Here is a 57,671-nt window from a genome sequence, read left to right on the forward strand (position 1 = left end):
TGCCTGTGGAGGAATACACAATTAAGCTGTCCAATAAAGCAGGAACCCACTGAGGTGAGCCATACAATAGTATGAACGCAGAAATCAGTTGACGTTAACCGTATGTGTATTATTATCAAGACAATATTTTCTCGAATCTTTTGTTTGAAACTAAAGGGCTTGACACTTATAGGGGGATTAATTCCCCTGCTAGCGAAAAGCTTTGGGGGATACACGCAAAAATGCACCTAATTTGTCAATCGTTTAAGTTCCGAGACTGGTCTTTATGCGCAACTAAGATAATCAAAGCGGCGCTTCTGGTCTCTTTTACCGATTTGATGAGTAGTTGCTATCATGCTCCTATCATCAGTTCTGGTGAGCATATTTCCAAACCATCGTCGTTTCTCCACCGTTCTCGCGAATATGTCATCATGTCTCTTGGCCCTCCCTCAACGATCTCGACCTCAACAAAAACTTTCTATTATATTTCGCAGAAACGGATACGTCTCTTTGATTTTTTGAAACCGAAGATTATGAATCGGGATGTGGTCGCGATCCGATTTGGAAACGATAATCGCGTAATGGATATCAATCATTACTCCCTAAAAGATGGGAAAGTATTCAACATGCTTTCGACAACAACTCCTGCTCCAATCAACGAAGAAAGAAGTTTGTTGCAAGATTTTTTACCAACGATGGGTGAAAAATAATGGCAATAAATTCGGATATTTCCAAAAAAAACCATGATAAATCGTCATGCGATGTTTTTTTTCCATTGTTACCCTATCCATTTCCCGAAAAGATAAAAGGAGTTCAGGTTGTTCGCCGCAATGGGTTAGTGACGCCTTTTGATCCTTCAAAAATAAGTCTTGCAATCATGAAGGCATTCGTTGCCGTTGAAGGAAAAGGGGCAGCAGTTTCAAGTCGCGTCCAAAATAGCATTCAGGATCTTACTAATAAAACCGTTGAAAGGCTATTGCGCCATTGTATCGCCAATCCTATTGCTCACATTGAGGATATTCAAGATCAAGTAGAGCTTTCCTTGATGCGCAGCGGATATCACAAGGTTGCCAGAGCGTATGTTTTATACCGTGAAGAGCGTTCGGATCTCCGCACTACAGAGCTACAATCGCAAAGTAGTACACCAGTCACCATGCCAAGTTTGCAAATCAAGTTAGACACAGGAACCCTCTGTCCTTTTGATTCTAAAAGATTAGAATCTGTCGTTGAGGAAGCCTGTCAAGGATTAGAAGATGTTTCACACGAGATAATACTCACCGAAACCTATAAAAGTTTATATGATGGTATCAATGAAACCGATTTAGAGCTTGCTCCTATCTTTGCGACACGCGTTCTTATTGAGAAAGAACCTAACTATGCTAAGGTTTGTGCTCGTTTGCTTTTGGATAAATTGCGCCGTGAAGTTTTGACCAGCATCTATAAAGAGTCTAAAAAAGCTACGCATCAGGAAATGATTCTCTTGTATCCAGGATATTTTGACGATTACATAAAAAAGGGTATTGCCACTGGATTACTTTCTCCCGCTTTATCTGATTTTAATCTTGATCTTCTGGCAGCGGCTCTCAAACCCCAGCGTGATTTTCAATTTGAATATCTCGGTCTTCAAACACTTTATGACCGCTATTTTCTGCATGTTAATGGTGTTCATTTCGAAATGCCTCAAGCTTTCTTTATGCGCATCGCTATGGGACTTTCCTTGAAAGAGAAGGATAAAGAAGAAAAAGCCATTGAATTTTATAATCTTCTTTCTTCTTTTCATTTTATGTGTTCTACACCAACGCTATTTAATTCTGGCACGTGTCGCCCTCAACTTTCGTCATGTTTTATATCAACGATATCCGACGATCTTCGTGAAATCTTTAAATCTATACAAGACAATGCCCTTCTTGCTAAATACTCTGGTGGCATCGGGAACGATTGGACATCCGTCCGTGGTCTTGGCTCTCTTATTCGGGGAACCAATGGAAAAAGCCAAGGCATAGTCCCTTTCCTCAAGGTTGCAAATGATACTGCTGTCGCAGTCAATCAGGGAGGAAAACGCAAAGGAGCAGTTTGTGCTTACTTGGAAACGTGGCATATTGATATTGAAGAGTTTTTAGAGCTTAGAAAAAATACTGGTGATGAGCGTAGGCGTACTCACGATATGAATACTGCGAATTGGATTCCTGATCTCTTCATGAAAAGAGTAGAAAATGATGAGTTATGGTCGTTATTTTCCCCTGATGAGACCAGTGATCTACACGATTTATATGGTCTTTCTTTCGAAAAGGCATATCTTGCCTATGAAGAAAAAGCGAAACAAGGGAAAATGAAAGTCTTTCGTAGAATTTCGGCTGTGAGTTTATGGCGTAAAATGCTTACAATGCTTTTTGAGACCGGACATCCATGGATTACCTTCAAGGATTCTTGCAATATTCGGTCACCACAGCGACATGTTGGCGTGATACATTCTTCAAACCTTTGTACAGAAATTACATTGCATGCGTCCAAAGATGAAGTGGCAGTCTGTAATCTTGGTTCAGTGAATCTAGTTGCTCATCTTCTTCCCAATGGTATTGATTATGATAAGCTGGCTAAAACTGTTCGTACAGCATTGAGAATGCTTGATAATGTTATTGATATTAATTTTTATACAATTCCTGAAACCAAAACATCGAATTCTAAACATCGCCCTATCGGACTCGGCATCATGGGTTTTCAGGATGTATTGCATGCGTTGCGTATTCCATACGAAAGCGAGGAAGCTGTGGATTTGGCTGATCAGAGTATGGAATATATATCTTTTCATGCCATTGCAGCTTCAACCGATCTTGCAGAAGAACGCGGTCGTTACAAAAGTTTTGAGGGATCTTTATGGTCACAGGGAATATTGCCTATCGATTCTATTCAATCTTTGGCTGATGCACGTGGCGCTGAATTAAACGTTGATAGATCTGCACGATTGGATTGGGATTTTCTGCGGAAACGAGTTGTATCTGTTGGTATGCGCAATTCGAATTGTCTGGCAATTGCACCTACAGCGACAATTTCTAACATCTGTGGCGTATCGCAATCTATTGAACCCTCCTATCAAAATCTTTTTGTCAAATCAAATATGTCTGGCGATTTTATTGTTATTAACTCTGCGCTGATACGCGATTTAAAGGAACGAGATCTCTGGGACGATACCATGATCTCTGATTTAAAATATTGTGATGGAAGTATCGAAAAAATAAGCCGCATTCCAAAAGATCTTAAAGAAATATATGCAACAGCCTTTGAAATCGATCCTATCTGGTTAATTAAAGCCGCTTCAAGAAGACAAAAATGGATTGATCAAGCTCAGTCATTGAATTTATACCTTTCCAATCCGAGTGGAAATAAATTGGATTTTATCTATCGTCAGGCTTGGCTAATGGGTTTAAAGACAACATATTACTTACGTACACGTTCAGCAACACAAGTCGAAAAGTCCACATTAGAAGGCGTCGATGGTAAGTTAAATGGAGTCTCTATATCGTCTTCTAATCAATCTAGTGTATCTTCTTGTAAGGAAGATAGCTTTGGTTGTGAAGTCTGTCAGTAATCAGAAAGAAGCATTATCATGAGCAGCACCAATCCGTTTAATCTTAACTTTACCGAAAAACCATCTTCTCCTAGTCGACCTTCTGAGAATATAGGGTTAGGACCTGTACAACGCGGTGCCGCACGCATTGATGTAGATGAAAAAAGGATGATCAATGCCCGCTCTGATGTCAATCAACTTTTACCTTTAAAATATAAATGGGCTTGGGAAAAATATCTAGCCGCTTGTAATAATCACTGGATGCCAACAGAAGTTTCTATGCAAGCAGATATTGCCCTATGGAAATCGGATAATGGTCTCACAGAAGATGAACGTCGTATGATCAAGCGTAATCTTGGATTTTTCGCATCATCTGAAAGTCTTGTTGCCAATAATATCATTTTGGCTATATATCGGAATCTTTCTAATCCAGAGTGTCGCCAATATCTTTTAAGGCAGGCTTTTGAAGAAGCCGTCCATACGCATACATTTCAGTACATTGTAGAAAGTCTCGGTCTTGATGAAGGAGAATTATTCAACATGTATCGTGAAGTCCCATCTATTACTGATAAAGCCAGCTGGGCATTGCGGTATACGAGAAATCTTGGAGATCCCTCTTTCGCTACTGGTACGACTGAACAGGATCAAGATTTTCTGCGAGATCTTATTGCTTTCTACGTGGTTTTCGAAGGAATGTGGTTTTATACAGGCTTTGCACAAATCCTATCTCTAGGCAGAAATAATAAGATGATAGGGATTGCAGAACAATATCAATATATCTTGCGAGATGAATCGGTCCATCTCAACTTCGGCATTGATGTAATTAACCAGATAAAGATTGAAAATCCACATTTATGGACAGAATCTTTTCAAAAAGAGGTGCAAGAAATGCTGGAGTATGCGGCTATTCTTGAATCTTCTTATGGAAGAGATACTATTCCTCGGGAATCGCTCGGCATGAATGCCGAGTTATGCGAGCAATACATGCGCTTTATAACCAATCGTAGATGTACACAGATTGGACTTTCCACTGTTTTTGATAAAACATCGAATCCTTTTCCGTGGATGAGTGAATCCATAGATATCCCAAAAGAAAAAAACTTTTTTGAAACGCGTGTGAACGAATATCAAAATGGCGGAACTTTGTCTTGGGATTGATGATTTTCAGAAAATAAACACTCCGCATTAGAAAAAAAATTCAAAAACTATTTTTACGGGGATTTTTTTACAGGGTTTAATGAACCTTTTTTATACTTAAAACGGTAATAACGCTATATAATATGAAGAAATGAAGAAAAATAATCCTAAATGTCCAGTTTTATTCTAAATCCACCATCTTACGACGTGCTAATAGGTTGTAGGATGAAGAAAGATTCACAAACCATGATAAGATTTAAAAAGAGGATTGATAGGCTCGTTAAGAAATCAATGAGCGCTTTGGGAAATTTTTAAAAAACTTTATACACATCCAATCGAAAATACCAAAACTGAAAATCAAAATCAGAAACGTTGCAAACCTCCAAAAACAATAGGCTATTATTATAATTGTGACATCAGCAATAGCGAGGCTCTTTGAGATATAATGCACTTCATCTTATGATTGTGCTCTATTTTCCTAATCTCCTTTTTCAAAAGCAGGTTATTATAGTATCCTTAACTTCTCGTCTTCAAAATAAATCCCTTGAGTTTTTTAAAGAAACCCATAGCGGCTATCATGGGATTCTTCTTCATAATCCCTTTTTCCTAAAAATCCTGGGCTAAATTTATAAGAAGCCCTTGCAAAAATTAAAGGCAAAATAATCCATGACTGATAAATGTATTTCATCGCATCCTACACAAACAAAGAGAACTTGTTGCTTCTCTTATGGAGTAATATTCAACTCCCCTGCTTAAACAATCAATGTTTATATGCTCATAACATCTGCTTTGAATCACGATAAGCAGTGAATCTCAAGTCTTTAAAAAAACCTTGATCAGATCAATCCAACAAGATTAAGGAAATATTTATGATCTCAGAACAAATAGTTGTATCTACCAACAAGTAACTTATGGATTACCCACAAAAATATTTGGAGAGAAAATACAAAGAATTGTTGTAGTACATGTCAATTAACAACATCGAAATCTTTTGCATAGGATATGCAAAAACGAATCCAATCTCCACTAATCTTCAAGGAAAAAAATCCAGAGAATGCCACTGAAACCCCCGCTTTGTGTTTTGGATTGATCCCAAGAATATTCACCTAATGGATGCTATCTCAATAAATAATGAGAGAATTTTTGCAAAACGCAAAAAATACGCTATGGCTTGCTTTTGTAAAGCTTCCTTATCCTCCACAAGTCACAAAAGATAAAAATCTGTGAAACGAAGTCAATGGAATAATATGCAGAGTAAAACGAATCCTGTTCTTAAAAATATAAAACCATGCGAATCTATAAAATACCATCTTACTATCAGATTTTTAATAAATAAGTGTATTTATTTCATCTACTGTGTTCCATACACGTTCTTAAAATCAAAGATCCTACTCTCAATAATCAGCTCATGGAGTTATAAAATAACCCTCGTAATTTCGACTGATTCAAATACCAATAAGTCCCAAGGATTGTACAATAACAGGCAATATAACGAATGAATCGATGATATTGAATTATACTGGAGAAATTCCCCAATCGCTCTCACAAAGAAAACTGAACATCATAGACAATAAACCTCAACCTACCCAATCGTAGCAGGCATAATCTGTCGAGTTAGTGTCGCATGAAAGGGAAGTAGAAGTTATTTCTGAAAAGATTGAAGATACGAGGCTATATTGTCCAACATGGGGAGTAGTGTAAGTTGAGGGTGATGACTTAGAAGAATGATCTGTTCCTGAAAGATGAGCGATTCTGGTATTTCGGGTGCATCTGTTCAAAAGCGCAAAGATTCTATTGATCGTAGCACTGATGCTCCTGTCCGGATGTATTTTCGTAATATGGGAATTGCAATCCTCTATAACGATTTAATTCTCTCTATAAAAAATCAATAATCCAGAAAGCTTCTCAATTTTTTTGAACGACTAGGATGCTTTAATTTTCGGATCGCCTTTGCTTCAATTTGACGAATGCGTTCGCGGGTAACACAAAACTGCTTTCCAACCTCTTCAAGAGTGTGATCCGTATTCATTCCTATACCAAAACGCATACGCAATACCCGCTCTTCCCGGGCGGTTAAAGTTGCAAGAACACGAGTAGTAGTTTCACGCAAATTAGACTGAATAGCAGCATCTACCGGAGATACCGCATTCTTATCTTCTATAAAATCTCCGAGATGCGAAGCGTCTTCATCACCTATAGGTGTCTCTAAAGAAATCGGTTCCTTAACGATTTTTAAAATTTTTCGAACTTTTTCCAAAGGCATAGCAAGCTTTTCTGCCAACTCCTCAGGCATAGGTTCGCGACCAATTTCATTCAACATCTGACGCGATGTCCGAACAATTTTATTGATCGTCTCAGTCATATGAACGGGAATCCTGATCGTACGAGACTGATCAGCTATAGAACGCAGTACACACTGTCTAATCCACCATACTGCATACGTTGAAAATTTAAAACCTCGCTCATACTCAAACTTTTCAGTAGCTTTCATCAAGCCAATATTACCTTCTTGAATAAGATCCAAGAATTGCAATCCACGATTTGTATACTTCTTAGCAACAGATATAACGAGACGAAGATTAGCTTCAACCATCTCCTTTTTGGCAATACTCGCCTCACGTTCACCTTTTTGGACCATCAACACAATCCGCCGAAATTCACCGACTGATATCCCCGTTTCGGATGAAATTCCATTAATCTCATTCCTAATTTCTACAATAGAATCCAACTTATCAGAAACAAAACTTTTCCATCCGCGATCAGGAAAACTTTTTATACGCTCCAACCAATTTGGATCAAGCTCATAACCTTGATATTGCTTTAGGAAAACATCACGCTTAATTCCATGCGATTCAGCTAATCGCAATAATTTACCTTCATTATGCACAATTCGTTTTGAAATATCATAGAGCTGTTCGACCAACACATCAATGCGATTCTGATTAAGGGAAAGTGATCTAACCAGCTCAATCAACTTGTCTTTTAACTTTATATGTTCTGAAGATCTCTTGCCACTATCCTGATTGATTGCAGCATCTTGCAACTGACGCAATTGTTTATAGGTCTCAGCGATTTCATCAAGCGTAAGCATGACTTGTGGTCGCAGTTGATCTTCCATAGCAGAAAGAGTTTGTGTAGAATCGTCTTCATCTTCATCATCTTCATCTTCATCTAAAATGCCGTCCCTATCAACATCACTCATTCCTGTAATATTGTCACCATCACCGTTCTTTTTCTGAGAAGTAGCCTCTCCCTTTTCACTTGCATGGAGGCGATCCCTTCCAGATTCTGAATCCTGAAAATTCACAACCTCTTTGGCTTCTGGACCAGCGCATGCTGCTTCAAGATCTATAATTTCCCGCAAAAGAGTGGTGCCATCATTTAATTCATCACGCCAAATAATAAGAGCTTGGAAGGTCAGAGGACTTTCGCATAAACCCGCTATCATTGTTTCACGACCAGCTTTTATCCGCTTGGCTATTGCAATTTCCCCTTCACGCGATAATAATTCGACAGATCCCATCTCACGTAAATACATCCGGACAGGATCATCAGTACTACGATCAACAGAATCTTTGCGCTTTTGGACAGATGCAATCGAACTACTAGAATCGTTCAACTCTAAGGCATCCTCAGATCCTTCTTCTAAGTCATCACCCTCAACTACACTAATCCCCATATTAGACAACATAGCCATTGTATCTTCAATCTTCTCAGAATTAACCTCTTCAGAGGGAAGAACGGCATTCAATTCATCTATCGTCACATAGCCACGCCGCTTAGCAATCTTAATTATTTTTTTTAAAGAATCATCCGCACCATCAAGAACAGGAAAATCTACGGAATTATTATACTCAATATTAGAATCTCTATTTTTCTTTCCACTTATTGCTATCGACATAGATCCCCACCATTTCTCACTATGATATTTAAAAACAAAATCTTAATCATCTATCTAAACGAATCACGAAAAATACTCGCTCTCTCTAGTAAGACGACTTCTACTGCCATCACAGCACCCTACCGCCACCAATCCATTCTCAAAAGAAAACTGTGGAATTATAGCCTTAGAAAACAAAAACACCACATCTCAATACAAAGAATAGCCCTCCATTAACTCTGTACTTTGTATTTATACCCTATCTTTTTTACACTAAGGGAATATATCTTATCTAGGATATCTGTTCAAAATAGCAAGCCTTTAAAATCTAAACGCAATACCCAAAACCCGTTCTCAGCAATATACCAATACTTTCCTATTTTATCTTTAAAAATAAATAAAATTCCAAAAAAGATATCCAGCATACTTAAAATCTATTCTTGCAGTATTATGGATTCATATCTGCTGAAGAATATGGTATCATCCTTGCATAAAAATTTATAGAAGCTGTAATTTTGCCAGAATCTTTCTTTGCTATATAGGCAAATCTCTTTCAAACAGCCAAAATAAGCAATCGAAAAACCGTCCTAATGCATGAAGGCACAAGTGGTATAGGAGTTGCTGCAATTCAATTGGCTGTTGCTTGCGAAGCCACGGTTTACATAATAGCCAGATCACAAGAAAAAAGATATCCCTAATGTCTCTAAAGTTGATCATTTTATATGATCCGTACCAAAGACCAAAGCATAGCTCTTCAAATACACCTCGTTTCCTCTTCAGATGCAAAGACTTGTGCAATAACCAGAGAAATTGAATAACGTAAATCTGTTTAAATTTTCGGTATTTCGGTGATTTATTTTGAAGAAATCGGATCTCCCCGTATCTCATCTACTCTTTCACCTCTAGACGTGTGACTAGAAAGAACAATCTGCACACCAAAACGATCTCATTCGTATACATGCATGAAACGATTTTCAAAAATCGTTTCAATAATCTCAGAAACAATGGTATGCTCATACTTATATATCGTAATCGGGTGATTCCTTACTATGAAAAAAAAAAATCAATATCAATTCGGTGTACGTGGCGTAACAGACTGGAAAAAAGCTGCACAGTGGCTCGCAGAACGCGGGATTGAAGATATTGAGTGCATTACGCCAGATTTAGCAGGCATGCCACGCGGCAAAATGATGCCATCATCAAAATTCGTCTCTAACATACCTCTAGCCCTACCTTCAGCAATCTACCGCCATACTATTTCTGGAGAATCTCTTAAATCACCTCCTCCCTTTCGTCACGAACAAGGAGATGGAGATCTGAGATTATCTGCTGATCTATCTACTCTTAGTGTTGTTCCTTGGGAAACAGATCCAACAGCACAGGTAATCTGTGATGTTATCGATTATAATGGCGAGGAAGTTTCCTATACACCTCGCAACGTTTTGAAAAGAGTTCTGGATTTTTATGCTCAAAATGGACTAAAGCCTATAGTTGCACCAGAAATTGAATTTTACTTAATCGCCAGGAATGAAGATCCTGACTATCCATTACATCCCCCAAAAGGTCGTTCTGGACGCTCAATACTTGGGGGACAAAGTTATTCCATTATGGGAATCAATGAATTTGATGAGATCATTGATGACATATGGGATTTTTCTGAAAAACAAGGGCTTGAAATAGACACCCTCATACATGAAGAAGGGCCTGCTCAATTCGAAATTAATTTACGCCACGGTGATCCACTCACGCTGGCCGATCAGGTTTTTTTGTTCAAACGCACTATCCGTGAAGCAGCGTTTAAACATGATATCTACGCTACCTTCATGGCAAAACCAATGCAAAATCATCCTGGATCCGCAATGCATATCCATCAATCAGTATTAGATATTGAAAATAATAGTAATATTTTTACTCATCCAGATGGATCTGAAACAAAACTTTTTAGATATTTCATAGGGGGTCTGCAGAAATATATTCCAAAATCCCTAGTTATGCTTGCTCCTTATGGTAATTCTTATCGCCGATTGGTTCTTGAGATGGGATGTCCTGTCAATAATTCTTGGGGATATGATAACAGGACGACAGCATTCCGTGTGCCTTTCTCCGATGCTAATACAAGACGAGTGGAAAATCGACTTCCTTCATCAGATACAAACCCCTATCTAGCTCTTTCCGCATCATTGGCATGCGGATTATTAGGTATTCTGCAAGAAATTGAACCAACAGAAGCTACTGAAATTTCCGCCAATCGAAAATCAATAAACCTACCACGAGGATTGCTTGAAGCCGTCACTCTTTTAGAAGAAACTCTAGATTTTAAAGATATTTTCGGATCAAAATTCATAGATATATACACTACTTTAAAAAGAAATGAATTTGAAACATTTATGCAAGTCATCAGTCCTTGGGAAAGAGAATTTTTATTGCTAAACGTCTGAGGCAATAATTCTCCCAAATGAGATGCAATATTCACGATAAATATATTGAATCATAACCAAGATAGACCATTCTCACGAAGATGTGCTTATATTACATCACATGACATATTCTTATTTAAAATCATAATAGGTCATTTCCATATAACAGTCATGGTGAAAATTTAAATGCAAAATCAAACTACTCCTATTGAAAATTTTGATTGTTTTGACTGCATTGTATTTGGCGGAACAGGTGATCTGGTCAGACGCAAACTCTTTCCTGCTCTGTATAACTGTATGATCAAAGAAAATTTTAAAAAATCAAGTCGAATTATTGGTATTTCTAGAACAAAAATGACAACCGATAGTTACCGTACATTCATTGATCAAGAACTTAAAAAACATCTGAAGGATGGTGAATACAATCACTCACAAACGCAAGAATTTCTTTCCCATCTCTTTTATGTCAGCTTAAATATTGAAAAAAATCATGAGTGGGCAATTCTCAAAGAATTACTAGAAACCAATGCAAAGCGTATTAGAGTGTTTTACTTGGCAGTTTCTTCCGAATTTTTTAAGGAAATTTCCCAAAAAATACATGCAAATAAACTTATTACACCATCCACACGTGTTGTGATAGAGAAGCCTATTGGTCATAGTCTTTCTTCAGCAAGATCTCTTAATAAAACCATTAGTCAAATATTCAAAGAAGATCAAATATTCCGAATTGATCATTATCTCGGGAAAGAATCGGTCCAAGGACTTATGGTATTGCGATTTGCGAATACACTCTATGAATCTCTGTGGAACACGCATCATATTGATCATATCCAAATCACAACTGCAGAAACTATTGGGATAGAAAATCGCATTGACTACTATAATAAAACTGGCGCACTACGCGACATGATCCAAAATCATATTTTGCAAATTCTCTGCCTTGTTGCCATGGAAACCCCTGCTTCTATAGATCCCAATGCTATTCATAACGAAAAAATAAAAGTGTTGAAAGCGCTCAAGATGATCTCTCCTGAAAACGTCCAACAGCTAACCGTACGCGGACAATACCGATCTGGAATTATTAATGGTCTTCCCGCAAAAGGTTATCTTGAGACAATTCCAACTGGCATATCTGACACAGAGACTTTCGTATCTATCAAAGCAGAGATCAAAAACTGGCGCTGGGCTGGTGTCCCTTTTTATCTCCGTACAGGGAAACATCTTGCCCAATATGTTTCAGAAATTGTCATTTCTTTTAAACCTGTTCCTCATTCTGTTTTCGGCGATAACTTTGCTGATATCAAAGAAAACAAACTCGTTATCCGTCTTCAACCTAATGGTGGGATAAAACAACTTCTCATGACCAAAGATCCTGGAGTCAGTGACATACAATTTAAACAAATTGCTCTTGATGTCTGTTTTGCTGAAGCTTTTAAAGTCCGTAATCCTGATGGCTATGAACGCCTAATGATGGACGTTATACGTGCCAACCAAACACTTTTTATGCGTTATGATGAAGTTGAAGAAGCCTGGCGATGGGCGGATTCTATTTTACAAAGTTGGCAAAATACCAAACAAAAAGTTGAAAGCTACGCAGCAGGAACATGGGGGCCGAAAGCGTCCAAAACATTAATAGAAAGGGATGGACGTCAGTGGCATGAAAATACTTAAAAAAATCTCAGATAATGCCCTAACATTACATACTTTTCTCAATAGACAAGAATTAGCACAAAAATTAGCACAAAGAGTTGCTACCCAACTATCTGTGAGCATCCAAAATAGAGGATCTGCAAATCTTGCACTCTCTGGAGGATCAACGCCAAAAATATTCCTACAGGAACTTTCAAAAAAAGATATCGACTGGGGAAAAATCATGGTAACATTGGTCGATGAACGTTTCGTATCTCTTGACGATTCACGATCGAATCAAGCCTTAATTTCACAATATCTTCTTCAAAAAAAAGCCCGCAAATCGTCCTTTATTGCACTCTACTATCCAAGCGATACAGTACAGGAATCGGCTTTATTAGCAAACGACAAAATTCGTAAATTTATTGATTTTCCGTTTGATGTAGTCGTTTTAGGAATGGGAATAGATGGACATACAGCCTCTTTTTTCCCTAAAGGAAACAATCTAGCTATGGCGTTAGATACCAATACTCCACCATCTATAATTGCAACAGAAGATCCTTCCATCAATGAAAAACGTATAACCATGACTTTTTCGGCATTACGTGATGCAAGATTCCTATCTTTACATATTGAAAGCGTCCGGAAAAAAGATATCTTAGAGGTGGCACTTTCAGGATTTAGCGAGGAAGAAATGCCTATTAGAGCCATTTTACGACGCGCCACTTCCCCTGTTGACATATACTGGGCTCCTTGATTTAAAAAAACCATTTCTAATTTTTCTATGCATCGGGTTGTCAGCGTTATTCGGTATAGTGAGGATTAATCCTAAAAAGTTCTCAATCTTGTAAGATACCGTTGGAATCCTTGGTCCTTAAAGCAATATAAAGACGGAGCTAGAGACATATGCAATTGGGAGGAGTTGCTGAAGTTAGGACAATATCTCCCCCTGCCTTTCCTCTAAAGACCAATCACTTCATTCCTCACGGAGTATCTGGTGCAAGATGCTTCTACTTTCCATTCAGAGGGGGTATTTTGCCCTTTTATCTGGAGTTTTGTGCTTCCCACGCTCTTGAAATAAAAAACAACACAGCCTCCGACGATAAATTATACTATCTCTTTTTTATATATCTATAATTCCTTTTTCACTTGATCAAAACCAATGCAATGCGATTATCGGCATTTTTCTTTGAAGGAAAGGAGTATCTTGATCGTTCACGGGTTAATGGTATTCGGGTTCTGAGCTAAAAGAGGTTCATCAAATTTAGGCGGATTCATACCAGCAAAGCGACAAGCAGCAATAACTGTATTGGCCATAAGCATGGCTATCGTCATGGGACCAATCCCACCAGGCACAGGGGTAATGGCTTTCGCAACTTCTCTACACCCTTCATCAACATCCCCTACTAATATATTTTTACTTACTTCAGGAGAATTAATTCTATTAATCCCAACATCTATAACCAAAGACCCGGACTTGATCCAATCTGCTTTGACCATGCGAGGTTGGCCGACTGCCACCACAAGAATATCGGCTTCCCGACAAATTTCTGGCAAATTTTTGGTCTTTGAATGTGCCATAGTAACTGTGGCATTCCTAGCAAGCAATAACTGTCCCATCGGCTTGCCAAAAAGATTCGAACGTCCAATAACTACAGCATGTTGACCTGATAAATCATATCCTTGGAATTGATCAATTAATACCATCGCTCCTGCTGGAGTACATGAAATAAGACCTGTCTTAAAGTCACCCATTATGATCTTTCCAGCATTTACGACATGAAGACCGTCCACATCTTTTTCTGGCAAAATAGACTGAATAATCGAATGAGAACATAAAGTTTTTGGAAGAGGAAGTTGTACTAATATTCCATGAATAGAAACGTCTTTATTCAAGTCTAGGATAACTTTTTCCAAATCATCTTGCAAAATATCTGCCGGAAAATTGTACTGAATAGAGTGAAAACCACAACGTGTTGCCATACGCGCCTTTGCGGATACATATGAAAGACTGGCTGGATTATCACCAACGATAATAACAGCAAGTCCGGCTTTAATACCCTTAATTTTTTCTAAATAAGCAGAGGCTTTGGAAACTTTACCAGTTACTGAAGCCGCTATACCCTTTCCATCAATCAAGATTCCCACTAGACATCTCCTTTGTAGTTATTTGACTTTTATAATGGCTTCTCGTGACTGGGAAGAGTATAACACAAGCAGAAACATAAACCAAAGAAGTGATTTGTTGTAATGCGAACAAGACAATCGTCTCAACATATAATTTCTTATATTGATAGCTCTGAACCTACTCAAAAGGCAAGGAGTTTATACAAAAAAATATCTATAAATCAAATACTTAATGTCGATTATAAACTAACAGAGAACTATTAAGTTCATTTTTTAAAACTTGCATAATAGCAATATATTCCTTGCTTTTATTATGAGAGGAATTTATTGTATATATAACTTAATTATGAAACCGTATTATAGTATAATCCCCATATGGAGGCGCCTATGAAAAAACTCCCACGAAGGATCAAAGCCAAATTTGGATATACTCCAGACCTCCCAGACATTCGCGACTTTAGTTATATTCCTCATGAATCCCTCGTATGCAAGTTACCACCTGTGGTTGATCTGACATCCTCTTGCCCTCCGGTCTATAACCAAGGTCAAATAGGTTCATGCACAGCAAATGCTCTTGCCGGATCTATTCAATATGAAAGACTTGCACATCGAGCAATACCGGATTTCATACCTTCCAGGCTATTCATTTACTACAATGAACGACTTATTGAAGGCCACGTGAATCATGATTCTGGGGCAACGCTGCGCGATGGAATAAAAACGCTGCATAAAATCGGTGTTTGCTCGGAAAATACATGGCCATATGACGGTACGATGGCAAAAGTAGACGGGGAATTTCCTAAAGGTTCCTTGGCGAGAAAAAAACCCAGTGCATCTTGCTTGCTATAAGGATGCAGCTAATTATGTCATTACTCAATATAATCGTATTAAGAATCAGGATATCACTCATCTAAAAGCCTGCCTTGCCAATGGCGATCCGTTTGTGTTCGGTTTTATGGTTTACGACAATTGGTATAATAACAATCCACCGAACACGCATATCCCCTTGCCAGGACCGAATGACAAATTGGTCGCGGGGCATGCCGTCTTATGTGTGGGATATGATGACCGTACACAGCTGTTCCGCATCCGAAATTCATGGGGAGACCAAGTCGGAGATAAGGGATATTTTTGATGCCATATGCCTATTTAACTAATCCCAAGCTAGCAATGGATTGTTGGGCTATTTATAAAACTAAGAACTAAGCCTGGGGTGACTGGTCAAAAAACCCCCTATTTTCAACATATAAATCCCTAATCCCTAGTTGCTTGCAACTATCGCCAAAAGAATCCTTGTGAGATCGATCACAGGGATTCTGAGGTTTTTATAGACTAATATCAATCACTTAATAAGTCCTAATATGATTCAGCAAGGTCAAAAGATCCTTTTCTCTGTTTGACCAGACTATCTGTAGGAATTTTGCTTTTCAGCCTTTTCCATCATTGATAATAAGGATATTATCAAACCTATAACCAAAAAAACAATGACTTAATCGCCTCGAATCTTAAACCACAGATAACCCACTATGTTTTCCGCGTGTCTACTCCGCACCTTTCAAAAGCAATTCTGCCTCCGATTCTCTTCAGATGATAGGCTCATTTATCTCTTTCTTTACTTATAAAGAAACGAAAGTAAGTTCAAAGCCCAAAGCTCAGAAATTCCATTTTACTTTTGATCTTTATCATTGATAAGTCTCTTCTTAAGATCTATTATTGAATTACCTAAAACATGACAACTAGAGTGTAGATCAGTTGCAGATAGGTAATTTATTTGATTTATAAAAACATCTGATAAGATTTTAACGCCTAACTTAGAATTTAAACCTTCTTTTACTTTTTTTCGAAAATTCTCAAGATCAGACTCTTTAATTTGTGAAAGATCGCTCATTGCAGAACCAACTAGCAATGTGTAAAGATAATCAGAAGCAATATCTCTGATATAATGATGTGATAATTTAGTTGTGGGTTGGTTTATATTGAATGATAGTTTGATAAAAAAATAAGCTTTAACAGCTCCCTCAGCAATTACAGGAATAGACACCAATTCTCCTGCGACCAATTCGGAAGACTTTTCTTGAAAATTTTCTTTATAATTCTCTGCATTCATCTTAGAAAAATGCAGGAAGAAAATATAAATTGATATGAGCGTTATTACCGATACCCACAATCCAGAAAAAAAAACTTTTAACATTTATAAAAATCTCGAAAAAACACTATCTATTGGAATAGGTCCCATCAGCATCCATATCTTGTAGCTTTTTTTTGAATAAATCAGCGACAACTCGAGCAGCCGCTGAATAAGACTCCAAACGACATGCATTCACTGCTAATTTTTCACGCAAAATACGCATCTGATCTACGTAACCGGACGATATCTCTGCAAAATCAATTTTATCAAATAAGATAGACAACTCATATAAACAACGTCCCTTATTGTCATTCGAAACACTCATATCAAATGGTATATTGTTTTCTAAATTATTGTTTTCATTATCTATAAGTTCCGTAATCCTATTCAAAATCGCTCGAATATGATGATCATTCGTCGTAGATCCACTGGTATTTTCCAAATTTATTTCCCTATTACCACTGTACATCACCTATTGTTTTAGTTTGTTATCATGTTTCTCAAAATTCGTATTTTCGAACCCCTCAATGGAATGTAAATTGATGGCTGTTTTGTTCTGTTTGACTATCATATTGCTCATATTTTCTGCTAATATTTCTTTCCAAAAATCTCCATAAAAACCGCCTCCTAGAGATTTGACTGTTTCTTCTGGTAAAAGTGATTTAACAAAATACTGAAACATAACAACTTGCAATTTCTTAAATGCCTCTGGAATATCTTTTGATTCATCAGAATTTTTATATACAGAAGCTCCTTGAAGAAAAGAACTGAAGGATTCAGGTGAGGACTTCCCCCCTGAGATTTTCTCGGAATTCTTATCCATACTTTGCGAATAACCAATACTATCAACAGCCAAAAAATTCATATGAACCGCTCCATATTCTCTTAACAACAAACTTCAGTATGAAGTTTTAAACTTGTGAGAAACTGTGTTAAAGAGTATGCGTTGCTCTATATTATCTTGGTTTTTTTCTTCATCATATTCACGCTCTTCAAAAAGAAGAGACTCATCTTTCATCCTAGTCAAACGATCGAGTTTTATCTTGCCAGATAAGATTTTAGCCTCTTGAATTCTCTGTAAATCCGTTATTTTTTTTTCATCTTCACTTAAATGACGATAGAAATTGACATAATGACAAGCTAAAGCAGGATTCACAAACAAGATAGATTCCGTCGATTCTATTAGTTCTTTTCTCAAAAGATTGATTTCCTCACGTTTACGTATGGTCTCTATAAGATAGCTTTCCATTATTCTTTTTAGAGATCTCTGCACAGTAATAAGATTTTGCATTTTTTTTGAATCACGAAAGCGCATCACATAACTCTCAATATCCCTTAAAATCCTGAATCATGAAAAAATCAGCAATTCTTGAAAAAACCAAATAAAAATATTTCTACAATTCATATATTCCTAAAACATGTTCCGAAAAGAATGAGAAAGTTGATAAATCATAATTTCTATTGATAAATATAGGAAAAAACATCCTAATCCTACCATGTAAGGAGTAGATATAAAATATATAGGAATCTGTGGAACAAGCTTATTCAGAAATCCAATGGCGATATTAAATGTCACACAAAACAACAGAAAGGGACTGGATAGTCTTAACATAATAGAGAATGTCAATCGCAATGTATCGACAAGAGAGGCAAGACTTGCACCAAGATTCACTTTTCCACCAAGAGGTGTTACCGTATAGGATTTCACTAATGCATGGAAAATCTGATGATGAAAATCCATCGCAAGCAATGCTAAAAAACCTATAACACTAATAAAAGAAGTGATTGATGTTTCTGGATTACTTTCAAGTATCCCCGCTCCTGGTTGTACATTTAAACCAATTGCATTAGATATAACTCCTCCCAAGAATTGCAAACCAAGAGTATATCCACGTGCAAGAAAACCATACATAAAACCTAATAATAGCTCAATTGCTATTAATTTTAGATAACTCGCTCCTAATCTACTGTCGGCAGCTTGCGGATAAACCATATCCCATAGAAAAGGTAACAAAACTATAGAAATAGTGATGGCAATATACAAACGCACCTGCATCGTCACATATGTTGTTGAAAAACCTGGCAAAATCATGACGCAACTGCCAACACGACAGAAAACTAAGAATAGAGACATCATAGCAACATATGGATTATCTATCATGATAGTGAACCCAGTACCTTTATTTCCAATCCTTTAGCTAGCTCCATATGAGAAAGAACCGCCAAAGATGGAAACATCCTCTCCAGTATCATGCGAATATAAGAGCGATTTTCTGGAAGCGTAACGATGACGAAGGAAAGACCTTGATCAATATATTCACGAATGACGATTTTAGCCTCGTCAGAGAATTCTTCAACAGTGCGTGGTTCAATATTGAATTCTATAATATCACCTTTTGCATCTCTTTGTACTGCTTGGCAAAAAATCATATCCCAACGATTTCCCAACCTCAGAATACGTAATATGCCATTCTCCGCTAAATCACCACAAATTTGCTGTGAAATTCTAATGCGAACATGCTCTACAATCTGCTCAGCTTTATGAAAATGTGGTGCTAATTCCGCTATGGACTCTAAAATTAATTGCAAATTACGGATCGAAACACGTTCAGCCAATAGCAATTTTAATACTGTCTGTATTCCAGAATATGACGTATGAGAAGAACATATTTCATCTGCGAGCTTTTTGTATTCAGGGTCAAGCTGATTTATGAGAATCTTAACATCTTTATAGGAGAGAAGTTGAGGCAAATTATTACGAATGACCTCACTCAGGTGAGTCAAAATAATAGAAAGATTATCAATAGGCTGAAATCCTTCACGTCGCACATCATCTGCAAAGCTTTCTAATAAAGAGATAGCTGGCATGCCAAAAGCAGGTTCTTGAACTTCATCTCCCGGAAAACTTGGTCTCGGACCAGATCCAACAATAACCAAAACTTCTCCTATACGAAGTTTACTTGCTGCAACTGTTGTCCCATAAATTCGAATATGATAACCATTTTCTGGTAAAGAAATATCGGTCGTAACTTTTATTTCTGGCACTATAAACCCATATTGTTGAGCAAACTTTTTGCGTATCTTGGCAAGGCGCGAAAAAATCTCCTGACGAGAAGAAAGAAAACGACTCGCGGACAAACTACCAAAGACCAATTCAATCCCTGAAGTAACTAAAACTGATTTTATCGAATCTTGATCTTGTTCTAGAACTGTTTTTACTTGATTTTCTTTTACAATATTTTCCTGAATAATCCGGCGGGGAACATACCAACCTCCAAAGGCAAATAAACTTGCCAATGTCAAGAAAGGAATAGCTGGTAAATTCGGAACAAGCGATAAGACACCCATAAAAAATGCAGAAATCAACAACGCACGGGGATAACTTGATAATTGCTCAATGATAGCTGTATTTGTCGAACCCGTTGAAGCAGTACGCGAGATAAGAAGACCTGCAGCTAAGGATACGATTAGGGCAGGAACTTGTGATACAAGACCATCTCCTACTGATAATCTCACAAAAACATCAGCCGCGTGTTGAATCGACATATTATGCCGAAAACATCCAATAATAATGCCACCAAAGATATTAATCGCCGTAATGATAAGACCTGCTATCGCGTCTCCGCGCACAAATTTCGATGCCCCATCCATTGCTCCAAAAAAGGAACTCTCTCTTTCAAGTTCTTTACGACGACTTTTGGCTTCATTCTCATCAATCAGACCCGAAGAAAGATCAGCATCAATCGACATCTGCTTTCCAGGAATAGAATCTAAAGTAAAACGGGCTCCAACTTCCGCAATACGTGTCGCACCTTTTGTGATAACAATAAAATTGATTGTAATTAAAATCATAAATACAACCAAACCTATCACAAAATCTCCCGACATAACCAAAAATGCAAAACCGGCAACGATACCTCCAGCAGCTCCATATCCTTCACTGCCAAAGGAAAGAATTGCACGCGTGGTAGCGATATTCAAAGACAAACGCATAATTGTAGAAATAAGTAGGATTGTCGGGAAAGAAGAAAATTCCAAAGGTTTTTCAATCCATAACGCAACCATTAAAATTAATACTGACAAAGCTATAGAAGAAGCTAACCCTATGTCGATAAATAATGTAGGGATAGGCAAGAAAAGAATACAGATAATGATGATAATACAGAGAGCAAAAGCTAAATCATGTCCATTATTTCGACTCTTTAATGCAGATACTAACGCCAAGGATTACACCCATAATCTTATCTATTTATAAACCAAAGCTCGTCCTAAGCTTGAAATATCAAGTGATATATAATACGAAAAAATTGTGTGAAGATTGATTTTTAGAATCCAGATCGAATACGCGAAAAAACCAAATTAACAAAAGCGGACATCTGTCCCCCAATGAAAGGCGCTGAAATAACGAGAGCAATAAAAACAGCAATAATTTTTGGCACAAAAGTCAGTGTCACTTCTTGTATCTGAGTCAAGGCTTGCAAAAATGCCACCAAAAGTCCTACAAGCATTGCGGAAAATAACGCAGGTGCGCCTGCCAGTAAAATTGTCCATATTGCCGCTCGAGCAATCTCTAGAACATCCGCTTCATTCATTTTTAGCCAACTTCAATTCTCTGTTTATGGGTTATAATTGTCAGCCAGATAAACGAATACCAGCTTCAATTGTAATTTTCTTATTATCAGCAGTAATTGCTATCAGACCTGTCGACGACACTTGAACAGCAGAAATAATATCACTTGTAGCGCCATCAGAACTAGTAATCGTCTTTCCAATATAACCAGAAGCCTGTGCAAGATTATTGCTATTCAATAACTCTTGTAGCGTAGCATTAATTTTTACGGATTGTTCCATCTGAGAAAAAACAGCAAGCTGAGAAACTTGCTCGCTAGCTTTCATCGGTTCTGTTGGATCCTGATGTTTCATTTGAGCGATAAGAAGCCTCAAAAAACTATCATAACCAATCATACTCTTGGGTTTTAATTGTGGAATCACTGTTTTTTGCGCAACATTTATTTCTGAATTGATTTCCATGATTCAATCTCCTGATAAATATATATAAAATCTGATGCAAAAATTTCACTCTTCTGCGGCTCGTGGCTTTCTATAGGGTAAAGTCCACGAATGACCTTCAAAGCGTCAAAAAACCGCCCCGATGTTATCAATGATTCAACGTTTTTAAGTTCCAAAATCATTGATTCATTATGATAAAGACCCAAAATAGCGGACATATGCTTTTGAAAAAGACTAATCAAAGAAGATTTTCTGGTTGGTATCATAAAAATCATCTGAATTATAAAATATAATTGACGTAGCGGAGTCGTAGCTTCTTCTTTTTTTAGGATATGCTGTTCTAATATAAATGTAATATCGTTTAAAAACTCAAGAATTACCTTGCGGTCAACTCGTACATCCGCACCATTTAAAAATACGCGTTCCCCAGATTTAAGAGAAATTCGCAAGGGAGAACCACTCATTTTAATCCATCCTTAATGATAGATATAACATCAATTATACCTTGATAATTATTGGATTCATTACGACGAATACGATCACATTCTTTCAAAATCCATAGACCAATTGAAATAAGGTTGATTTTTAAATCTTTTGGCAATTGATTCTCAAAAGAATTTAAATCCTGAATAAAAGTAGTCCATACACGATTCGTATAAAATAAAGCTTCAATAATTTCTCGGCTATTTCTATCACAATGGCGTGCAGTAGATAACAAAGAAATCGACTTTTCTAGTACCAAACTCTCACGTCTTCTAGCTTCTATCGACGATTCTTGCAAAGCCTCATCATAGAAATGGCGCATTCCTCAATTCCTTTCTGAAAAACAACTGTCAAAGATAATTTAAAAGACTCAATTTCCAGATCTTTGAGGTTATCGCATAAGACAAATCAATCCGATTGAGCAATTCCTGAATAGCAAAACTATTTTTTTCTTGATCAACACCAATCAATTTCACAAGATACGATTCCATTATATTTTTTTGATCTGTAAGAACAGTATTGGATTTCTTAAGGCGTGCTTCCGTATATCCCAAAGTAGCACGGCTCTTAGTGATATCCTCTAAGCCTTTTCCTATACAAGAGATCATCTTTTTATTGAGAACATCACGAGCTTGCGGTTGGAGATCTTTTTTCAATAATTCTATTCCAATAACTGAAAATAATGCAAAATTCCGAATTCCAGATGCATTAGTATTGATAGAAATATCTCTCACCTCAGTATCATTAATATTATTTTTGACGTTTTGACTAGAAGCTTTTGACCAATTTTGCGCCCAATAATCATCGTTTAAAAAAGAACTTTCCAATTTTCCTATGAATTCAGTCATTTGCTGATCACTCATAGAAGAGACACTCAGATCTTGACCAAAAGGTAGACCCTTTGAATTTTCTTTAAGAAAATCTTCCAACATTTGATCAAAAGATTTTTTCGCTAAAGAATCTTTTGCAAAGTAATCTTGAAAAGGCTGCACTGATGAATTAATGCCAGAAAATAAATAGCTACCATCAGCCGTTATATTGATACAACTCGTAAAAGAAACAAATGAATCCCTAATCAAATTCACAGTATCATCTATCGTATATTGAGAAGACATGCTATTGAACAGTAAAGGCGTTTTTTCAAGAATATCTTGATATATTTTGTCAACATTATCGAGTGCGTTTTGTGACAAAGACAAACGCATCTGTACTAGGTTATTGGCTTCAAGAATCCTTTCAATGCGCTGATTCTCTTGGTTTAATTCCAAAACATCACCTGTTTTAACGCCTAGTTTAACACCAAAATCTTCGATTTGTCCGCTTGTGAATTCTTTTTGTAGCGTCAACAAGTCATTTTGAGCCCGTTTGATATAAAAATTCATCCCATTTTGAATGGAAGATGTTGAAACACCTGCTATCTTCATAATACTATCTAACTTTCTCTAATAGTGTCTTCAGCATCTCATCAATAGCGATAATAAGCTTATTGGATACCTTGCAAGACTGTTCTGCCTGTATCAAAAAACCTAACTCTTCTTGAAGATTCACGCCCGTAGCATTAGAATAAGATTCTGATATATGTTTGAAAACGGCTTGATTTTTAATATGGGAATTGTGACTATGGGATCGATATTGTTCCAACCATCCAATAGAATTTCGTCCATATTGCAGCAAATTAACTGGTGTATCTATCCCAGCCATAGAATCAAACGTGAAACTTTCGTTAAGAGATTTCTGATAGTGATTAATAAGATCCGAATAACCTGCAAAACCATTAGAGTTCCACTTGTACTTATCAGCAAAAGATCCTCCATCACGCAATAAATTCGGATTGGATTGATATTTATGATTCACACGAATCAATTCAGATATCCCTTTTTGTAGCTTATTGTCTGGCAATGTGAGATCATCAGCAACAAATAAACCTGGAACATCTGGAGAACGTCCACTTACCGGATCTTTTTCCGCAAATGCGATAATAAGCCCTCTTGCCATTTCATCTAGTTGATTGTGAAAAACCGGCACTATACCATCGCGAATCTGTAAAAGAGCTCCTATCTTCCCTTTCGGAGCAGTATTGAGGTCATCAGGAATAGAAACCATAACACCATCTATAAAAACAGATTTGCTTTCAACCGTAGCACTATATAATGCTGTTTTTTCGAAGGTTATCTCACGAGGAGATGTTTCAAATAACGTAATACCATCCGTAGTATAGATGACCATATCATCATTATGACGCGTAATCGTAGTAATGCCGATTATTTCGGAAATTTTGTTTAATAGTGAGTCACGCCTATCCAGCAATGTATAAACATCACCTTTGGTAGAGGTTTTTAATTTTACTTCATTATTGATCACTGCAAATTCGGATAAAAATTGTCTCAACTGAGAGAGCTCAATATCTACCTCCTTATCAACATTTGTACGAAGTTTCTGAACCCCCTGAGAAGATGCATTAAGATTATTAGCGGCTTCTTTTGCAGCTTCAATGACCGAGTTTCCAAAAAAAGTTTTAGAGCTATTATTCGCATATATTTGAAGAGATTCTTGCAACTTTGCGATATAGCTAGAGGGAGATCTCTGGAAATCATTATCGGCACTTACTACCGTTCTCAATGATTCCAATCCCTCTAAGAAACGCTGTTGTCCTGTCGCAGAAGAGGTTATTTCTAATATTTTCTGAAATATATCCTGGTTTTGAACACGTTTCTTGGTAACAACTACCAACTCGTCAGAAAGACTAGTTGTAACTGCATCCTGACGGACATAGTTTTTGTTTTCTGCATTCTCTATATTCTGGATAAGAGTTGTAAGTTGCGCACTCGCATTGCTAAAAATATTCTGTGCTTTATGAAACGCAGTTGAAAAAGACATCCTTCGGATTCCTTCCTATAAGAATCATCTTTTGAGATTGATTAAAATATCCATAAACTCGGAACCTGTTTGAAAAACCTTAGAATTTGCAGCGTAATTGCGTTGAGCTTCTATAATCTCTGCAAGTTCGTCGGCGATATCAACATTTGAAGTTTCAAGTGCTCCGGCAAAGATTGCCCCGCGTTGACCATTTCCAGGAAAACCAATGCTCATACTACCAGATTTACGTGTTGGCAGATAAACATTCCCAGTACAGGTTTTTAAATTGTCTACACTTGGAACAGTCGCAATACCCAAACGATAAACCGGAGTCCGTATACCATATCCAGAAACAATCTCCACAATACCGTCTTTGGAAACGATAATATCCTTTACAATTCCCGGAGCCTGACCATTAATATCAGTTTTTTGAGGGATAAAGCCACCTGCAAGTTGCGTCATTTTCGATACATCAATTTTTATATTTTGATCAACACCAGAGGCAGAATCGATAAAAGATACTTCTTTTGGAGAATCGTCCGCCAAAGATCCCGTTGCAAGATCAAAAGAAAAAGTACTTGTTGCTAAGGGAGATACTTTTGTCTTTGTATCAACTGCCATATAAGGAAAACCATTTTGGGTTGCTTGATCTTGACGAAAGATTGAAATTTCCCACTTTCCACCACCAACCTTCGTATAATACAAATCATAAATCACCTCAGATCCAAGATTATCATATGCAGAAAAAGAACTCTTGTTTGTGTAATCAACATGAGATGCACTCTTATTTTTGTTGGGAGTACTATCAATTGAAATGCTTTCTGCATCTTTATCAAGATTCGCCGGTATAGATCCCTTTGTGGTTGGAACTGCTTTCAATTCAAAGTCCTTTAGGTTAATTTTTTCTAATCCTGCAAAGCTATTAAGCGTTAATGGATGAGCAGAATTCTTCAAGGGATAACCAAGCAAAGCATACCCTGCCGTATTTTGCAAATAACCTTCGTTATCAATTTTAAAAGATCCAGATCTTGTAAGATAAGGCACATCTGCATTATCTTTAACGACAAAGAAACCATCACCTTGAATAGCTAAATCTGTATTCGATGTCGTATGAATCAAAGATCCTTGTTCAGAAACCATATTCTTCGTAGAAGCCTCCAAACCGCCAGAAGTATAAGCCCCTCCTCTCGTAGATGGAAAAACAAAAGATGAAAATGAAACAGCTGCTCGCTTATAACCCGTCGTGTTAATATTTGCGAGATTATCACTAACTACAGACACGCGACTAGATTGCGCATCCATCCCAGACATAGCCGTTTTCATAGTCCCGAGAATGCCCATTATACCTTACTCCACATATTACCCAAATCCCAAAAGAGATATGTTATACGCCTTGTGTGGGACTGATGTTATTGAATAAATTTGAAAAAGAGGATGGTAAAATCGTTTTCATTGCTTAACTCCAATCAATCGAATAGCCGAGAAAACGTTTAGAATCCACAGGATCAAATCCCAACTTTTTACGCAACTTCTTGCGCAATTTACTGATATGACTCTCCACAACATTCTCTCCGACATCTTCATCAAATAACCCATAGATGGCACTGAAAATCTGTGTTTTAGCAACTCTTTTCCCTCGATGAGCCATCAGATATTCTAGAATACGACGTTCTCGACGAGGCAAAGGAAAAACTTCACCCTGAACTTCCGGATCACGCCCGTCTGAAAATACACGGATTGGCCCTATTTCAATGCGGTTATTGGAAACCTTACGTCGTCTGTGGATAGCTGACATTCTTGCCAATATTTCACGATGATGAATAGGTTTATGGACAACATCATCTACTCCACAATCAAAAAAATCCAAAGTTTTTTGAAGAGATGGATGATCGTTAATAGCAATTATTGGAACCTGTGATTGGGCTCGAATGGTTCTAGGGAGTTCTATCTCTTTTTGCCCTTTCCCTATCAAAAAGGCTTCAACAGCAGAAATATCCTCATGCGCCAAAGATTGAAACCATTCCTCAAATTCAAGGGAATGAAATCCTTCTAAAGAAACCCCATCATTACTAAAAAGAGAAATATAACCATCCCTTATTAATACACGATCATCTATCAAAACAAGCATCTGCTTTCCTCCGAATCACACCACATCTTGTATGATCTAATCGGTACGAATCGGAGAAATTATGTTCAATTGCAGAAAATAACTGAGACAATCTAATAATTGCATTTAACATAAATATTCACTTTATTGATAGACGTTGGCTTCTATGTATTTGCGAAAATATTTTAAAGGAGAAAGTACTTGGCGTTATTATAAAATTAGAATGATTTTCTATAAATAATTATCTATAACAATAAATTATTTTATAATTTCGAGGGAGTAATCTATGACTTCGTTATGTTTTATTTAAAAAAATCCAATATTAAAAACAGAAACGGTTTCGTGTATTTAATCTTATATTTCAAATATTTATAAACAGAACGAAGGCGTTCCATGTGCGACAACACATGTTTCACAGCGATTTATAGATTTTTTGATATATCTTTTCCGGAAAAATCCTAAATATGCAATAAAAAACCAAGTAATAGAGACTATTTTACCATAAATTTCCCACAGAAAAATCTCATTTTTCGGTAAATATAAAGTATAATATTGTATCGAATACAATATTAACGAAGTAATTTAAACTATTCATTTCTATCACGAAGAGAAATAATAGAAACAGATAAAGTTTATGATTATTCTCTAATATTTTGATCTTTTTCTTATCGCAGAGATCTTCTTTTCAAAAAAGAGAGATGCAATAAAGGTTGTTTTTCTCGTTTTAATCCATAACCACGCCGAGAATTTTCTCTTCGTGAAATGATAATGAGGTACGATAAGTAGATTCTTTCATTGAGATTATCGAAATAACATTGGATCTCATCTAGTTCGATTTTATTCTAGTTGGACGTTGTCTTATAATCCGGTATTGAATGCTGTTGGGCAGCCCTTATATGATATTTGGTTAAAAAGGTGTCAAAAATCCTTTGATATTTCTTCTCAGGAAGATCAATATTTATTTGAACTGGAGGAAAAAACCGAAAATCGAGTTGAGGGAGGGATATCAAAGTAAGTCCTCTTGGAGAAAAGATATAGAATTCTTTCCCTTTAATAGAATTTTTCGTTATGTTCATCATTGCTAGTCAACGTCATCATACGCTATTTCAGCAATAAAAAACGACACCATCTTTTACCTATAAGAATCCTCTCTTCCATAAAAAAATCATCGCGGATGTAATTAAAATCTATCCAGAACAATGGAAATCCTCGCTCTTCAACGACGCAGAAAATTCTAACTATGATTTCTTCATAGAATCGCCTGACAAAAAATCATAAATAATAAGAGAAAATCCTAAAAAGAAGAACAATCCTCTACCTGGAAAAGATATGAATTTTTTGAAGAAATGCAAATAACACTGTCCAAAACATTGTCAAAGAGTGGAAAAGACTTTTTTCTTCCTCCATTAAACATGCCGAAAAACGTAATTTCTCCCTGAATCTTATGGTATAATTTATAAAAATCTACACAATCATTATACAGTAAAAGGCATATCTCGTCTTCCAGAATGCCAGATTCAACAAGTGGATAGCCAAAAGATTGTTCTGACAAGACTAGGTGTTGGAATATCTTATTCATCCTCAAGAACCTTTCTGCCGAGTTCTGATATATCTTTTGGATTACCTTAGGCGGTAAAAAAGCTTCCTTCTTTTTTGCAAGAAGAGAATTCTATTCTGCATTTCTAAAATGACGGATAATTGTACGTCTTTACTTTGTTATATATCAACAAAAGATATTTTTTTGTCATGATCTCCCCTTTTGAAAGAAGAATATCATAGCTTTATAGCGTAATGAGAAGAGATGGATTATCACAATAGTCACTACATAAACATGCAAAAATACTCAAGGACAGAGGAAAAAATAATGATTTTTTCCTTTCAAAGAATATTATAGCTGTTATTTTAATGGTCTTTTAAGAAATTAAAAACTTTTTCTACCATCTATTTTCATAGTATACAAAATATCTATCCGTTAACGTTTCTGTTCTAGAACAAAGACAGCACGCCGGTTTTTTGACCAAGAATACTCATCATCTCCAAGGATAGCTGGAACCTCTTTCCCATATGAAATAATTCTTACACGAGACTCTTCAATTCCCATGGATATAAAATAATCAAGAATTGTATACGCACGACGATATCCCAAAGCAAGACTATAATTACGAGTCCCAATCTCATCTGTATGCCCTTCTATAAGAAGACCACAATCGTTTTCCTTTAGCCAAGTACCTAGACGCGATAACGTCTGAACATCTTCTGAACGAATAGAATATGAATTTTTCTCAAAAAATACACGATCGCCAATCACCATAGACAGCTCTTTTCGCATAGAAAAAAGGTCACAAAACCTTTGTTCTTTTCCTTCCTTTGAATCAAAAGCTATTTTTTCCATATCTTTATTGAATTGACAACTAGGCAAAACGACACTGACTAACAAAAAAATAGCTAAAAATCTTCTTTCAAAACTGACAATATATTTCATAAAATACCCCTTTCACTACTATCTTTTTTGCACCATGCTGTCCGATTCCTCATAACAAGGCATCAGAGATATTTTGCCTTATTCCCTAACGATTTTCCTGAAATATAGAAAATCCACCTCAACACAGTACCTACTCTATATACGGAAAATATTGAGACCAATTAGCATCTGAGGCATATGCAGGAGTATTTATGAGCGTTTCATTTCGACCATTAAGATCAATAGAATAGAATCTTGATCCCTTGTCTCCCTTATTCTTTCGAGAAAACATTAAAAAACGACCATTAGGAGACCACGTAGGCTTTTGATCATAAAAACCTTTTGTAAGAATACGCTCTTTTGAACCATCTGGTCCCATGACGCCAATAGAAAAATTACCTTCAGAAATTTTTGTAAACGCAACCAAATTTCCACGAGGAGACCAAACAGGATCTGCATATGAGGCTTCCAAATCAGGTGAAATACGATGCTGATTAGAACCATCAGAATTCATAACATAAAGCTGCTGTATTCCATCTCTATCACTTTCAAATACAATTCGAGCAGAATCAGGAGAATAGGAAGGAGACGTATTAATGAATGAAGTATCCGTCAAACGCTTGATAGAGTGCAAATATAGATTCACACTGTAGATATCTATCCCCTCCTCTTTTTGCACGCTCATAATGAGGTATTTTCCATCAGAAGAAAAACTGGGAGCAAAAACCATGCCACGGAAATTACCAACACGTTCAGGACCCCTATCTGTTTTAAGATTTAAGATATAAACTTTTGAAAGATTGTCGTTGTCATATGACACATATGCTACTTTGTTATGTTTTGGTAAAAAGTTCGGCTCAAGAACAATTGGACCATTATTAGGGGTCAAACAGCGTACATTAAAACCATCATAATCCATCATACATAAACGACGTTCTATGCTATCCTCCGTTATCGTTTCAGAAACGAATAGAACACTCGTATCAAAACAAGCCTTCTCACCAGTAATATTGCGGTGAATTTCATCAGAAACGGTGTGAGCTATTCTTCTCCAGTTCTCTCGAGGGGAAAAATATTTTTTTCCGAATATCTGAGTACCACCTGCGATATCCCATAAACGCCAATCTACACGCAAACCATTCTTTCCCTCTTGGACAACTCTACCCATTACGAGAAGTTGAGAACCTAAATTTTTCCATTCTGCAAAACGTGGCACATTATCTGGATGAGTATTCTTTTGTTTAAGAGAACTCTGTGGAATAGGGGAAAACATACCTGATGTCTTAAGGTCTTTAACTATAACTTCTGAAAATTGAGCCCCTAATCGATCTAAAGATACAAAATCTGTGATAATAATAGGTAATGGAGAATATTGAGAATTATTTACATTTATTTCCACAAGAGCCTGTGCTGGGATAGCAAAAAAGGCACTTATCAAAACCAACAACAAGCGGAAACTTATCTTCATTTCAAATTCCTTCAATTCTAAAAAACGCCCAATAAAAACCTATTAACTTCCTCTTTTAACCTAATCCAAGAATCATTTATACCAAGAGGAAAAATACTATATCCCTGATGGCTTAAAAGTAACAATTATATCCTTCCAATCGTTATATTGATCTGCTGGAAGATGAAAAGGTTGCGATTTTATGATAGCTTTTTGCGCACTATCTACCAGTATTTTGCGGGTAACTTCAACTCCACCTGTCACACTCACATCAGGGTCTTTAATAATCAAACCATCCCGATTCAGATGAAATCGTATTCTAACTTGAACTTCTTTCAACCTATTCAAACCAGGCAAAACACTCCAGTTATTTGAAATTTTTTTACGCAAAAGGTTCATCTCATTTTGAAAAACATTAGAAAAATTCTTCTTATTTTCAACTTTCGATATCTTTAATCCATCACCTCCTGATGAATGTGATTTGCCTGAATGAGTAATACGTTTACTCAAATGAACCTGTTGATCTAATAATTCAGCATCGCGATTATCCTTAAAATCTTTTTTTTGTATAGTAGAAATCTCTTTATCAACCTTTGATTCTTTGCTCTGTAATTGAGATGGTTTTTCCTCTTTTTTTACTATTTTTTCAATATTCTGCTCACTTTCAATACGCGAAACAGAAGGTAGAGGAACATCCAGAGATGATACCTTTTCTGGTAAATTCTTACTATCCGAAACACTCTCTAAATCAGAGGAAGTTTCCTTTTTAACTCGGTCCTCAGCCCGAGAAGAGGGCTCTTCTAAAATAACTTTTTGATCTGTATTATTCACTTTAGAAACAAGCCCCGCTTCATCTATCTTCTGCGAAAGGGAAAGCTCTTCTTTTACATCACCTTTTCTATCTTGTCGATTTATGACACCAACATCCTCAATTCGAACAATCCCTACAGATATCGCTTCAACATCAGTAATATCAAACGAAGGCTGGAAATTTAAATCAACGGAAAATACCACCAAAAATACGACATGCAACGCCCAAGACAACGGGAAACAGATCTTCATTCGCACAATCTTAATCAGCCTTTATTTTTTGGATAACAAGACCTATGTTTTTATACCCACTTCCTTGGATGCGTGACATAACATCCGCCATCATCCCATAAGGTGTATAAGCGTCCCCCCTGATAAAAATACGTTTTCCGAAATCAGAATCTCCTAAAAATCGTAGTTTTTGGACTATATCATCAAGTGAGGCCTGCGTTTCTTGAACAAAAGTAGTACCATCTGCTTTTACAGTTATAATAATAGGTTGCATCTGCATATCAAGCCTATCAACTGCTTCTGTTTTTGGAAGATCAATGGAAATACCATCAGTGACCATAGGAGACGTCACCATAAACACGATCAATAAAACCAACATCACATCTATTAAGGGCGTCATACTGATCTGGTTATTAACAGGCCCATCAAATAATTTGCTACTACGACGACATCTACTACTACGCACACGCTCTAAACTAACTCTATTTTCCGCATTTCCCATAGAATTATTTTCCCAAATCAAAACAAAATACTAATTCATTTTTCCTTCAACTTGTCGGGAGAGAATAGCTGAAAACTCATCAGCAAACCCTTCCATACGCACTAAAAATTTCTTTGAATCTTCCATGAATTTATTATAGGCCACAGATGCTGGGATGGCTACACAAATACCAATAGCAGTAGTGAGTAAAGCTTCTGTTATTCCTGGAGCAACAATCGCAAGGCTTGTAGATTTAGATACCGCCAAGTTCTGAAATGCGTTCATTATACCTATAACGGTACCGAGAAGACCTGCAAGAGGACTAACGGAACCCAAGGTTGCCAACCCTCCCAACCGTTCCGTCATTCGCTGAAATTCACGAGCTATGACAATATCCATCATACGATCTATTCTGTCTTGAATCCCAACAGGAGAACACGCCCCTTTCTCAAAGCTTTTTCTCCACTCACGCATAGCAGATATAAATATAACCGATAATCCAGAATTTTTATGTTCCAACAGCAGTCTATATAATTCTTCCAAAGACTGTCCGGACCAAAAAAGCTTTTCAAAATTCTTAAACTCACGACGCATTATAGCAAAACTGAAAATTTTGTGAATAATAATACTCCAAGTCCATATAGAGGACAAAAACAATAGAATTATAATGCATCGAACCGCTATTCCAGCCTGCATAAACAGGGGAAAAATGTTCATTCCTACAATAGCTGATCCTATATTACTATCCATGGATTACCTCCAAACGCCAAGATCCCAATCTTCTTATAATATCGAATTCTATTTACCATAAAAAATTGAGATATCGCTAAAAAATCAACCCTATCAGATTCGCTAGACTATATGCAAATAGAGAACTAAACTCATAAAAACGCAACTGATATCTATTTTAATTTCCTAAAAAACAAGAATATACCCTTATTTATTTTTTAAGACACTATACTCTATGAGAAAGAAACCCTTTTAAAAAAAAAACGGCTTTCTCAATTAAAACTCTAAACTTTCACTTCTATCTTGTCATCATCGAATCAAAATAAAACCTGGTTATTGAGATACAATACGACTCTCTTACTTAAAATCCTGTGGAGCAGAAATCCCAAGATGCTTCCAGGCAATTGGTGTCAAAAGTCGTCCACGTGGCGTACGTTGAATAAATCCTCTTTGTATCATATAGGGTTCTATAAGATCTTCTATAGCATCTCGAGGCTCGGATAATCCAGCTGCAATCGTTTCTACTCCAACTGGTCCCCCTCCAAAATTATGTGCAACCATTTTTAAATAACGCAAATCAAGTTGATCAAAACCCATCTTATCTACTGAAAGGCGCGTAAGAGCTTCATCAGCTATCTCCTTCGTAATAATATCAGCGTGTGCCACCTCAGCAAAGTCTCTCACACGACGCAACAATCTTCCAGCAATACGTGGTGTTCCTCTTGCTCGCATAGCAATTTCGTATGCAGCCTCATCTGTTATAGATAGCCCTATTAATGCAGAACCTCGACGTACTATTGTTTCCAAATCCCCTACCGCATAAAAATTCAATCTTATGGGGATTCCAAAACGATCTTGCAATGGATTGCTTAAAAGTCCAATCCTTGTTGTAGCAGCAATAAGGGTAAACCGCGATAAATCAATTTTGATAGAACGTGCAGCAGGCCCCTCTCCAACAATAAGATCAAGCTGGTAATCCTCCAAAGCTGGATAAAGAATTTCTTCTACGACAACACTAAGCCTATGTATTTCATCAATAAACAGGACATCACGATCTTCTAAATTAGTCAGCAATGCCGCAAGATCCCCTGCTTTAGCTATCACAGGACCTGAAGTTGATCGAAAATTTACTCCGAGCTCCCTGGCAATAATCTGCGCGAGAGTAGTTTTTCCCAAACCCGGAGGACCAACGAATAATACATGGTCCAGAGCTTCACCACGTGCCTTAGCAGCCTCTATAAAAACCTTTAAATTAGCACATACCTCAACCTGACCCGTAAAATCATCTAAAGTTTGCGGGCGCAATAACGAAACATCATTATCTTCCTTACATGCCTTATGAGAAAGCAATCCCTCACGATCTATCATCTTCTACTAATCTCTACGAGCATGTCTACAGCAATTATTCAACACGACATTTCCTTTAAGGCTAATCGAATTATCTGACTGTTATCTGTGATATTCTTCTCTTTTTCGAGAACTAACGCAATAGTCGCCATCACCCGATTACGACTATAACCCAAATTAACCAATGCCGATACAGCATCAACAGTGGATAAAGCGGGAGCAGAACCACTCAATGTCGGCTGATTCGCATTCAAGGAAGAGAGTTCCTTCTGTATAAGGACTTTTCCCTTGAGTTCCGCGACTATACGTCCGGCTATCTTTGTACCAATTCCAGAAACCTGAGAAATAATCTTACTGTCTTGCGTGATAAGAGAATTAAGGATATCTGCCGGCGTAATATGAGATAATATTCCCATGGACATCCTCGTACCTATTCCCTGCACACTTTGCAATAATACAAACCACCTCTTCTCCACATCAGAGAGAAAACCGAAAAGCCGAATTTGATCCTGTCGCACATGCATTTCAATATACAAAGCACAAGCGTCTCCTACTTTTCCCAGTTGCAACAATGTACGCATCGGACAATAGACTTTGTAACAGACTCCAAGGACATCAAGCAACACATAGTCTTCGCATAATTCTTCAATTTTTCCTTTGAGTTTACCTATCATAACTTCACGACTTTCTTATGCACTTACATCCAATAAAATTGTATTCGACAACCCTTTTTACGGTCTAATTTTGCGAGCACCTAAAACAGTGTGATGAGCATGACATACAGCTATGGCAAGTGCATCAGCTGAATCTTTGCCCTTAAATACCACATCCGATACTAAAATTCCCAACATCATATGAATTTGTTTTTTATCTCCATGACCAAAACCTGTTACAGCTTTTTTAATAGTGTTTGGAGCATATTCTGCGACAGATAAGCCAACAAGCGCAGGTGATAGCATAGCTATTCCCCTAGCTTGACCGAGTTTAAGCGTTCCCACCGAATCTTTGTTAACAAACACTTGTTCGACAGCAGCCTCCTCAGGACGCCAGTTTCTCATAACCTCAGACAAACCTTCGTATAGTTGACATAAGCGAGATGCAAGGGGACTTCGCGCACAAGACACAATGGTTCCAGAAGAAACAAAACACAAATCACTCCTCTTCATGTCGATAATCCCCCATCCAGTACGTTGAAGTCCTGGATCTATGCCTATAATTCGAATTGAGCTCTGCATAACAAGAGAAATTCCTGCATTATTGAAAACAGAACAAGAATTCCTGCTTTCTTTTCTGACAATATAATATCACCCATGTTTATAGTTGATTTTTCCCTGATATCCCAAACTTTCCAAAGTACAGAATAACTTTTTCAAACAATAGACATTAATTTCAATAACTATAAAATAAGGATAAGCTTTCCTTGCTTTCTTTGCAAAGTATAATGTTTTATAAAAAATTTCTCATGTTATAAATAATAGCTTGGCTAAATCCAATGCTTTTTGTATTCAATGTTTTAAAGGTCCCGTAGCTCAGCAGGATAGAGCACCAGATTCCTAATCTGGTTGTCGCGCGTTCGAATCGCGCCGGGATCACCAATAGAAGCACGAGATTCACAATCTGATTGTCGGCGCATTCGAATCGCACGAAGAGAATTTAAAGGAAGCTATCATTTTCATCAGGATTATCTTTTTCCAATCCTACATGAGTAAACAGATTCCTCCTTGTTCTATCTCTGGGAAATATCTAAAAATTCTAGACATAACCAATATTTCATCATCCGATCTTCTATTGAGTCGCTATTAAAACCACTGAATTTTCCATCCCAACAAACGCTTCCATATTTCGCATGCTGATCTCACCATGCCAACAAAACCAAGCTATCTTTATGCTTGTATTCCGAAAATATTTTTCAAAAAATATATCCTGATATCGATCAAGCTATATACCATATTAGAAAAAATATTCTATTTTCAATGTTATGATATATTTATTGAAACCAACAACTCAAGTCAGAAATAATATCAAAATAAAAGCATAATCTCTTCATAATGACGATAGACAAAAGATCATAGCATATGAACAACCACATCTACTGATCAAAAACGAAGATCATATCCTTATAATGACCATTCCTTACCTTGATCTTCCATCGCCCGAAACGATAAATCTATCTGCCTCATCAAAAATCCAATAAATCCGCCTCAATCAAAAATTCTTTTTAACCATCTTGCCGCTAATGAAACTTTCGTTTTTCAATTTATAAGGGAAAACAAAAATTTTTACTTCTAGAAAAATCTATCTCCAGGATTACTCATTGTGGGTAAACCATAAAACCCACAGCAATTGAAAAAGCACCTCCCTTAGCATTCAAAGACAACCCTAGAATTCCCATGGATCTCCTTATACAAACCTTAGGCAAAAACATTCGCCGCGTAAAAGAAAAGAAAAATTTCCAATTTCTCTTCTTTTCAAGCCAGAAGATACGAAAACTGCGAAACAACTTGTTTATAAGCTTCTCTTTTAAAATCAACAACCATATCAGGCGTATCCACCAAAGGAACCCAAGCCCAAGTATCAAACTCTGACTTATATCCGCAAGCTATTCGATCTACGCAAATCTCATCTTCTTCCCCTTCAAATCGAAAAGCAAACCATTGTTGTATTTGTCCGCGATATCCATTGTCCTTTATGTGACATTCTAAAAAATCATACCGCACATGCGAACATCCCTTTCCCAAAAAAGAAACAGATTTTATATTGGTCTCCTCATATAATTCACGATAAGCAGCATCAAGAGGATCCTCTCTTATATTAATACCTCCTTGAGGCATTTGCCATAACAATGAACTAATCTCACCATCATGGCTCACTGGACACCGACGCCCAACCCAAACAAAATTATCCTGGTTCAATACTATGATTCCCACACATGGTCTGTATAGATGGGAATTTTCTTCGGAAGACAGCAATTCTCTTATCCTCTTTTTTATCAAGGAATCCTAGTTATTCTAGTAACGTATAGATCAATCTTTGACTAAACACGATAAAGGAACAACCGATATGTCATTACGTGCATAGGTTTTTTGAATCCACCGCGAAATAATCTCAATGCTTTCATCAAAAGCCACTGCAATACCTATTGCCTTCCCCGACTTGTGAGCAAGATTCTCCAGATCTCTAATCTTTTTCGAAATACTATCATGGTCAAGCCGATCATCTAAATAAAAATCAGCAATCGCATAAGGAAGACCAACCCTCGAAGCCAACTCTTTGGTAAAATTTCTTGCCGAAATTCCGTCATCAAAAAACATTAATCCACGCTTAGCAAGATCTTTAAATACCACCTCAGAAGAGCTTTTATCTGAGAGGAACATGTCTCCGCGATAATTCATAACTCCAATATAATTTTTCATACGCTCCAAAGAGCGGTATAGATGATCAAGCAATACTTTAGGTGAATGCCTCACTCGCAAGGTATATGGATCATCTTCCTCACTTGATTCGCCAAAGCTCTCCATAGGAACCTGCAAAAGAATTTCATGTCCTTTTATCCGCGCTTCTTGCATCCAACGCTTTAAACTATTGCCATTAGATGCAAACGAAAGTGTAATATTTTTAGGCAAGACATCTATGGCACGCTGTGTCCCCGTCTGGCTTATCCCTAAACCGGAAACCACAATAGCAATGCGCGCACCATCAAAACGAGGACAAGTATTTGCATAGTATTCAAAAGAGCTTGATCCATCTTTGCCCCGTATCGGCAAATAACCACGATCACTCTTCTCCACAAGATCTTCTTTAGAAAGGACGGATCCTAATTTATCCTGTACATCTGGAATAGAATCTACAATAGAGGAGGCATCTACGTATTGACCTATAATCCTATTAACAAGAGAAGAATCTTTCTGATCTCTACCATCATCATTCTCCCTTTTTATAATATCCATAGATTCTTCAATATTAACATCAGCATGTACTGCATATGAGACAGGATTAACAACTTCAGGGATCTCCCTAATGAAAAAATATTTTTCTGTATTGTCCACAACATCAACTAACCAATTCGAAGCATAGATATAGATAGAAAGAACGATAATACAAAAATAAAATAATAAATTAAAACTCAAGCGAAAAGAAACCCTCACACATAAAGGTCTTTTTTCGGAAGATTTTCTCCCCAAAGGCTTATTCAAGTCAAAGCTCACAAATACTTCTCTTTTCAATAATTTACTTAGTACTTTATATAAATTTCCTCATCATGATAGATTCTATTTGTTTACTAAGGAAAGAGAGTTTGGAAAAGAAACGTCTTTTTTTGTTCCACGCAACAAATCAAATGCATAATTCAATTGAACATCTTCCTTCGCATCTTTAGGAATATAAGAAACCGAACCCGAACCTTCCTCTGTCTCATTGCGACCCCTTATGTGTCCTGGCAACCTAGACTCACCTATAAGCATTTTCTCCTCTAAAAGATCTTTTGGCAAAGACTGCTCAACCCGTATGTCAGGTTCTATTCCTGCTCCCTGGATTGACCTCCCAGAGGGAGTATAATAAAGACCAACTGTTAACTTTAGAAACCCTTTATTGGCTAGTTTAATATAACGCTGAACTGATCCCTTGCCAAAAGATTTTGTGCCAATAACGGTTGCTCTCTTGAGATCTTGCAAAGCTCCTACTACGATCTCAGAAGCCGATGCTGAACCACCATCAATCAAAGCAACAATCGGCTTTCCTTCCGTCAAATCAGGGGAAGATTTAGCATAGTATCGGCGAGTTTCTTCAGGTTTTCTCCCTCGCACAGACATAATCTCTCCTTTATCCAAAAAAGTATTAGCAACATCCAAAGCCGAATCCGCCAGACCTCCTAAATTATTGCGAAAATCTAAAACATATCCCTTAAACCTATCTGTCGAAGCTTTTTTCTTGATCTCCATAAGAGCTTTATGTAAGTCATCACAAGTAGTTTTTGCAAATGACCTGATACGTATGTATCCGATATCACCGTCTTCAATGCGAAAATCAACAACGACAGGATGAATGATCCCACGCAGAATCGTAAACTTAATAGGGCTCTCCTTTTTGAGAGGCTTTCCTCGTAATACGGTAAGCGTAACGGGAGTATTAACTTGACCACGCATTTTGGATGCTACTGTACGCAAACTCAATCCAACTACTGATTTTCCATCAATTTCTGAGATCAAATCACCTTCTACAAGACCGGATCTGAAAGAGGGACCTCCATCTATAACAGAAATAACCTTTAAAAAATCTCCTTGGGCATAAAATTGAATACCTATTCCTCCAAATTCTCCCTTGATGAAGTCCTCTTCTACAAGGGAACCATCCTCTGGCCTTATATATGCAGAGTGCGGATCTAGTGAACTGAGCATACCATCAATAGCATTTTCAATAACTTTTACACTATCAATCGGCTTAACATACTCGTTTTGTACATGTTTAAAGACATCTCCAAACAAAGACACCCCATTATATAAGTCCTCATCCGCAACTGTAGGCATTGCAAAAAATAAAGAACAACTTACTAAAAAAGCCCCAATCCAGGAACTTATTTTAAAAGAAGAAGATTTTTTTAACACCTTGTTCCTTTCCCCATCATGATAGATTCTATTTGTTTACTAAGGAAAGAGAGTTTGGAAAAGAAACGGCTTTTTTTGTTCCACGCAACAAATCAAATGCATAATTCAATTGGACATCTTCCTTCGCATCTTTAGGAATATAAGAAACCGAACCCGAACCTTCCTCTGTCTCATTGCGACCCCTTATGTGTCCTGGCAACCTAGACTCACCTATAAGCATTTTCTCCTCTAAAAGATCTTTTGGCAAAGACTGCTCAACCCGTATGTCAGGTTCTATTCCTGCTCCCTGGATTGACCTCCCAGAGGGAGTATAATAAAGACCAACTGTTAACTTTAGACCCCCTTTATTTGTTGCTAGTCTATTATAATCTTGCACAGATCCTTTACCAAAAGATTTTGTGCCAATAACGGTTGCTCTCTTGAGATCTTGCAAAGCTCCTACTACGATCTCAGAAGCCGATGCTGAACCACCATTAATCAAAGCAATAATCGGCTTTCCTTCCGTCAAATCAGGGGAAGATTTAGCATAGTATCGGCGAGTTTCTTCAGGTTTTCTCCCTCGCACAGACATAATCTCTCCTTTATCCAAAAAAGTATTAGCAACATCCAAAGCCGAATCCGCCAGACCTCCTAAATTATTGCGAAAATCTAAAACATATCCCTTAAACCTATCTGTCGAAGCTTTTTTCTTGATCTCCATAAGAGCTTTATGTAAGTCATCACAAGTAGTTTTTGCAAATGACCTGATACGTATGTATCCGATATCACCGTCTTCAATGCGAAAATCAACAACGACAGGATGAATGATCCCACGCAGAATCGTAAACTTAATAGGGCTCTCCTTTTTGAGAGGCTTTCCTCGTAATACGGTAAGCATAACGGGAGTATTCACTTGACCACGCATTTTGAATGCTACTGTACGCAAACTCAATCCGACTACTGATTTTCCATCAATTTCTGAGATCAAATCACCTTCTACAAGACCGGATCTGAAAGAGGGACCTCCATCTATAACAGAAATAACCTTTAAAAAATCTCCTTGGAAAGAAACTTCAACACCTATTCCTCCAAATTCTCCCTTGATCAATACCTCCTCTAAAATGGAGATATCCTCTTGTCTTATGTACATAGAGTGCGGATCTAGTGAACTGAGCATACCATCAATAGCATTTCCAATGGCTTGCACATTATCAACCGGTTCAACATACTGCGAATGTACATGTTCAAGGATCTCTCCTAACAAAAATATCTCATTATATAAGCGATCATCCGCAACTATAGAAACCGCAAAAAAAGAAGAACAACCTGTTAAAAAAGCCCCAATCCAAGCGCCTATTTTAAAAGAAGAAGATTTTTTTAACACCTTGTTCCTTTCTCAAAACCTTACACCCTTGAACTCAATACAATGCATATTAATTGGCGATTCTAGCAATATCTAACAAACAGATTCCTGTCGATATATCTATCTTCTTTCTAATATACAATCATCTTAAACCCTATAGATAAAAGATTCCCAAGAGAAAAAAGAACTCATACCTATCGATAATTCTATTCTATCGCATCTATCGCAGTCAAAATAACCTATATACTACCTTTAAATATTTTATTTTTCGAAATACGCCACCTTGCAAGCACCTAACTATAATTATTACATGTTATAAGTGTTGCTAAAAGAAACACGAATCGTAATTACTTTTTAAAGATAAAAACGCATTCACTATGCAAAAACGGCTGATATCTTCCCTCATCAATGAGATTCTTCCCTTGTTTTATCACTAGAAAGCACTTCTTCAAGATTATATAATTTTCGCGATTCTGGATGAAAAACATGAACTATGACATCTCCAGCATCAACTAAAACCCAGTTAGCAGCGACCAAACCCTCAACACCAAAAACCTTAATATTTTTCTGCTTAAGATCAACAATAAGATTGTCTGCTATAGAAACAACATGTCTCCCTGAACGCCCCGAAACAATAATCATATTATCACATAACAAAGAACGAACAGATGTATTCTCCACTAGACAGATATCCTCAGCCTTTGATTTTTCAAGACTTTCCATAATCGCCAAAAGACAAGAAGAAGAATCATTGCGTATTGCTAGATCTCCAGAATTTTGTCGTCCATCTTTTTCTATATTTATCAACATCTTCTCCCTCCTTAAAAAATCCACCTTGAAAACCCCAAAACTTATCGTACAATCTCTTTTCTCTAAGGGAAAAAATATACAATTATACAATATCATTTGTAGCATAACATTACATATTCAAACGCCGCATGCGTTACTGAAATAATCCTAATTTTCCATGTACTCGCTTGTTATTTGGAAAATATAGCCATATTCTACATCCATTGAAATCTATTTTTATATTAGAAAGAATTTTGAGAAAATAATGATTAAAACCGCAATTCATATCCTTATTTTGTTGCTTGCAAGTTGCACAACAGCGCTTTCTGCAGACAGCACAATCAAATCTTTAACGGTCTATTCCAGTCGCAACAAAGACATTATGTCACCGATTTTTCAATCCTTTGAAGAACAAACGGGCATAAAAATAAATGCTCAATATGCTTCTACTCCTGAACTATTGAACCTGATAAAAAAGAGAAGAAAAACAGTTCTGCCGACGTCTTCATAGCTCATGGTATCACACATCTTATTGGCAATGAATCTTTCTTTTATACACTGCCTTCTTCCCTTACAAAAAAAAATTCCCCTGAATTTAAAAACGAAAATAAAAAATGGATAGAAACATCTAGTTATGCTCAGGTATTGGCATACTCTACTGCACGCATTAAACCTGAAAAACTGCCCAAGAGTGTTTTTGATCTTATAGACAAAAAATGGAAGGGAAGAGTTTCTTTTGCAAAAAACAATCCATCTTTCCAGATGTTTATAATCGCCCTTCAATCCAAATTTGGCGCGAATAAAACACATGAATTCACTCAAGGACTTATTGACAATAATGCCAAATCATACAATGGAAATATTGCTCAAATACAAAGCATCACTAATGGTGATACGGATATCGCTTTGGTTGATTCCCGCTCTCTCACAGCGTTTAAAGTCCGCGATCGCAACTTTCCTGTCTCCCAAATTTTCTTCCGTAAAGGAGATATTGGTAATGTTCTTTTCACAACCAGCATAGGAATCCTAAAATCTTCAAAAAAGAAAAGCACAGCGACAAAACTCCTTAATTTTATGTTATCACCTGCTATTCAACAATATTTTTCTACGACAATCGGCGAATTTCCGACCATAAAGGGGACTATTGCAAACCAATCTTTCGCCGAAATTACTCATCCAAAAGACTTCTCTCCGGCATTAAATTCTAAAATCTTATCCGATGCACAAAATACCCCCAAGAATATTAACTGATCTCATTCGGGATTTTTAAATAGAAGTTAATCAGCAGAAAAGAAAACCGATCATCCCTCATGTGCTGATATAGCAACGACTAGAGCTATACTAATTGGTCGGTTTTTCTTTGTATGGAGCGTCATAAAGAACAATTAATTCCAAAAATAATTAATCTTTCTCACCCCAAAGCAAGTCACAGCCATTCGCACACCTTGCTCAATGCAATTCATTTGATAATCAACGCTTGAGCTTTTAATGCCAAATCAATATCCCCTTTTACATAAGTTTTTATTCCTAATTATATTATAGCTTATGTAAGTCTTTTAATGTTTTTCAAAATATACTCCAAGATCCGAGAATCCCTTGAATTATCAATGCCTTCCATACCTATTATCATCTAAATTTTAAATACACATTTGCTGATCACTCCTAGAAGAGATACTCAGATCTTGAGCGGCAGAAAGCCCCCCTTTGAATTTTCTTTAAGGAACTCTTCCAACATTCAATCTAAAGATTTTTGGCTAAAAGAATCTTTAGCGCAGTAATTTTGAAAAGGCTACACTGATGAATTCATATCCGTAAATAAATATCTACCATCAGCCATTATATTGATACAATCTAAAGTTACCAAAATATTCTTAGTTCAATTTTTTTTATACTACCAACACTTGAAGAGAAAACAGACATCAGGCTTAAACATTGTGATGGCGTTACATATCAAAAGGACGATGATCATAGAAATGTATTTCCGTCTTCTCCTAAAGATATTAATGTTTGAATGTATAAATACCCAATACCATCATATGTATTTTCTTCTTTTAACATATTCAGAAAATTACTTTATAATTTGGACAAATTGTTTTAAAATAAAGCATATCAAAAGATAATAATATCAAGATATAAAACTTTGCTCTCATGAGATGGCTCTCATTTAATCCCTTATCTAAAAACCTCTGATTTTAAACAACCATCCACAAGAATCCTGGCGACGACTTTGCAAAGATTGCTAATATGCTGCAAGTTATATCGCTGAATTTTGCATTCCTGCTTTTGCCATTTGTTTCTGAATTCAACTTTATGACTTAATCTTGATTTGGAATCTTGCTAGACTGTACTAACCCGACTCTAAAGCCAATAAAAAAATACCAAAAATAAACTTAATAACATATTAATTAAAAATATCTTCCTCTTGCACTAAAAGAGGTATTATCCCCACCACTCAATCTCAAAAAAACGAGAAAAACCCAAGAAAATTCACATATAGGATTAACAGTGCCATGGGGGGGGGATTCCATAAAATTTAACTATACTAAACCTAATAAAGAAATCAAAACACCCACAAAAAATGCAACCATTACCACAAGAGAAAATACAAGAGCACTTTTCTTTTCATTCAAAGATGAATCCTCAACCGAAATTCCCAGAGACCTTTGATGCTCTCCATCCCAATAACGACGGCATCTACGTACTTCCCTATCTTCGGTGACAAGAGCCATACGAGACTTAGAAATTGAAGTCCGTGTATGAACCATTCTTCATCCTCCCATAAAAAAATAATTAATTCAATATTTAGGTTAATTATATCCTAACAATCAATACATATCAATGCTGCAATATATGAATCCGCCACTAAAACCGCAGTTTAAAAATTATTTTTTCTTAAAATTTAATGAGTATCATAAGGAAAAACCCTTCCTCTTTACAGGATTCATCCCCCAAATAGCATTTCAAAAAAGATCCTCTGAACGTAAGATTTTTTATTTTAGATATCCACAAAAAAATATCCGCAGAGGAAAAAGAATTATGGAAATACCATACAAAACACTATCAATAAAAAAACAATTTCCTTCCCTAACAACAAGAAAGAATGATATACTTGCCGATCATTGGCAGAAAAACTCTGTAAAATTGAAAAATAAAATTTTAATATATTTTCTTATTCCATTACACATATACGTGTAATGTAGAATCAATAACCTCTAAAATGTGAATAGTAACGGCGATGAAACTGCACTATCCACTTATTGGATTACGAAGAAAAAATTAAAAGTTATAAAATCAATCTTTTTACTTCAAGATTTTAAAAAATAGTATAGAGTGAAGTTCTCTGTCCTGCTATATAGAATCTATACTCTAGGTTATGTAAGCAGGAAAGATCTGTGGACGTGGCGAAACCGGTAGACGCAGCAGACTTAATATTGTTGAGTGCCTATGGAGAAATCCATAGAGTAGAACTGCTCAAAGTCGGGGAAAGCTAATGGTTTATTCCTAAGCTAATCCCGAGCCAAACCTTTATCATAAAGGGAGGTGTAGAGACTGGACGGGCAGCACCTGGGACGTAATCGTTATGGTGAAGGGACAGTCCAGACCACAAACACTGTGAAGCAGTGGCAACGAAAGTTGTAGTGGTAAGAAAATCTGCTTCTCGATTTTGAGAGTGCGGGTTCAAGTCCCGCCGTCCGCACCATAACCGGCTTTATAGGATCTCAGGAAGAAACTTTCTAGTTACTTCCTGAGATCTATCTTGAGGACATACTTAAAAGATACTGTTTTTGTGAATTATTGATAAATATCATCGCAGACGAAGATATAGTAACAAACCAGTTGCCATAACCAAGTACAATAATACAAAGCCAGAAATATTAACGATAATTTAGAGCAGGAAAATTTCCTAAAATCCTATCATTATACATGAATAAGAACAGATAAAAATCTCAGGAAAATCATCTCACTATACAAAACTTCTCTTACGAAGAACGCAATATTGCACCTGAACTTTTCTTAACGCTTTCTATAATAAGTTCTGTCAATTTTTTAAAATCATCTTCAGAATAAGTCTTTTCGAAAGGCTGAATAACAACCTCAAGGGCAATAGATTTCTTGTCCTTACCCAATGATTTACTTTCAAAAATATCAAAAACAGTAACATCAATGATAAGACGAGGATCAACTTTCTTAATAGACTTAACCAAAGCACCCGCAGGCGAAGACTTGTCTACAACAAAAGCAAAATCTCGTCGAATCGGCTGAAGAGAAGACATTTCCATAACCTTCTTGGTATATGGCTTTGATTTCTTCGTAGAAATCGGAATAGAATCAAGATAAACCTCGAAACCACACAGTGGCTCGGATAATCCAAAAAAATCCAAAACCTCAGGATGGAACTGACCAAAACAACCTAAAACCATTTCTTTCCCCATCTTGATGGTTCCAGATCGACCTGGATGATACCAAGAAGGCGCCACTGGCTCAACGTGAATTGAATCAATGGAAATAAAAGATTCTATCACAGCCAACGCATCTGCCTTAGCATCAAAAACATCCACATCCCGACAAGAATTGCCATGTTTTTCTGACCAAAAACGTCCAGATCCCTCTATAGATGAAGACCCCCATCTCACACCAGATGCCATACATCTTTGCCCCTCAGGTTCGTCGCTATCGTAAACATCAGATACCTCGAAAAGAGCAATTTCCGTGATTGCACGGTCAATATTATTGCTAACTGCTGTCAATAATCCCGGAAAAATAGAAGTCCGCATATCTGACATATCTAAGGAGATAGGATTCAAAATCTTCAATTTTGGATTTTCTCCTCCAAAAATAATCGATTGCTCTTTTGGAATAAAAGACAAAGTAACAACTTCCATCATAGCTCGAGCGGCAAGAACACGTTTAGCGAAACGAATCCTACGCTGCTGTACTGATAACTCCCCTTTACTATCTTCTGAAGTGATAGGAAATGGCTGACCTTCTATCTTATCAACACCATAAATTCGCAAAATTTCCTCTACTAAATCAGCCTTTTCCTTGACATCTCGACGCCACGAAGGCACAGAAACTATAGCCAAATCGCCAGAAGAAGCCTCAATATTAAATCCAAGATTTTGTAAGATACGCAAACTCTCTTTAGCAGGAATATCTATACCCGTTAAGCGCCTTACTTCTGAACAAGGAAAATCAATTTTACGCGGCTCATATTCTAAACTCGTCCCAATAGAAATTTCAGAGGCAATACCACCACATAACGATACAATCAGCGATATAGCTCGTTTAAGCGCGGGCATAGTTCCCTGCAAATCAACTCCACGCTCAAAACGATAACGAGATTCAGTTAAAATACCTAATTGCTGACCGGAAAATGCTATATTAATCGGATTCCATAAAGCTGCTTCAATAAGAACATCTGTCGTATCATCATCACAGCAAGCATTTTTTCCACCAATTATGCCCGCTATAGATTCAACAGCATGATCCGACGCAACTACAATATTTTCAGGAGATAGATCATATACCCGATCGTCTAGCGCCATAATCTTTTCACCCTCACTTGCACGACGCACAATAATATCACCAGATATCTTTGCGACATCAAATACATGCAAGGGATACCCTAATTCTAAAGAAATATAATTCGTAACATCTACAAGGGCACTTATAGAGCGCAATCCCACTGCTTCCAATCGCCTGCACATCCACTTCGGAGAAGAAACATTACGCACTCCCCTTACACGACACATATAGAATGCTTGACACAAACTCATGTCATCTAAATTAACCCTAATATCCAATGATACGGATCCAGATTGAGAATAGCTTGGAAGAGAAATTTCCTTTAGAGAGCCCAAACCAGATGCAGCTAAATCCGAAGCAATGCCACGAATACCAGCACAATCTGGACGATTTGGCGTCAAACCAATCTCAATTACCGGATCAGAAAGCCCAGCATAATCACTAAATATCTCTCCTATAGAAGCATCACTGGGCAACTCCATTATGCCGTTATGATTATCAGAAAGCATTAACTCCTTTTCTGAACACAGAATGCCACAACTTTCAATGCCACCGATCTTTTTAACATCAATTTTTATCGCCGTTCCCGGCATATAACTTCCAGGAGGAGCCCAAACCCCCAACAAGCCGACACGAACATTAGGCGCACCGCAAACAACTCGTACGGATTTCTGCTTACCAATATCTATCTCGAGAACCTTAAGATTGCTAGAAATAGGATGACTTTCCACCGATAAAACTTTTGCAACAATAAAAGGTAGGAGAGACTTCCTATCATCAACTTTTTCAACCTCAAGTCCAATAGCAGTCAACCTATCACAAACCTGCTCAAGACTAGCATCTGTATCCAAATGATCTTTTAGCCAAGAAAATGTAAACCTCACGATATCAATCCTTTACAAACTCAAATGAGAGAACAGTGGCGGTATATTCAGGGGACTAAATCCATAATGCCGAATCCAACGTACATCGGCACCAAAAAAGTCACGTATATCAGGCATTCCATATTTTAGCATAGCTATGCGATCAAGACCCATCCCCCAAGCAAATCCTTGATAGACATCCGGATCAATATTAACAGCTCGCAACACATTAGGATGAACCATACCACATCCTAAAATCTCCATCCATTCAGTCCCTTCGCCAAACTTTATAACCCCATCGGAACGACTACACCGAATATCAACCTCAAAAGAAGGCTCTGTAAAAGGGAAAAAAGATGGACGAAAACGCATTTTAAGCGATTTAACTTCAAAAAAAGCCTTGCAAAAAGACTCAAGAACCCATCGAAGATTTGCAATATTCGCAGTCTTGTCAACCACAAGACCTTCAATTTGATGAAACATCGGAGAATGTGTAGCACTGGAATCCCTGCGATAGGTTCTTCCTGGAACTATTATTTTGATCGGTGGGCGCTGAGATTCCATAACCCGAATCTGTACTGGCGAAGTATGCGTACGCAAAAGCTTATACTTATCCCCACAAATTCCTGGAAGAAAAAAAGTATCATGCATTTGACGAGCAGGATGCCCATCCGGGAAATTTAATGCGGCAAAATTATAGTAATCCGTCTCAATATCAGGACCTTCTTTTACTGAAAAGCCCATATCCAGAAGAATATCAGTCACTTCATCAAGAACCTGTGTCACAGGATGAATACGCCCTCTCCGAGACGGAGAAGATCGAACAGGCAAGGTCACATCAACAGACTGCGATGATAATTGCGAGGCAATAGAGATGCGCTTCAAATCTTCCTTACGGATAGAGAGAGCCTCAAGCAAATCGGACTTAAGTTGATTAAGGGCGGCCCCTCTAATACGAAGCTCCTCCGAAGGAAGCCCCTTCAATCCCTTCAAAAGAGTAGAAACCGATCCTTTTTTACCTAGAGCATAAATCCGAATAGCATCAAGCTGATCTATGTGCATAGCAGAAGATATCGACTGAGTAAGGGAAATCCTCATCTCTTCTAAACAATCATCAAAGGACTTCTCTTGGCTCATCTTTTTCCCTTTACCTAATATAAAGACTATATCACTCTATGAGAGATGACGACGTGTCACCAACTATAATAACTTAATATTATAATCATCAAGCCTTCTTGAGAAGAGCTTATCCCTTGACGAGTGACATTTTTTCAAACTACAATTCCTATTATTAAGGATAGCCTCAAAAAATTTCGATTTTCTGACACAGTCTTTAGAAGGATTCTTCCTCCCTTAAACTAAGATTGATTCCCAACTGCAATTTCGACGAATTTATCAAAAACCTCTGGTTTATCAATAGCAAGCTCGGAAATCACTCTACGATCAAGCGCAACTCCCGCCTTGTTAAGTCCACCAAAGAAACGAGAATACGTCAAGCCACGCAAGCGAGCGGCTGCATTAATACGCTGAATCCAAAGACCTCTGAAATCACGCTTCTTAAGCTTACGATGACAATAAGAAAACTGCATAGAACGATCCACCGCAGCCTTAGCAGCACGTATAGTGTTTTTACGACGACCGTAAAACCCCTTGGCTAACTTCAAGACCTTTTTGTGCTTGCTACTAGAAACAACGCCTCTTTTCACACGGGTCATTATTACCTATCTCCTTAAGAAAACACATTTCCTCACCTTTTTCCTTAGAGGGCATTAGGGAGGTAATTCTTTATAATCCTCTTCGTATCAGAAACCGCTAAAATCATAGGACCACGCGCGTTGCGTATAAACTTATTCGATCGCTTTATCATCCCATGACGTTTACCAGCAGCCTGCGCCTTGACTCTTCCACCAGCAGTAACCTTAAATCGCTTCTTAGCAGAAGAATTTGTCTTCATCTTAGACATTTATTACCCCCACTATCCTCAGGGGGGAAAAGAACAAGTCTACCCCCTAATTCACAAAAATAAGCAAAAAATCTCAATAAAAACAGACAAAAAACAGTCCCACCAGAAAGATCTAGGTAGACTAATATGACTGTCTGCATACGATACATAAAACAAATAAAACATTCAAGAGATAACAAAGCGACAAATGCCCAATGCGATTACCTTGGAGACAATACCATAAGAATTTGACGTCCTTCAAGCTTAGGTTCAAGCTCAACCTTGGATATTTCCTGTACATAATCTTTAATTTTGACCAAAAGAGTATGTCCAATATCCTGATGCGTAATCTCTCGACCACGAAACCTGAGAACAACCTTCACTTTATAGCCAGAATTTAAAAACCCACTTATAGCCCTCATTTTTATATCGTAGTCATGCGAGCTAATAACAGGACGAACCTTAACTTCCTTGACTTCAATGACTTTTTGCTTCTTTCGAGCTTCTACTGCCTTCTTCTGATTCGTATACTTTAATTTACCTAAATCAAGAATCTTACAAATAGGAGGAACGGCTGCTGGAGAAATCTCCACAAGATCAAGTCCTGCCCCCTCAGCCATCCGCAAAGCTTCAGAAGTTTCAACTTCACCCATATTCTGACCATCAGCTGCTATAAGCTGAATCCTTGGATTTCGTATCGCTTCATTTGCACGCATTCCATCTTTCGTGCCTGTATCTGACTTAAATACCTTGCGAATCGTCATACTCTCCTTAAATATTAATTCCTTTTCTAGAGATGCAATAATTATACTCCTTTAGTCAAGCACATAAAACAAATATATCACATCTCTTTGTAACAAATATATATACACCAACACATAAACTATTCTTAAAAGGGCAAGCCAAAAAGCATTCTGCTGCTTATCCCTTCCTTCCTATAATCCCCGAAAAATGGTTTTATGCATTGTTTTAATTCCCATAGTATCCAGAGCTGTTAGTCACTATATTTTTAACCTTAGGATTGTTTCTCATATTGACATATCAGAACCCAATAAAACAGATGATCAAGAAACATAGAAAAGACTATAAATCAAATAATTACGACTAAATAACAGTCTTATAAATAGATCTGTAAGGGGGCTTATTCAGAGAAAAGAATGAGTACGAATAAAAAGGAGGATCGGCGTCCATAATTCCTATATTGAACATATATATTATGAGAGATGGATAAGTAATAGCATATCACGTATATCACTCAGATATGCTTCTTACTGCTTAATCGCTCAAGAAAGTAACACTGAAAGATCTTTTTCTTTTGCGATAACTGTTATCTGTTGCTATAGTGCAGCGATGTACAGCACGATACCCCTTTCGAGAATACGCAACTTTTCCATCATAGCTCATATTGACCATGGAAAATCCACCCTCGCAGATCGATTTATTCAGCACTGCGGAGGACTAACTAAGCGCGAAATGTCAACACAAGTTCTTGACAGCATGGATATAGAACGCGAGCGCGGGATAACCATCAAAGCACAAACAGTTCGTCTTCACTATACAAGTAAAGATGGTCAAAAATACCTTTTGAATCTTATCGATACGCCAGGACATGTAGACTTTACATATGAAGTTTCCCGCTCGCTATCAGCTTGCGAAGGGTCTCTCCTCGTCGTTGATGCAAGCCAAGGAGTGGAAGCTCAAACCATTGCGAACGTCTATCAAGCTATTGACAACGACCACGAGATCATCCCTGTTCTCAATAAAGCCGATTTATCTTCAGCAGATCCAGAACGCGTCAAAAAACAAATTGCAGATATGATCGGCATCAATGCAGACGACGCTTCTCTCGTTTCAGCCAAAACGGGACAAGGAATTCCCTGTCTTTTGGAAAGAATTGTTCAATATCTACCATCTCCTAAAAGCCCCGGAGGAGAAAAAGCTCCCTTTAAAGCTTTACTCATCGACAGCTGGTATGACACTTACCTTGGCGTCATAGTTCTGGTTAGAATTATAGATGGAAAACTAACCAAGAACCAATCCATACGGATGATGGGAACCAAAGCCAGATATCAAGTCGAACGCGTCGGAATCCTGACACCCAAAATGATTGAAATAGAAGCCTTGTATCCTGGTGAAATTGGCATCTTCACAGGATCTATCAAAGAAGTATCGCATACCCGCGTTGGCGATACGATAACCGATGACCGCTTGCCAACATCTTCGTCTTTACCTGGCTTTAAACCGATACAACCCGTGGTTTTCTGTGGCTTATTTCCTATAGATTCTGCTCAATTCGAGAATCTGCGCATAGCAATGAACAAGCTACGCCTTAATGATGCATCTTTTTCGTTTGAAATCGAAAATTCTGCCGCTCTCGGGTTTGGCTTCAGATGTGGATTTCTTGGTCTCCTCCACCTGGAAATTATCCAGGAACGCCTTGAAAGAGAGTTTAATCTAGATCTGATAGGAACCTCCCCGTCTGTTATATATCATCTTCTTATGAACGATGGCAGCATTCTAAAGCTCGGAAACCCGTTAGATATGCCAGATGTGACGAAAATTTCTGAATTTAGAGAACCCTGGATCAAGGTCACTATTATAACTCCAAGCGAATATCTTGGATCCATTTTAAAACTATGCCAAGATCGACGCGGAATCCAAATTGAAATTAGCTATCTTGGAAACCGAGCAATGTTGCTCTACGAACTTCCTCTCAATGAAGTCGTATTTGATTTTTATGACCGCCTAAAATCAATTTCTAAGGGATATGCATCCTTTGATTACAGTTTAATTGATTTTAGAAACAGCGACTTAGTAAAATTATCCATACTGGTAAATGATGAGGCAATAGATGCCCTCTCTATACTTGTTCATCGCTCTATCTCGGAAAAACGCGGACGGAGAATCTGCGAAAAATTAAAAGACCTCATTCCACAACAGATGTTTCAAATAGCAATTCAAGCAGCTATCGGCGGTCGTGTTATTGCACGCGAAACAGTAAGAGCACGTCGCAAGGATGTAACAGCGAAATGCTACGGAGGAGATATAACTCGTAAACGCAAACTTCTTGAAAAACAAAAAGAAGGGAAAAAGCGTATGCGCCGTTTCGGGAAAGTAGATATCCCACATAATGCATTTATTTCTGTTCTTAAAACACACAATGAATAAATATTGCGCAAAATGATAAACGAGCAATAAGCTCAACTATCCGACAGTCTTTTTCCTTGAACGAAGGAGAAAAAACCATATATGCGATATAAAAATCAAGCGAACCTCTATCTATCATTAATAGAAAAATTACCTAAGAAAAGTATATCTCATTCTATCAAAAAACATTTTATACTTCATGATACAAATATCCTTAGCCAAAATCGGATAACAATCCATTCGCAAAATCAACAAATCCCCGCCACGAAAGATCCGATATGAAGCCTCTTTTCGATATGCAATTAATTAATGCAAATCGTCTGCGCGCACTTAGACAGAACGATTCCTCTGCGGATTTCCTTTTAGAAATAGTCGCTAAAGAAATAGCTTTTCGACTGAGCATGATGAAAATAACTTTCGAAAATGCCCTAGAATTACATGGAGGAACCGGAATCGTTGGTCACCTTTGCATGGAAACAAAAAAAATTCTTCACTTAACTCGCTCCGAAATTTCTTCGAAATTTTCCTGTCAGAACAGCGAAGTATTAGTGTCTCCCATTGAAAAAATACCTTCCCTTTCCCAGCCTGTTGACCTGGTCTTATCGCCTCTCAACCTGCATGTTATAAATGATATCCTAGGAATGTTATTGCAAATCAATCATATATTAAAACCTGGAGGATTGTTCTTAGCGGCGATTCCTGGAATCGGAACCCTCTCTGAACTTCGAAAAGCACTTTTGAAAGCTGAGACAGAACTCACCGGCGGCGGATCCCCTCGAGTCATTCCGTTTATGGATATAAAAGGCACTGGAGATTTAGTACAAAAAGCCGGATTTACTTCTTCCGTCATAGATCAAGATAATTATACCGTGCACTATAAATCAATGTCCCATTTGATGCACGATCTACGTAAAATGGGGATGACGAATCCTCTTCTTCATCGCAGCAGAAAACCTCCTAGAAAATCACTTTTCACGCGCGCCGCCAAAATCTATGCTGAGGAAAATTCCAGCACCAACGGAGACATAATTGCCAGTTTTTCGATCATTTACATTACTGGCTGGTCTCCTGTTCTCATAAAATAATGCAAGAAAAAATAAAACGAAGAAACCTCTCTGAAAGCGATAGGATAGATACAACTTGAGCACAGATACCCTTGTTTGATTTTGTGTTATTTATATCTCTCATTTTGATAGACATCCGGATCAACATTAAAAGATCGCAACACATGAGAACGAATCATACCACATCCCAAAACATCCATTCATAGTAATATGTTTTTGAAAAAGAATTTATGATATAAAAAAAACGCACAAATACTAATCAATCTTTTTATTTTATAATCCGATGCTTTCGCATCCAAATTTTTCTCTTTATCCCTAAAAAATTAACTTTTAAGAAAACTTCTTAAGAAACATACGAAACAAGAGCCTTGTTTACATAAGCAAATCCACCAATATTTCTAAAGACTAGATGAAGGCAAGCCCTTTCGTAATCCCTCTAAAAAACACTTATACTCACTCAAAAAAACACCATCATATCTGAAAAACAGTGTTTAAAATTAAAAACACTACGCTTGAAAATTATCTCTTATCACCATAATACCAATAAAAATCCAAAAAATTTTCTCACTATCATCAAACAAACCATCATTTGCAAAAATGCCTTTGAAAGAAAAACTGAACCGAAAACGATTAAACTCGGACGTCAAAGGCATATCCTGCAAAGCATGATATTAAAAAAGTCTAGACCTTTTTATTGACAAGCTTTGTATACTGCTTATTCAAACCTCTCACAACACACATCCAAAGGATAATAAGAAGAAAGAAAATACCAGCTAAAACTGGCAAAATAGTCGAGAATGTTGCCATAGGCAATATTATAAATATGAAGGATTGAACCATCGCACCACCAGATTTGGCGATTCTTCCTCCTATAACATCTACAACTGCCTTACCCTTAGTTCTATACTCATCATCTAAAGGAATAAAAGCCATTTCTTTAGTTGAATCAAACATGGTATATTTTGTCGCCTTACTCAAAATATTCTGCAAGGCACCCAAGAAAACCGCCAATACTATTGGGCTGACCTTAATCATATTTTCTGTTAATAAGACCAACTGATTTTCAAAGATAACAAACAAGAAAAACCCACCACCTGTAATTAAAATCATCAGGGGAGTGATAATAGCAGCTGTAAACCACTTAACATTTTTTAGAATATTACTACCAAGTACCATAAATACGATGGTTACAATACCAGTCCATCTCACAAATTCGCCCATAAATTGAGCATAATCACGCTGTAACGGATAAAGTTCACGAACCTTCGCTTTCCAAGGACCCTCAACGAGATTAATAGCCGTTCCATAACAAAACACTAGCAAAACCAAATAGCCAAGGTATTTAGAACTTAATGCCATCTTGAGACTCTCAGAAACTGACATCTTTAGCTTCTTTTTAGAGCTATTTTTCTTCGGCGAATACTGTTGTGGATCTGTAAGGACATAAACATTCATCCACCTATATATTACCATAAGCAAAATACTGGAAAAGACCATAGCCATCATCGAATAACGAATAAGCAAAGCATCATTAAGTTTTGAGAGTCCTATTATAAAACTACCGGCAAATATCAAGCCCACATTGCCTATTAGACCAAACATTGAATAGAAGCGTTTTGCTTGATCGGTCCTAGTAATTCTATTCGCGAACTGCCAAAACATTAAATTAATCATCACAGCACCCCAAAGCTCTGCGAAAACATAAAATAGCGCAAAAGACCATTTCCCTGCGAGATAAATAAACCATTTAAAGTATGGAAATTTAATAGCCAGATCAAAAATGTATTCGGGAGATGGATGGAAAAAATCTTTAAATGGATATAAAACAAATGCAAAAATCGCAAAGAAAGAGACAAAAAAAGAAGTAATAGTATAGAAAAGCTTTTCGTAATCCATAATATTAGAAAGTTTCATATAAATCATAGTAAAAAGAACAGCAGAAGGAAGGACACACCAAAGCTTGACAAAGCTAATGACTTCCGCACCTAGATTTGGAATTATCAAAGAATCCTTTAACGGCCTCAAAGTACTGAAATTAAACAATACAAGAAACATCATCAATGTCATAGGAACGAATTTCTTCGCTTCTGACATCCTCACATCACATAGGACTCGCCACATGTTCAACAATGCATTGCGCAATTTTGGATTTAATGTCACGACTACACACTTCCCTGGTTAGTTAGAACAAACAATCAAAACAATTGAGAGACGTTATAATTAATTAATCCAAGGTTGTATACAATATTTTATGAATTTTATTAAAATGATCCAGACTGAAGAAACCTAATCGATCATAATCACCCCTTAATATAAATCATAATTTATCTTTTTTCAGATTCTTACTAATTCAAACAGGGATTTTTAGACATGTCCTCATTATCCCTAAGACATTTTTCTAAAATTCATTTTGAAATTTAAAAAACGATGTTTTATCCCATAAAATTCTCTCAACCAAGTCCATTTAGAATACAAAATGAGCATATTGCGAATCACATAAAACCAACTATCTAAGATAAGATTTCCTCTAAAACTTAATTTTTGGAGCATCTATTCAGAAAGTGATTTTGCAAA

The 57,671-nt window shown here is 37.0% G+C and carries 50 protein-coding genes and 1 tRNA gene (1 of these 51 running past the window's edge); 14 read left to right on the forward strand and 37 right to left on the reverse strand.

Annotated elements, in window-relative coordinates; genetic code table 11:
• Positions 1 to 221: 221 nt before the first annotated feature.
• The 4 genes from H0G72_RS00005 to H0G72_RS00020 all read left to right on the forward strand — a co-directional run bounded on the left by H0G72_RS00005 (position 222) and on the right by H0G72_RS00020 (position 6,573).
• A complete protein-coding gene (locus tag H0G72_RS00005) occupies positions 222 to 689 on the forward strand; it encodes an outer membrane protein assembly factor BamE (RefSeq protein ID WP_182016363.1) in 468 nt (155 codons plus the stop codon).
• Positions 689 to 3,565: a ribonucleoside-diphosphate reductase subunit alpha gene (locus H0G72_RS00010; protein ID WP_182016365.1), complete on the forward strand. Its 2,877-nt coding sequence runs from the start codon at positions 689 to 691 to the stop codon at positions 3,563 to 3,565. The genes H0G72_RS00005 and H0G72_RS00010 overlap by 1 nt, the downstream gene beginning before the upstream one ends.
• Positions 3,566 to 3,583: 18 nt before the next feature.
• Positions 3,584 to 4,702: a ribonucleotide-diphosphate reductase subunit beta gene (locus H0G72_RS00015; RefSeq protein WP_182016367.1), complete on the forward strand. Its 1,119-nt coding sequence runs from the start codon at positions 3,584 to 3,586 to the stop codon at positions 4,700 to 4,702.
• 1,721 nt (positions 4,703 to 6,423) lie between these two features.
• On the forward strand, positions 6,424 to 6,573 hold the full coding sequence (locus tag H0G72_RS00020; RefSeq protein WP_182016369.1) for a hypothetical protein: 150 nt from the start codon (positions 6,424 to 6,426) through the stop codon (positions 6,571 to 6,573).
• On the opposite strand, the gene rpoD is transcribed toward H0G72_RS00020, so the two are convergent.
• Positions 6,567 to 8,576, reverse strand: a complete 2,010-nt coding sequence (gene rpoD / locus H0G72_RS00025) for an RNA polymerase sigma factor RpoD (protein WP_182016491.1) — start codon at positions 8,574 to 8,576, stop codon at positions 6,567 to 6,569. The two genes, H0G72_RS00020 and rpoD, sit on opposite strands and share 7 nt — an antisense overlap.
• A gap of 1,034 nt (positions 8,577 to 9,610) precedes the next feature.
• On the opposite strand from rpoD, the gene H0G72_RS00030 reads away from it, so the two are divergent.
• The 3 genes from H0G72_RS00030 to pgl all read left to right on the forward strand — a co-directional run bounded on the left by H0G72_RS00030 (position 9,611) and on the right by pgl (position 13,364).
• Positions 9,611 to 10,999 carry a glutamine synthetase family protein gene (locus tag H0G72_RS00030; RefSeq protein ID WP_182016371.1) on the forward strand — a complete coding sequence of 463 codons (1,389 nt, stop codon included), beginning with the start codon at positions 9,611 to 9,613 and terminating at the stop codon, positions 10,997 to 10,999.
• Between the two features lie 165 nt (positions 11,000 to 11,164).
• Positions 11,165 to 12,649, forward strand: a complete 1,485-nt coding sequence (gene zwf / locus H0G72_RS00035) for a glucose-6-phosphate dehydrogenase (protein ID WP_182016373.1) — start codon at positions 11,165 to 11,167, stop codon at positions 12,647 to 12,649.
• Complete coding sequence (gene pgl / locus H0G72_RS00040; RefSeq protein ID WP_259345059.1) at positions 12,636 to 13,364, forward strand: 6-phosphogluconolactonase; 729 nt, start codon at positions 12,636 to 12,638, stop codon at positions 13,362 to 13,364. Before zwf ends, pgl begins: the two co-directional genes overlap by 14 nt.
• Before the next feature lie 458 nt (positions 13,365 to 13,822).
• Here pgl and folD read toward each other — a convergent pair whose 3' ends face one another.
• Positions 13,823 to 14,755, reverse strand: a complete 933-nt coding sequence (gene folD / locus H0G72_RS00045; protein ID WP_182016377.1) for a bifunctional methylenetetrahydrofolate dehydrogenase/methenyltetrahydrofolate cyclohydrolase FolD — start codon at positions 14,753 to 14,755, stop codon at positions 13,823 to 13,825.
• Positions 14,756 to 15,121: 366 nt separating this feature from the next.
• Between folD and H0G72_RS06095 the strand changes: the two genes are divergently transcribed.
• Positions 15,122 to 15,583 (forward strand): C1 family peptidase, encoded by a 462-nt coding sequence (locus tag H0G72_RS06095; RefSeq protein ID WP_220456053.1) that lies wholly within the window; start codon positions 15,122 to 15,124, stop codon positions 15,581 to 15,583.
• A complete protein-coding gene (locus tag H0G72_RS06100) occupies positions 15,564 to 15,869 on the forward strand; it encodes a C1 family peptidase (protein ID WP_220456054.1) in 306 nt (101 codons plus the stop codon). The genes H0G72_RS06095 and H0G72_RS06100 overlap by 20 nt, the downstream gene beginning before the upstream one ends.
• A gap of 531 nt (positions 15,870 to 16,400) precedes the next feature.
• On the opposite strand, the gene H0G72_RS00055 is transcribed toward H0G72_RS06100, so the two are convergent.
• The 22 genes from H0G72_RS00055 to ruvC all read right to left on the reverse strand — a co-directional run bounded on the left by H0G72_RS00055 (position 16,401) and on the right by ruvC (position 36,059).
• Positions 16,401 to 16,841, reverse strand: a complete 441-nt coding sequence (locus H0G72_RS00055; RefSeq protein WP_182016379.1) for a hypothetical protein — start codon at positions 16,839 to 16,841, stop codon at positions 16,401 to 16,403.
• A 106-nt stretch (positions 16,842 to 16,947) separates the two neighbouring features.
• On the reverse strand, positions 16,948 to 17,304 hold the full coding sequence (locus tag H0G72_RS00060; RefSeq protein WP_259345060.1) for a hypothetical protein: 357 nt from the start codon (positions 17,302 to 17,304) through the stop codon (positions 16,948 to 16,950).
• A 30-nt stretch (positions 17,305 to 17,334) separates the two neighbouring features.
• Positions 17,335 to 17,727, reverse strand: coding sequence for a hypothetical protein (locus tag H0G72_RS00065; RefSeq protein WP_259345061.1), 393 nt, complete (start codon positions 17,725 to 17,727; stop codon positions 17,335 to 17,337).
• A 33-nt stretch (positions 17,728 to 17,760) separates the two neighbouring features.
• Positions 17,761 to 18,177, reverse strand: coding sequence for a hypothetical protein (locus H0G72_RS00070; RefSeq protein ID WP_182016495.1), 417 nt, complete (start codon positions 18,175 to 18,177; stop codon positions 17,761 to 17,763).
• A 96-nt stretch (positions 18,178 to 18,273) separates the two neighbouring features.
• Positions 18,274 to 19,023 (reverse strand): flagellar biosynthetic protein FliR, encoded by a 750-nt coding sequence (locus H0G72_RS00075; RefSeq protein WP_182016381.1) that lies wholly within the window; start codon positions 19,021 to 19,023, stop codon positions 18,274 to 18,276.
• Positions 19,020 to 21,086: a flagellar biosynthesis protein FlhA gene (gene flhA / locus H0G72_RS00080; RefSeq protein WP_182016383.1), complete on the reverse strand. Its 2,067-nt coding sequence runs from the start codon at positions 21,084 to 21,086 to the stop codon at positions 19,020 to 19,022. Before flhA ends, H0G72_RS00075 begins: the two co-directional genes overlap by 4 nt.
• Positions 21,087 to 21,187: 101 nt before the next feature.
• Positions 21,188 to 21,454 carry a flagellar biosynthesis protein FliQ gene (gene fliQ / locus H0G72_RS00085; RefSeq protein WP_182016385.1) on the reverse strand — a complete coding sequence of 89 codons (267 nt, stop codon included), beginning with the start codon at positions 21,452 to 21,454 and terminating at the stop codon, positions 21,188 to 21,190.
• A 40-nt stretch (positions 21,455 to 21,494) separates the two neighbouring features.
• Positions 21,495 to 21,893 (reverse strand): flagellar hook assembly protein FlgD, encoded by a 399-nt coding sequence (gene flgD / locus H0G72_RS00090; protein WP_182016387.1) that lies wholly within the window; start codon positions 21,891 to 21,893, stop codon positions 21,495 to 21,497.
• Entirely contained in the window at positions 21,872 to 22,336 is a 465-nt protein-coding gene (gene flbT / locus H0G72_RS00095) for a flagellar biosynthesis repressor FlbT (protein WP_182016389.1), read from the reverse strand. The genes flgD and flbT overlap by 22 nt, the downstream gene beginning before the upstream one ends.
• A complete protein-coding gene (flaF, locus tag H0G72_RS00100) occupies positions 22,333 to 22,677 on the reverse strand; it encodes a flagellar biosynthesis regulator FlaF (RefSeq protein WP_182016391.1) in 345 nt (114 codons plus the stop codon). Before flaF ends, flbT begins: the two co-directional genes overlap by 4 nt.
• 28 nt (positions 22,678 to 22,705) lie before the next feature.
• Positions 22,706 to 23,779 carry a flagellar hook-associated family protein gene (locus H0G72_RS00105; protein ID WP_182016393.1) on the reverse strand — a complete coding sequence of 358 codons (1,074 nt, stop codon included), beginning with the start codon at positions 23,777 to 23,779 and terminating at the stop codon, positions 22,706 to 22,708.
• 4 nt (positions 23,780 to 23,783) lie between these two features.
• Positions 23,784 to 25,232: a flagellar hook-associated protein FlgK gene (gene flgK / locus H0G72_RS00110; RefSeq protein WP_182016395.1), complete on the reverse strand. Its 1,449-nt coding sequence runs from the start codon at positions 25,230 to 25,232 to the stop codon at positions 23,784 to 23,786.
• Between the two features lie 24 nt (positions 25,233 to 25,256).
• Positions 25,257 to 26,552: a flagellar hook protein FlgE gene (locus H0G72_RS00115; RefSeq protein WP_182016397.1), complete on the reverse strand. Its 1,296-nt coding sequence runs from the start codon at positions 26,550 to 26,552 to the stop codon at positions 25,257 to 25,259.
• A 115-nt stretch (positions 26,553 to 26,667) separates the two neighbouring features.
• Complete coding sequence (locus H0G72_RS00120; RefSeq protein ID WP_182016399.1) at positions 26,668 to 27,339, reverse strand: response regulator transcription factor; 672 nt, start codon at positions 27,337 to 27,339, stop codon at positions 26,668 to 26,670.
• Between the two features lie 1,951 nt (positions 27,340 to 29,290).
• Complete coding sequence (locus tag H0G72_RS00130; RefSeq protein ID WP_259345062.1) at positions 29,291 to 29,800, reverse strand: OmpA family protein; 510 nt, start codon at positions 29,798 to 29,800, stop codon at positions 29,291 to 29,293.
• A gap of 130 nt (positions 29,801 to 29,930) precedes the next feature.
• Positions 29,931 to 31,247: a Tol-Pal system beta propeller repeat protein TolB gene (tolB, locus tag H0G72_RS00135; protein ID WP_182016403.1), complete on the reverse strand. Its 1,317-nt coding sequence runs from the start codon at positions 31,245 to 31,247 to the stop codon at positions 29,931 to 29,933.
• A gap of 96 nt (positions 31,248 to 31,343) precedes the next feature.
• On the reverse strand, positions 31,344 to 32,288 hold the full coding sequence (locus H0G72_RS00140) for a cell envelope integrity TolA family protein (RefSeq protein WP_182016405.1): 945 nt from the start codon (positions 32,286 to 32,288) through the stop codon (positions 31,344 to 31,346).
• A gap of 10 nt (positions 32,289 to 32,298) precedes the next feature.
• Positions 32,299 to 32,769 (reverse strand): ExbD/TolR family protein, encoded by a 471-nt coding sequence (locus H0G72_RS00145; RefSeq protein WP_182016407.1) that lies wholly within the window; start codon positions 32,767 to 32,769, stop codon positions 32,299 to 32,301.
• Positions 32,770 to 32,799: 30 nt separating this feature from the next.
• Entirely contained in the window at positions 32,800 to 33,498 is a 699-nt protein-coding gene (gene tolQ / locus H0G72_RS00150; RefSeq protein WP_182016409.1) for a protein TolQ, read from the reverse strand.
• A gap of 336 nt (positions 33,499 to 33,834) precedes the next feature.
• Complete coding sequence (ruvB, locus tag H0G72_RS00155; protein ID WP_182016411.1) at positions 33,835 to 34,845, reverse strand: Holliday junction branch migration DNA helicase RuvB; 1,011 nt, start codon at positions 34,843 to 34,845, stop codon at positions 33,835 to 33,837.
• A gap of 38 nt (positions 34,846 to 34,883) precedes the next feature.
• Entirely contained in the window at positions 34,884 to 35,498 is a 615-nt protein-coding gene (ruvA, locus tag H0G72_RS00160) for a Holliday junction branch migration protein RuvA (RefSeq protein ID WP_182016413.1), read from the reverse strand.
• Positions 35,499 to 35,555: 57 nt separating this feature from the next.
• Positions 35,556 to 36,059 carry a crossover junction endodeoxyribonuclease RuvC gene (ruvC, locus tag H0G72_RS00165; protein ID WP_182016415.1) on the reverse strand — a complete coding sequence of 168 codons (504 nt, stop codon included), beginning with the start codon at positions 36,057 to 36,059 and terminating at the stop codon, positions 35,556 to 35,558.
• 283 nt (positions 36,060 to 36,342) lie between these two features.
• On the opposite strand from ruvC, the gene H0G72_RS00170 reads away from it, so the two are divergent.
• Positions 36,343 to 36,419 (forward strand) — tRNA-Arg (locus H0G72_RS00170).
• An 873-nt stretch (positions 36,420 to 37,292) separates the two neighbouring features.
• Here H0G72_RS00170 and H0G72_RS00175 read toward each other — a convergent pair.
• The 5 genes from H0G72_RS00175 to rsfS all read right to left on the reverse strand — a co-directional run bounded on the left by H0G72_RS00175 (position 37,293) and on the right by rsfS (position 42,576).
• Entirely contained in the window at positions 37,293 to 37,817 is a 525-nt protein-coding gene (locus tag H0G72_RS00175; protein ID WP_310649460.1) for an RNA pyrophosphohydrolase, read from the reverse strand.
• A 30-nt stretch (positions 37,818 to 37,847) separates the two neighbouring features.
• On the reverse strand, positions 37,848 to 39,029 hold the full coding sequence (locus tag H0G72_RS00180) for a divergent polysaccharide deacetylase family protein (protein WP_182016417.1): 1,182 nt from the start codon (positions 39,027 to 39,029) through the stop codon (positions 37,848 to 37,850).
• A 63-nt stretch (positions 39,030 to 39,092) separates the two neighbouring features.
• Positions 39,093 to 40,424, reverse strand: a complete 1,332-nt coding sequence (locus tag H0G72_RS00185) for a S41 family peptidase (RefSeq protein ID WP_182016419.1) — start codon at positions 40,422 to 40,424, stop codon at positions 39,093 to 39,095.
• Positions 40,425 to 40,452: 28 nt separating this feature from the next.
• Entirely contained in the window at positions 40,453 to 41,787 is a 1,335-nt protein-coding gene (locus H0G72_RS00190) for a S41 family peptidase (RefSeq protein WP_182016421.1), read from the reverse strand.
• 384 nt (positions 41,788 to 42,171) lie between these two features.
• Positions 42,172 to 42,576, reverse strand: a complete 405-nt coding sequence (rsfS, locus tag H0G72_RS00195) for a ribosome silencing factor (RefSeq protein WP_182016423.1) — start codon at positions 42,574 to 42,576, stop codon at positions 42,172 to 42,174.
• Between the two features lie 244 nt (positions 42,577 to 42,820).
• On the opposite strand from rsfS, the gene H0G72_RS00200 reads away from it, so the two are divergent.
• Positions 42,821 to 43,066, forward strand: a complete 246-nt coding sequence (locus tag H0G72_RS00200; RefSeq protein ID WP_182016425.1) for a hypothetical protein — start codon at positions 42,821 to 42,823, stop codon at positions 43,064 to 43,066.
• Between the two features lie 47 nt (positions 43,067 to 43,113).
• On the forward strand, positions 43,114 to 43,806 hold the full coding sequence (locus tag H0G72_RS00205) for an extracellular solute-binding protein (RefSeq protein WP_220456060.1): 693 nt from the start codon (positions 43,114 to 43,116) through the stop codon (positions 43,804 to 43,806).
• Positions 43,807 to 45,092: 1,286 nt separating this feature from the next.
• On the opposite strand, the gene H0G72_RS00210 is transcribed toward H0G72_RS00205, so the two are convergent.
• The 6 genes from H0G72_RS00210 to infC all read right to left on the reverse strand — a co-directional run bounded on the left by H0G72_RS00210 (position 45,093) and on the right by infC (position 51,644).
• Positions 45,093 to 45,320, reverse strand: a complete 228-nt coding sequence (locus tag H0G72_RS00210; RefSeq protein WP_182016427.1) for a hypothetical protein — start codon at positions 45,318 to 45,320, stop codon at positions 45,093 to 45,095.
• A 1,215-nt stretch (positions 45,321 to 46,535) separates the two neighbouring features.
• A complete protein-coding gene (pheT, locus tag H0G72_RS00215; protein WP_182016429.1) occupies positions 46,536 to 48,965 on the reverse strand; it encodes a phenylalanine--tRNA ligase subunit beta in 2,430 nt (809 codons plus the stop codon).
• Positions 48,966 to 48,977: 12 nt separating this feature from the next.
• Complete coding sequence (gene pheS, locus H0G72_RS00220; protein WP_409049298.1) at positions 48,978 to 50,006, reverse strand: phenylalanine--tRNA ligase subunit alpha; 1,029 nt, start codon at positions 50,004 to 50,006, stop codon at positions 48,978 to 48,980.
• Between the two features lie 296 nt (positions 50,007 to 50,302).
• Positions 50,303 to 50,659 (reverse strand): 50S ribosomal protein L20, encoded by a 357-nt coding sequence (gene rplT, locus H0G72_RS00225; RefSeq protein WP_182016433.1) that lies wholly within the window; start codon positions 50,657 to 50,659, stop codon positions 50,303 to 50,305.
• Between the two features lie 44 nt (positions 50,660 to 50,703).
• A complete protein-coding gene (gene rpmI, locus H0G72_RS00230) occupies positions 50,704 to 50,907 on the reverse strand; it encodes a 50S ribosomal protein L35 (RefSeq protein WP_182016435.1) in 204 nt (67 codons plus the stop codon).
• 200 nt (positions 50,908 to 51,107) lie between these two features.
• Entirely contained in the window at positions 51,108 to 51,644 is a 537-nt protein-coding gene (gene infC, locus H0G72_RS00235; protein WP_310649463.1) for a translation initiation factor IF-3, read from the reverse strand.
• Positions 51,645 to 52,236: 592 nt separating this feature from the next.
• Here infC and lepA point away from each other — a divergent pair.
• Both lepA and H0G72_RS00245 read left to right on the forward strand, forming a co-directional pair.
• Entirely contained in the window at positions 52,237 to 54,054 is a 1,818-nt protein-coding gene (gene lepA, locus H0G72_RS00240) for a translation elongation factor 4 (RefSeq protein ID WP_182016439.1), read from the forward strand.
• A 257-nt stretch (positions 54,055 to 54,311) separates the two neighbouring features.
• Positions 54,312 to 55,118, forward strand: a complete 807-nt coding sequence (locus H0G72_RS00245; RefSeq protein ID WP_182016441.1) for a methyltransferase domain-containing protein — start codon at positions 54,312 to 54,314, stop codon at positions 55,116 to 55,118.
• A gap of 660 nt (positions 55,119 to 55,778) precedes the next feature.
• Here the strand turns inward: H0G72_RS00245 and H0G72_RS00250 are convergent.
• Positions 55,779 to 57,257: an Npt1/Npt2 family nucleotide transporter gene (locus H0G72_RS00250; RefSeq protein ID WP_310649461.1), complete on the reverse strand. Its 1,479-nt coding sequence runs from the start codon at positions 57,255 to 57,257 to the stop codon at positions 55,779 to 55,781.
• A gap of 374 nt (positions 57,258 to 57,631) precedes the next feature.
• Positions 57,632 to 57,671: the final stretch of a (deoxy)nucleoside triphosphate pyrophosphohydrolase gene (locus tag H0G72_RS00255; RefSeq protein WP_182016443.1), read on the reverse strand. 386 nt of this gene lie beyond the right edge of the window; 40 of the gene's 426 nt are visible here — the last part of the coding sequence; the start codon falls outside the window, past its right edge — the gene reads right to left on this strand; its stop codon occupies positions 57,632 to 57,634.

This window comes from Candidatus Liberibacter sp. (genome assembly GCF_014048425.1).
Classification (GTDB): Bacteria; Pseudomonadota; Alphaproteobacteria; order Rhizobiales; family Rhizobiaceae; genus Liberibacter.

Coding starts and splice junctions, on each gene's coding strand:
- H0G72_RS00005 (WP_182016363.1), top strand. CDS start 222: ATGCACCTAATTTGTCAATCGTTTAAGTTCCGAGACTGGTCTTTATGC.
- H0G72_RS00010 (WP_182016365.1), top strand. CDS start 689: ATGGCAATAAATTCGGATATTTCCAAAAAAAACCATGATAAATCGTCA.
- H0G72_RS00015 (WP_182016367.1), top strand. CDS start 3,584: ATGAGCAGCACCAATCCGTTTAATCTTAACTTTACCGAAAAACCATCT.
- H0G72_RS00020 (WP_182016369.1), top strand. CDS start 6,424: ATGAGCGATTCTGGTATTTCGGGTGCATCTGTTCAAAAGCGCAAAGAT.
- H0G72_RS00030 (WP_182016371.1), top strand. CDS start 9,611: ATGAAAAAAAAAAATCAATATCAATTCGGTGTACGTGGCGTAACAGAC.
- zwf (WP_182016373.1), top strand. CDS start 11,165: ATGCAAAATCAAACTACTCCTATTGAAAATTTTGATTGTTTTGACTGC.
- pgl (WP_259345059.1), top strand. CDS start 12,636: ATGAAAATACTTAAAAAAATCTCAGATAATGCCCTAACATTACATACT.
- H0G72_RS06095 (WP_220456053.1), top strand. CDS start 15,122: ATGAAAAAACTCCCACGAAGGATCAAAGCCAAATTTGGATATACTCCA.
- H0G72_RS00055 (WP_182016379.1), bottom strand. CDS start 16,841: ATGAATGCAGAGAATTATAAAGAAAATTTTCAAGAAAAGTCTTCCGAA.
- H0G72_RS00065 (WP_259345061.1), bottom strand. CDS start 17,727: ATGAATTTTTTGGCTGTTGATAGTATTGGTTATTCGCAAAGTATGGAT.
- H0G72_RS00070 (WP_182016495.1), bottom strand. CDS start 18,177: ATGCGCTTTCGTGATTCAAAAAAAATGCAAAATCTTATTACTGTGCAG.
- H0G72_RS00075 (WP_182016381.1), bottom strand. CDS start 19,023: ATGATAGATAATCCATATGTTGCTATGATGTCTCTATTCTTAGTTTTC.
- fliQ (WP_182016385.1), bottom strand. CDS start 21,454: ATGAATGAAGCGGATGTTCTAGAGATTGCTCGAGCGGCAATATGGACA.
- flgD (WP_182016387.1), bottom strand. CDS start 21,893: ATGGAAATCAATTCAGAAATAAATGTTGCGCAAAAAACAGTGATTCCA.
- flbT (WP_182016389.1), bottom strand. CDS start 22,336: ATGAGTGGTTCTCCCTTGCGAATTTCTCTTAAATCTGGGGAACGCGTA.
- flaF (WP_182016391.1), bottom strand. CDS start 22,677: ATGCGCCATTTCTATGATGAGGCTTTGCAAGAATCGTCGATAGAAGCT.
- H0G72_RS00105 (WP_182016393.1), bottom strand. CDS start 23,779: ATGAAGATAGCAGGTGTTTCAACATCTTCCATTCAAAATGGGATGAAT.
- flgK (WP_182016395.1), bottom strand. CDS start 25,232: ATGTCTTTTTCAACTGCGTTTCATAAAGCACAGAATATTTTTAGCAAT.
- H0G72_RS00115 (WP_182016397.1), bottom strand. CDS start 26,552: ATGGGCATTCTCGGGACTATGAAAACGGCTATGTCTGGGATGGATGCG.
- H0G72_RS00120 (WP_182016399.1), bottom strand. CDS start 27,339: ATGCTTGTTTTGATAGATGATCGTGTATTAATAAGGGATGGTTATATT.
- H0G72_RS00130 (WP_259345062.1), bottom strand. CDS start 29,800: ATGAAATATATTGTCAGTTTTGAAAGAAGATTTTTAGCTATTTTTTTG.
- tolB (WP_182016403.1), bottom strand. CDS start 31,247: ATGAAGATAAGTTTCCGCTTGTTGTTGGTTTTGATAAGTGCCTTTTTT.
- H0G72_RS00140 (WP_182016405.1), bottom strand. CDS start 32,288: ATGAAGATCTGTTTCCCGTTGTCTTGGGCGTTGCATGTCGTATTTTTG.
- H0G72_RS00145 (WP_182016407.1), bottom strand. CDS start 32,769: ATGGGAAATGCGGAAAATAGAGTTAGTTTAGAGCGTGTGCGTAGTAGT.
- tolQ (WP_182016409.1), bottom strand. CDS start 33,498: ATGGATAGTAATATAGGATCAGCTATTGTAGGAATGAACATTTTTCCC.
- ruvB (WP_182016411.1), bottom strand. CDS start 34,845: ATGATAGATCGTGAGGGATTGCTTTCTCATAAGGCATGTAAGGAAGAT.
- ruvA (WP_182016413.1), bottom strand. CDS start 35,498: ATGATAGGTAAACTCAAAGGAAAAATTGAAGAATTATGCGAAGACTAT.
- ruvC (WP_182016415.1), bottom strand. CDS start 36,059: ATGCAGAGCTCAATTCGAATTATAGGCATAGATCCAGGACTTCAACGT.
- rsfS (WP_182016423.1), bottom strand. CDS start 42,576: ATGTTGATAAATATAGAAAAAGATGGACGACAAAATTCTGGAGATCTA.
- H0G72_RS00200 (WP_182016425.1), top strand. CDS start 42,821: ATGATTAAAACCGCAATTCATATCCTTATTTTGTTGCTTGCAAGTTGC.
- H0G72_RS00210 (WP_182016427.1), bottom strand. CDS start 45,320: ATGGTTCATACACGGACTTCAATTTCTAAGTCTCGTATGGCTCTTGTC.
- pheS (WP_409049298.1), bottom strand. CDS start 50,006: ATGCACATAGATCAGCTTGATGCTATTCGGATTTATGCTCTAGGTAAA.
- rplT (WP_182016433.1), bottom strand. CDS start 50,659: ATGACCCGTGTGAAAAGAGGCGTTGTTTCTAGTAGCAAGCACAAAAAG.
- rpmI (WP_182016435.1), bottom strand. CDS start 50,907: ATGTCTAAGATGAAGACAAATTCTTCTGCTAAGAAGCGATTTAAGGTT.
- lepA (WP_182016439.1), top strand. CDS start 52,237: ATGTACAGCACGATACCCCTTTCGAGAATACGCAACTTTTCCATCATA.
- H0G72_RS00245 (WP_182016441.1), top strand. CDS start 54,312: ATGAAGCCTCTTTTCGATATGCAATTAATTAATGCAAATCGTCTGCGC.